Here is a 55,242-nt window from a genome sequence, read left to right as displayed (position 1 = left end):
AGGCTGGCATAGCCGATGGTTTCACGGGCGACGCCAGCCTCGCGCAGCCAGACCGAGAGCGTCGAAAACACCAACATGTAAGGCAGACCGGCAGCGAAACCGAGCAGCAGCAACACTAATGTCGAGGGGCTGGCATAGGCAGCAAGCGCGGCGCGCCAGGTTTTACGGGGCATGGGCTGGAATCTGCCTCAGGGTTGACGGAAACAAAGCGCGCACTCTAACCGCTGTGCTCTATCGGGCGCCAGCCATGGCGCTTGATATCGACACGATTGTTCAGGACGCTGACACCTTCGGTGCGCAGCCTGGCGCGTTGCTCGTCGCCGGACGGGCTGCCGGCCGGGAGGCTGATCCGACCGCCGGCACCCAGGACCCGGTGCCAGGGCAGCCGGGTATCGGCCGGTAGCTGGCTGAGGGTACGCCCGACCCAGCGTGCGGCGCGGCCGAGCCCGGCCAGTTCGGCGAGTTGGCCGTAGGTGACCACCTTGCCGGCTGGTACCTGGTCCAGCGTCAGGTAGAGGGCGGTACGGCGCATTTGTGCGGGGCTGTCGCCGTCGGCTTCTTCGCTCACGTTCATTCCTGTAGTAATTCTTGCCTTTCTATGTAGGTATTTTCTGAATTATTGAGAGTGATTATTGAACTCGCCAGTTGCCGGCCGGTCAGTCCTTGTTCAGGCGGCATCTCCCGCGATAATGCCGGTTTTTTCTTGCAAACCCGAGTCCTGTGTTGCCCATGTTGTCCAGAACCCTGCTCTGCCTCGCTGTTTTCAGCGCTTCCACGCCCTTGCTGGCCGACACCATCTGGTTGAAGAACGGTGATCGCCTGAGTGGCAAGATCCGCCTGTTCGATGGCGGCAAGCTGGTGGTGCAGACCACCTACGCCGGCAACGTCTCGCTGGACTGGTCCCAGGTCAAGACCCTGGAAAGCGACCAGGAACTGCTGGTCAAGCAGGACGCCTATTCCGGCGAGAAAGCCAAGTCGCTGCGCGCCGCCGAGGCCGGCAAGGTGATCCTGGCCAACGGCGAGGCGCCGAAAACCGTCGAGCTGGCGAGCATCCAGCAGATCGTCAAGCCCAAGCCGTTGATCGAGGACATGGTCTGGAAGGGCAATGTCGACGTGGCCATGGACTACAAGCGTGCGGAAAAGGACACCGACGACTACGACATCGACTTCAAGACCACCGCGCGGCATGGCGCCTGGCGCCATCATGCCGAGGGCGAATACAACCGCGAGTTCCAGGATCGGGTGGTGACGACCGACAACTGGGGTGTCGAGTACGCCCTCGACCGCTTCCTGACCGAAAAATGGTTCTGGCAGGGCCGGCTGACCTACAAGCGCGACCGGGTCGAGGACCTGTCGCGCCAGCGCACCCTCGGTACCGGTCCCGGCTACCAGTTCTGGGATGACGAGCTGGGCGCCTTTTCCCTCGGCTCGCTGCTCAACAACACCAGCTATGAATACTCCGATGGCGAGAAGAAGAACTTCTACTCGCTGGGGATGAAGTGGGACTACAACCGCTATCTGGTCGGCAAGACCATCGAGCTGTTCACCAATGGCGAGCTCGGCCGGCCGCTGAGCGGCCCGTCGAAGTATTCCCTCGATGCCCAGCTCGGCCTGCGCTACAAGGTCACCGAGTGGGCCTCCCTGAATCTCAAGGCCGAACGCGACATTATTAATGGCGACGATGAGACCAGTCTGAACAAGACCCGCTACACCGTCGGTTTCGGCGTGGCCTGGTAGGTTATCGTCTCCTGCGCCCGGTCAGTCGGCTGCCTCTGGCAACCGCCGCGGATAATGATTACCTTGTCATTGAGTTGCATTCGCATACCAGGTCAACACGTGCGTGGCGTTTGCCGTTCGTCAGTCAGCCAGAGCCGGCCACGGGTGAATCGACCCCGGGGCGCTCGTCCGTCAGTGACGGATTTCGTAGGGGGAGTCATAAGGTGAGCGTTGAAGTAGCCAAGCATGCGCGCGAATTGTTGCTCAAGGAGTACCGGGGCGTGTTGTCGACGCATTCGAAGGCCATGCCCGGTTTTCCGTTCGGCTCCGTGGTGCCGTATTGCCTGGACGACCAAGGCCGTCCGCTGATCCTGATCAGCCGTATCGCCCAGCACACGCACAACCTGCAGAAGGATCCGAAGTGCTCGTTGCTGGTGGGTGAGCGCGAGGCCGAGGACGTCCAGGCGGTCGGTCGCCTGACCTACCTGGCCGAGGCCGAAAAGCTCGCCGAGGCAGAAGCCATCGAGGCCGCAGCCGAGCGTTACTATCGCTACTTCCCCGATTCACGGAACTATCACAAGGCCCACGATTTCGACTTCTGGGTGCTCAAGCCGGTACGTCACCGCTATATCGGCGGTTTTGGCGCGATCCACTGGCTCGACCAGGTGACCCTGGCCAACCCGTTCGCCGGTAAGGCCGAAGTGAGCATGGTCGAGCACATGAACAGTGATCATGCCAAGGCCATTGCCCACTACGTTGAATTGACCGGGTTGCCCAACCGTGAACCGGCGCAGCTGGCGGGCATAGACACCGAAGGCATGCACCTGCGCATTGGCCAGGGGGTGTACTGGCTGGGTTTTGAAACACCTTGCAACACGCCCGTGGAGGTCCGCGAAGCCCTGGTTTCCCTGGCTTGCGCCGGGCAATGGCCGAAAAAGCAGGCCGTCCAGGGTTGAATTCACGGGATATCGACGTCATCTAGGACTGACTGGAAGGACTTCTTCCGAAGAGGACTTATTCGATGCGCGCTTTTCTCCTGCTCTTTCTCCTGTTTCCGGTGTTGGAGCTGTACGTGTTTTTCCAGGTCAGCACGGCAATCGGGTTCTTCCCGGCACTGGCGCTGATCATTCTCGGCTCGGCAATCGGTGTGCTGGTGTTGCGCGTGGCCGGCCTGGCCACCGCCCTGCGGGCTCGTGAAAGCCTCAATCGTGGCGAGTTGCCGGCACAGACCATGCTCGAGGGACTGATGCTGGCCCTGGGGGGTGGCCTGTTGCTGCTGCCTGGTTTCATCAGTGATGTATTGGGCCTGTTGTTGCTGCTGCCGATGACCCGTCGCCTGGCGGCCGACCGCATGCGCCGGCGTGCCGAGGAACAATCCGTGCGCCAACGTGCTTTCGCCGATGACCTGTATGCCCGTGGACAGCCTGGCGCGGCACCAGCCAACGGCCGCCAGCCACAGGTGATCGAGGGTGAGTTCGAGCACCGTGACTCCTGAGTGGCCGGCTGGACCTGCACACGGCACCTTCGGGTGCCGTGTGCATTTTGGCCGTTTGCCAGTGCTGCAAAAAAAAACGTCAGTCGCCCTTGTAATCGCTTTTGGTGCCCCTATGTAACGGTCACCGCAAGGTTTTGGCGCAAATCGCCAGACAGTCTTCCGCGGTTCGCTCGTCGAGCCGTAACCGGCAACGCCGGATTTGTTAACCGGCCGGTCCAGAACTGGTCGCTGAAAATCATAATTAGGAGAGATCGACAATGAAGCTTCGTCCTCTGCATGACCGCGTCGTCATTCGTCGCAGCGAAGAAGAAAAGAAATCCGCCGGCGGCATCGTTCTGGCAGCCACTGCTGTCGAGAAAGCCAACCACGGTGAAGTTCTCGCTGTAGGTGCTGGCCGTGTGCTGGACAACGGTGAAGTACGTGCGCTGTCTGTGAAGGTGGGTGACAAGGTCGTATTCGGCCCGTACTCCGGCAGCAACACTGTGAAAGTAGACGGCGAAGACCTGCTGGTAATGAGCGAGAACGAAATTCTCGCCGTTATCGAAGGCTGATTCCCCGCTCATTCTTCCCGTTACTACAAAGTATTTAAGGAATAACGATCATGGCTGCTAAAGAAGTTAAATTCGGCGACTCCGCCCGCAAGAAAATGCTGACCGGCGTTAACGTCCTGGCTGACGCGGTAAAGGCGACCCTGGGCCCGAAAGGCCGTAACGTGATCATCGAGAAGAGCTTCGGCGCTCCGACCATCACCAAGGACGGCGTTTCCGTTGCCAAGGAAATCGAGCTGGAAGACCGTTTCGAGAACATGGGCGCGCAACTGGTCAAGGACGTTGCCTCCCGTGCCAACGATGACGCTGGCGACGGTACCACCACCGCTACCGTTCTGGCTCAGTCGATCGTCAACGAAGGCCTGAAGGCCGTTGCCGCCGGCATGAACCCGATGGACCTCAAGCGCGGTATCGACAAGGCCACCATCGCCATCGTCAAGGAACTGAAGGCGATGTCCAAGCCATGTGCCGACACCAAGGCGATCGCCCAGGTGGGTACCATCTCCGCCAACTCCGACAGCTCCATCGGTGACATCATCGCCGAAGCCATGGAAAAAGTCGGTAAAGAAGGCGTGATCACCGTCGAAGAAGGTTCGGGCCTGGAAAACGAACTGTCGGTCGTGGAAGGCATGCAGTTCGACCGCGGCTACCTGTCCCCTTACTTCGTCAACAAGCCGGACACCATGACCGCCGAACTGGACGGTCCGCTGATCCTGCTGGTCGACAAGAAGATCTCCAACATCCGCGAAATGCTGCCCGTGCTGGAAGCTGTTGCCAAGGCCGGCCGCCCACTGCTGATCGTGGCTGAAGACGTCGAGGGCGAAGCCCTGGCGACCCTGGTTGTGAACAACATGCGTGGCATCGTCAAGGTTGCTGCCGTCAAGGCACCAGGCTTCGGCGACCGTCGCAAGGCCATGCTGCAGGACATCGCCGTCCTGACCGGTGGTACCGTCATTTCCGAAGAGATCGGCCTGACCCTGGAAAGCACCACCCTGGAGCACCTGGGTAGCGCCAAGCGCGTAACCCTGTCCAAGGAAAACACCATCATCGTCGACGGTTCCGGCGTACAGGGCGATATCGAAGCGCGCATCGCCCAGATCCGTGCCCAGGTCGCCGAGACTTCCTCCGACTACGACCGTGAAAAACTGCAAGAGCGCCTGGCCAAGCTGTCCGGCGGCGTTGCGGTGATCAAGGTTGGCGCCGGCTCCGAAGTCGAAATGAAAGAGAAGAAGGCCCGCGTTGAAGACGCCCTGCACGCTACCCGCGCAGCCGTCGAGGAAGGCGTGGTTCCTGGCGGTGGCGTGGCCCTGATCCGTGCCCTGCAAGCCATCAGCGAACTGAAGGGCGACAACGCCGACCAGAACGTTGGTATCTCCGTGCTGCGTCGTGCCGTTGAAGCACCGCTGCGCCAGATCTCCGCCAACAGCGGTGACGAGCCAAGCGTCGTGGTCAACGAAGTCAAGAACGGCAAGGGTAACTTCGGTTACAACGCTGCCAGCGGCGAATACGGCGACATGATCGAAATGGGTATCCTGGACCCAACCAAGGTCACCCGTTCGGCCCTGCAGGCTGCTTCGTCCATCGGCGGTCTGATCCTGACCACTGAAGCGGCGATCGCTGATGCTCCGAAGAAAGATGCTCCAGCTGGCGGCGGCATGCCAGACATGGGCGGCATGGGCGGTATGGGCGGCATGATGTAAGCCACCCGGCTCCCGTATGAAAAAGCCCCGCCTTGTGCGGGGCTTTTTCATGGGCGCGATTTTTCCGGCCATGGCCTGGGCGCGTCGATTCTGGCGGCCCGGCCGTGCCCAGGTCGTGAACCCCGGGTGAAAAAACCATTAAATCTTCCCGCCCTAGCCCTGAGCCGAACTTCACCTTAAGCTGCCCGGCAAAGAGGGGCGTTACCGCGTACGGAGGAGAGTACCCATGCGAATTCTACTGGTTGAAGACAACCGCGATATCCTCGCCAACCTGGCTGACTACCTGGGGCTTAAAGGCTATACCGTCGATTGCGCGCAAGATGGCCTTTCCGGGCTGCACCTGGCCGCCACCGAGCACTATGACCTGATCGTGCTCGACATCATGTTGCCCGGGATCGACGGCTACACCCTCTGCAAGCGGCTGCGCGAGGATGCCCGGCGCGATACGCCGGTGATCATGCTGACCGCCCGCGACCAGCTCGACGACCGTCTGCAGGGCTTCAAGTCCGGTGCCGACGACTACCTGCTCAAGCCGTTCGCGTTGTCCGAGCTGGCCGCGCGGATCGAGGCGGTCCTGCGGCGTGCCCAGGGCGGCGGTCGCCGGGCCCTGCAGGTCAGCGACCTGAGCTACGACCTCGATACCCTCGAAGTGACCCGTCAGGGCCGTCTGCTCAAGCTCAACCCGGTAGGGCTGAAACTGCTGGCGGTACTGATGCAGAAGAGCCCGCATGTCTTGCGCCGCGAAGTGCTGGAAGAGGCGCTGTGGGGGGATGACTGCCCGGACAGCGACAGCCTGCGCAGCCATGTGCACCAGTTGCGCCAGGTGATCGACAAGCCGTTCGACAAGCCGTTGCTGCACACCGTGCACGGTGTCGGCTACCGCCTGGCCGAGGGTCGTGATGGAGTTTAAGCAGAGTCTGGCCCAGCGCATCATCATTGCCTTTGCCTTGATGAGTGCGTTGGTGGCGGGCACCTTCGCCATGGGGATCGTGGCCACGGTCCATCTGGTCGAGGAAAAACTGATTTCCGCAGGCTTGGGTGGCGATCTGCAGCGCCTGCTGTTGATGGACAGCGTGAGCGACTGGAGTCATCGGCCCGAACCCGACCAGTTGTTCTACTACAGTGGCGGCAAGGGCGACTTCGAGCTGCCGAAGGACCTGCGTCATCTCGATCCGGGTTTCCACGAGGTGTTCCGCGAACAGTTGTCTTATCACGCGATGGTCGAAGTGGTCGACGGCCGGCGCTACGTCCTCCTGCAGGACCAGAGTGACTTCGAGGAGCGCGAGCGGGTGCTGTTCGCCGTGGTGCTGGTGGGCTTCGTCCTGGCCCTGGTGCTGGCGGTGTTCCTCGGTTGGGTCCTGGCGCGGCGGGTGATGGCTCCGGTGGTGCGGTTGGCCCGCCAGGTGCGCCACCGCGACCAGCTGCTTGGTTTCGCGCCATTGCTGGCGCCTGACTATGCGGCTGACGAGGTGGGTGAGTTGGCGGTGGCCTTCGACGCGACCCTGGGACGCCTGCGTGATGCGCTGACGCGCGAGCGCCTGTTCACCAGTGACGTCAGTCATGAGTTGCGTACGCCGCTGATGGTGCTGGCCACTTCCTGCGAGCTGTTGCTGGAGAACCCGGCGCTGGATCCGCGTGGACGCAACCAGGTCGAGCGGATCGCCCGCGCCAGCGAGGAAATGCGCGAGCTCGTGCAGACCTTCCTGATGCTCGCACGCGCGCAGCGCGAAGATGCCAGCATGTCGCCGCAGGTTTCGCTGAGTGTGGTGGCCGAAGACCTGATTGGCCTCTGGCGTACTCCGATCGAGGAAAAGGGGCTGACGTTGATCTTCGAGCCGGGCTGTCCGCTGAATACGCGCTATAACGCCACCTTCCTGCACGCGGTGATGGGCAACCTGTTGCGCAATGCCTTGCACTATACGGAGCAGGGGTTCATCCGCTTGACGCTGGAGCCGGAGGGCTTCGTGGTCGAGGACAGTGGTGTGGGGATTCCCGAAGAGAAACGCGAGGCGATGTTCCAGCCGTTCGTGCGCGGTGACGAGAAACGTGGCGAGGGCCTGGGGTTGGGGCTTTCGCTGGTACAGCGGATCTGCGAGAACCAGGGCTGGCACGTCAGTCTCACGACCATGGAGCCCAATGGGTGCCGCTTCCAGGTGGACCTGGCCCATTCCAGAACCTGACCTTCCGTGCCCTGTCTCATCGGGGCACAACGTTCCACGGGGTTTACGCTTGTGGCCCCTTGCTATTACTGTTGGCTTGTAAAAGATTGTAATGGTTTGTGCTGGACGGTACGAATTTTTCACGAGGGAACGACCTGTAGCTGACGTGTGCCTACATAACCTGTGGCCGTCAGCTACAGGAGACGGTTATGAGTTCCCCGGTAAAACTTGAGTTTTCCGACAAGTACGATGAGCAGCATGCTCAGGAATATCTGCGCAAGCACCGGAACGGGATGGCGCGGCGATTGTCCCACCTGCGTGACGAGCAACTGGCGCGTTCCGCCCTGGCCCTGGCGGGTGAGCCGGGGCTGGTGCTCGATCTGCCTTGCGGTGCGGGGCGTTTCTGGCCATTGTTGGCGGAGAAGCCCAACCGGGTGATCATCGGTGCGGACAATTCCGCGGCGATGCTGGAAATCGCACTCAGGGCGCAGCCTGCCGGCGTAGTGAGCCGGGTACGGCCGCTGCAGACGTCGGCATTTGACATCGACTTGCCGGAAAGCTCGGTCGACAGCATCTTCTGCATGCGTCTGCTACACCATATCGGTGAGTCGGCACATCGTCTGGCACTACTGAAACAGTTTCACCGGGTCACCCGTGATAGCGTGATCGTTTCGTTGTGGGTCGACGGCAACTTCAAAGCCTGGCGCCGCAAGCGCCTGGAGCGCAAGCGCAAGGCCATGGCGGAGCCGGACAGTTATCAGAACCGTTTTGTCTTACCGGCCGCCCAGGTCGAAGAGGAATTCAGGCAAGTAGGTTTTCGCGTTCAGCAACATCTGGACTTCTTTCCTCTCTACGCCATGTGGCGGGTCTATATCTTACGCAAGAGGTAGCAGAATGACCGTTGAGTACGCTTCGTATACCGCAGGAACCGCCACGGATCGTTTCGAGCATTTCTGGACGCGCAAGGGTGAGTGGGTCGAAGAGCCCAACCAGCGTCGCGGTGGTGAGAGTGGTGTACAGCGTGTCACGGGCAGCAGTGGTCGGTTGCTCTACGTGAAGCGCCAGGTGGGCCACACCTATCGCAGCCTGCTGCATCCGTTCGGTCGTCCGACCGTCCTGCGTGAGCAGGATGCGCTGAAGAACCTGCGCCTGCTCGATGTCGGTGTCCCTGAACTGGTGTTCTGCGGTGCTCGCCGCGAAACCAGCGGGCAGTGGCAGGCGCTGCTGGTGACCGCCGCCCTGGACGGATTCATCGAGATCGAGCAATGGTATGCCGAGGGCGGGCGTGAACGGCATGGCGAGGCCTTGCATGATCGCCTGCTCAATGAATTGGCCACGACCCTGGCGCGCATGCACCGGGGTCGCTGGCAGCATGGCTGCCTGTATATCAAGCATGTCTTCGTTCGGGTGGTGGGCGAGGGCGAGTCGGCCAGTGTCGAAGTGGCCCTGCTGGACTTCGAGAAGGCCCGCCGGCGTCTGACCCGCCAGCGGGCGGCGCAGCACGACATGAAGCAGCTGCGGCGCCATTCGTCGTGGAACGAAGCGGACTGGGGCAGGCTGAGCTACTTTTACAGTATGGCGTTCGGCAGCACCATCAAAGGCTTACGGTGATGAAGTTAGAATTAGCTAGAGGTTTGTTTCTGGTCGGTGCATTGGCTATAGCGTCCCTGGCCCTGGTGGTCTGGGAACAGCCGCGGCCGCAGGTGCTCAGCATGGCCCAGGGCGGCGAGCGTTGTCCTCTGCCGCGCGTGGCCAAGGTGGGCGTCACTGCCAAGCCCGATCACGACCTGCTGCTGTTCATGTTCGGTCTGTCCCAGGGCTTGAAACCGCAAAGTTGAGATCCCGTCCTCCCCCGAAAGCCTCGTGAATCACGAGGCTTTTTCTTGTGACCGCCTATCGGCTGGTCATTCGGCGTTGCACAGTGCCAGGCAGTTATCCAGCATGCGGTTGGAGAACCCCCACTCGTTGTCGTACCAGGCCAGGACCTTGAGCAGCTTGCCGCTGGCCTTGGTGTGGTTGGCGTCGAAGATCGACGACAGCGGGTTGTGGTTGAAGTCGCTCGACACCAGTGGCAGGGCGTTGTAGCCGAGAATTTTCGAGTGCTGGCTGGCCTCCCTGAACAGGGCGTTGATCTCGTCGGCGCTGGCTTCGCGCTTGAGCTGTACGGTCAGGTCGACCAGGGACACGTTGATCACCGGCACCCGTACGGCCATGCCGGTCAGCTTGCCGGCCAGCGTCGGCAGCACCAGGCCCACGGCTTCGGCTGCACCGGTCTTGCTCGGGATCATGTTCTGGGTGGCCGAGCGGGCCCGGTAGGGGTCGGTGTGGTAGACGTCGGTCAGGTTCTGGTCGTTGGTGTAGGCGTGGATGGTGGTCATCAGGCCGCTTTCGATGCCCAGTTCGCGGTGCAGCACCTGGGCCACCGGGGCCAGGCAGTTGGTGGTGCACGATGCGTTGGAGATGATTTCGTGCGACTGGCGCAGGATGTCGTGGTTGACCCCGTACACCACGGTAGCATCGGCGCCCTTGGCCGGTGCCGAGATGATCACCTTGCGGGCGCCGGCACTGATGTGTGCGGCCGCCTTGGCGCGGTCGGTGAACAGACCGGTGCATTCGAACACCACGTCGATCTTCTCGGCGGCCCAGGGCAGTTCGGCCGGGTTGCGGATCGCGCTGACGGCGATGCGGTCGCCATTGACGGTCAGGCTTTCGTGATCATGTTCTACGCTGGCATCGAAGGTGCCATGCACGGTGTCGTACTTGAGCAGGTGGGCGTTGATCGCGCTGTCGCCCAGATCGTTGATGGCGACGACCTGCAAGTCCTGGCGGTAACCTTGGGTATAGAGTGCGCGCAGGACGTTGCGGCCGATACGGCCAAATCCGTTGATTGCGATTCTTAGCGTCATGGGGAAAGCGCCTGTCGTAATTTTGTTGTTGGAATTACAAGATTATTCGCATAGAAATAGAAAACAAGCCTTTTTAGTGGCAATATTTTGTTTTATCTACAACGAGTGACCTGAATCAACGGGTCCGGATGAACGAAAAGCCCCGCCAGCCGAGGCCTTCGCTCACCTCAGGACAAACAGGTCGCCATTTCCGTTAGCCTGGAGTTCTACACATGCATCCCCGCGTTCTTGAGGTCACCGAACGGCTTATCGCCCGCAGCCGCGCCACCCGCGAGGCGTACCTGGCACTGATTCGTGGTGCCGCCAGCGACGGTCCCGTGCGCGGCAAGCTGCAGTGCGCGAACTTTGCCCATGGCGTGGCCGGTTGCGGCAGCCAGGACAAGGAAACGTTGCGGATGATGAATGCCGCCAACGTGGCGATCGTTTCGTCCTATAACGACATGCTCTCTGCCCACCAGCCCTACGAAACCTATCCGGAGCAGATCAAGCAGGCCCTGCGCGAGATCGGCTCGGTCGGCCAGTTCGCTGGCGGTGTGCCGGCCATGTGCGATGGGGTGACCCAGGGCGAGCCGGGCATGGAACTGGGGATCGCCAGTCGCGAGGTGATCGCGATGTCGACCGCGGTGGCACTGTCGCACAACATGTTCGATGCGGCGCTGATGCTCGGTATCTGTGACAAGATCGTACCGGGCCTGATGATGGGGTCGCTGCGCTTCGGCCATCTGCCGACCATCTTCGTGCCGGGCGGGCCTATGGTCTCGGGCATTTCCAACAAGCAGAAGGCCGATGTCCGCCAGCGCTACGCCGAAGGCAAGGCCAGCCGCGAGGAGTTGCTGGAGTCGGAGATGAAGTCCTACCACAGCCCGGGTACCTGCACTTTCTACGGCACCGCCAACACCAACCAGTTGCTGATGGAAGTGATGGGCCTGCACCTGCCGGGCGCGTCCTTCGTCAACCCGAACACCCCGCTGCGTGATGCGCTGACCCGCGAGGCGGCATTCCAGGTCACGCGCATGACCAAGCAGAGCGGCAACTTCATGCCGATCGGCGAAATCGTCGACGAGCGCGCACTGGTCAACTCCATCGTTGCCCTGCACGCCACCGGCGGCTCGACCAACCATACCCTGCACATGCCGGCCATTGCCCGTGCGGCGGGCATTCACCTGACCTGGCAGGACATGGCCGACCTTTCCGAGGTGGTACCGACCCTGTCGCATGTTTACCCGAACGGCAAGGCCGACATCAACCACTTCCAGGCCGCGGGTGGCATGTCGTTCCTGATCCGCGAGCTGCTTGAGGCCGGTCTGCTGCACGAAGACGTCAACACCGTGGCCGGGCATGGCCTGAGCCGCTACACCCGCGAGCCGTTCCTGCAGGATGGTGAGCTGGTCTGGCGTGAAGGCCCGACCGAGAGCCTCGATGAAAACATCCTGCGTCCGGTCGCCCGGGCGTTCTCGCCGGAGGGTGGCCTGCGGGTCATGGAAGGCAACCTCGGTCGTGGCGTGATGAAAGTGTCCGCCGTTGCCCCGGAGCACCAGGTGGTCGAAGCCCCGGCGCTGGTGTTCCAGGACCAGCAGGACCTGGCCGATGCCTTCAAGGCGGGCCTGCTGGAGAAGGACTTCGTGGCGGTCATGCGCTTCCAGGGGCCGCGCTCGAACGGCATGCCGGAACTGCACAAGATGACCCCGTTCCTCGGTGTGCTGCAGGACCGTGGCTTCAAGGTCGCATTGGTGACCGACGGCCGTATGTCCGGCGCCTCGGGCAAGATTCCGGCGGCGATCCATGTTTGCCCCGAAGCTCATGTCGGCGGTGCGCTGGCGCGGGTTCGCGACGGTGACGTGATCCGTGTCGACGGCGTGCAGGGCACGCTGAAGGTGTTGGTGGATGAGGCAGAATTCGCTGCGCGCGAGCCGGCAGTCGGCTTGCTGGGTAATAATGTCGGCTGTGGCCGCGAACTGTTCGGCTTCATGCGCGTGGCCTTCAGCTCGGCGGAGCAGGGGGCCAGCGCCTTCACTTCGGCCCTGGAGACCCTTGAATGAAATTGGCCCTGGTTGGCGATATCGGTGGCACCAATGCCCGCTTCGCCCTGTGGAAAGATAACGGCCTGGACTCGGTCAGGGTGCTGGCGACCGCCGACCACGCCTGTCCGGAAGACGCCATCAAGGTCTACCTGAGTGACCTGGGCCTGCAGCCTGGCGCGATTGGCGCGGTGTGCCTGTCGGTGGCCGGGCCGGTGGGCGGCGATGAGTTCCGTTTCACCAACAATCACTGGCGCCTGAGCCGCAAGACGTTCTGCGCGACGCTGCTGGTCGACGAGTTGTTGCTGGTCAATGATTTCTCGGCCATGGCCCTGGGCATGACCCGTCTCGAACCAGGCGATTTCCGCGTGGTCTGCGAAGGGACCCCGGAGCCGCGGCGGCCGGCGGTCGTGATCGGTCCGGGCACCGGCCTGGGCGTTGGCACCCTGCTGGATCTCGGCAATGGTGCTTTCATGGCCTTGCCGGGCGAGGGAGGGCATGTCGACCTGCCCTTGAGCAGCCCACGGGAAACCCAGCTGTGGCGGCACATCCACGACGAAATCGGTCATGTCAGCGCCGAGACCGCCCTCAGTGGCGGTGGCCTGCCGCGTGTCTACCGGGCGATCTGCGCGGTGGATGGGCACGAGCCGGTGTTGGAGACGCCGGAGGCGATCACCGCCGCCGGCCTGGCCGGTGATCCGGTCGCCCAGGAAGTGCTGGAGCAGTTCAGCTGCTGGCTGGGGCGGGTGGCGGGCAACAACGTGCTCACCACCGGCGGGCGCGGTGGGGTCTATATCGTCGGTGGGGTGATTCCGCGTTTCGCCGATTTCTTCATCCGGAGCGGCTTTGCCAGGAGCTTTGCCGACAAGGGCTGCATGAGCGACTACTTCAAGGGCATCCCGGTGTGGCTGGTGACGGCGCCGTACTCCGGGCTGATCGGCGCGGGGGTCGCCTTGCAGCAGGCGTTCGCCGGCTGATTCGGTGCAGGCCTTTTCGCGGGCAAGCCCGGCTCCTACAGGGCTGCGGTGGATTTCAAATCACCATCGTACCTGTAGGAGCCGGGCTTGCCCGCGAATGGCTTCGTATCGGCAACACCGCTTCACGGCTCAATCGATTGAGGCATAATTCGCGTTTCGGTCCTAACCACAACAACAGGGACATCCACCGTGAGCGCAGTCAGTAAGTCCATTCTCCTGGTCGACGATGACCAGGAAATCCGTGAACTGCTGGACACCTACCTCAGTCGTGCCGGCTTCCAGGTGCGCACGGTCGGTGAGGGCGCCGGTTTTCGCCAAGCGCTCAACGACGCTCCGAGCGACCTGGTCATCCTCGATGTGATGTTGCCCGACGAAGACGGCTTCAGTCTCTGTCGCTGGGTTCGCCAGCACCCACGCCAGGCCCACGTGCCGATCATCATGCTCACCGCCAGTTCCGACGAAGCCGACCGGGTGATCGGCCTGGAGCTGGGGGCCGACGATTACCTGGGCAAACCCTTCAGTCCCCGCGAGTTGCTGGCCCGGATCAAGGCCCTGCTGCGCCGTGCCCAGTTCGGCCAGGAGCGCTCCGGCAGCGAGGTGCTGGCCTTCGACGAGTGGCGCCTGGACACGGTCAGCCACCGGCTGTTTCACATCGATGGCGAGGAGGTGATTCTCTCCGGCGCCGACTTCGCGTTGCTCAAGCTGTTTCTCGACCATCCCCAGGAAATTCTCGATCGCGACACCATTGGCAACGCCACCCGTGGGCGCGACCTGATGCCCCTGGACCGGATCGTCGACATGGCTGTCAGCCGACTGCGCCAGCGCTTGCGTGATACCGGGAAACCGCCACGGCTGATCCGGACCGTGCGTGGCAGCGGTTACCAGTTGGCTGCCCACGTCACGGCCGCCAATGCTCTCTGAACTGCGCCAGCGCCTGCCGGTGCCGCGCTCGCTGCTCGGCAGGATGCTGCTGCTGACGCTGTTCGCGGTACTGCTGGCCCAGGCGCTGTCCAGCGTCATCTGGCTGTCGCAACTGCGGGCCACCCAGCTCGAGGGGCTGGTGACCAGTGCCCGCAGCCTCGCCCACTCGATGACTGCCAGCGTCAGCTACCTGCGTTCATTGCCCCTGGCCTATCGCCCACTGGTGCTCGACCAGTTGCGCAGTATGGGCGGGACGCGGTTCGTCGTGACCCTCAACGACAAGCCGCTGGACATGCAACTGCTCGGTCCGACGCCGCGCAAGACCGCCGTGCTCGAAGCGGTCCATGAGGTGTTGCGCCAGTCCCTGGGCAACGACGTGGACATATCGGTGAACTTCGTCAGCCCGGACAATCTGCGGATCTTCAACGGTGGCCTGAAGCTCGATGAGCTGCCGCGCTCCTGGGCCCACTATGCGCTGACCCTGGAACCGGTGAACCCGCCGGTACTGGTGACGCAGATCCAGATGTCGCCCGGCGAATGGCTGTACATCGCTTCGCTGTTGCCCGAACCCTACACCAGCCTGGAGGAGGAGGGGCTGCCGGCCCAGCAGGTCTGGTTCATCCTGCTCACCAGCGGTTTCCTGCTGCTGTTCATCGGCTTGCTGGTGCATTGGCAGAGCCGGCCGCTCAAGCGTCTGGCGCGCGCGGCCCGGGACATGTCGCTGGGGGCCGAAGAGGTACGGCCGGTGCTCGAGGGGGGTGGCAGCGAAGTGATGGAGGTCGGCCGGGCGCTCAACACCATGCGTGAGCGCATCAGTCGCTACCTGACCGAGCGCAGCCAGTTGTTCAGTGCGATCTCCCACGACCTGCGGACGCCCATTACCCGCCTGCGCCTGCGGGTCGAGCTGCTCGAGGATGAGCAGATGCAGTTGAAGTTCGGGCGCGATCTCGACGAACTGGAGATGCTGGTCAAGGGCGCGCTGCAATGCGTGAAGGACACCGACATCCACGAGAACATCGAGCCGGTGGACCTCAACCAGGCCCTCGATACCCTGGTCGAATGCTACCTGTCGCCCGACGGTAACGGCCTGGTCAGCCTCGATGGCCGGGCGCTGGCTACCTATCCCGGCAAGCCGCTGGCCCTGCGCCGCTGCATGGGCAACCTGATCGACAATGCCCTCAAGTACGGCGAGCGCGCTCACCTGCACATCGAGGACGACGACAGCGCGTTCATCCTGCATGTCGACGACGAAGGCCCCGGGGTACCCGAGCAGCGTCTGGAGCAGGTGTTCGAGCCGCATTTCCGGTTGTCCGGGCAGCAGCAGGGTTATGGCCTGGGCCTGGGGATCGCACGCAACATCGCCCACAGCCATGGCGGCGAAGTGAGCCTGCAGAACCTGCGCGAAGGCGGATTGCGGGTTACCTTGTTCTTGCCGCGAAATGCCGACTGATCGACAGCGAGGCCTGCTCCGGGCTGATGCTCAGTTGCGCTTCCCGTTCGTTCCTACCCGGGTTGTCGGCTGAGTCGCGACGTCCCCGCGCCTGGCCGATGGCCGCCTGGATACGGCGCTCGCGCACGCGAACGTTGGTCTGGCTGAAATGCTGCTGCAGGATCTTCATGGCCTCTTCGTAGGGCTCCTCACACAGCGCCAGTTGCCGCTGGCGTTCGTTGAGTGCCAGGCGCTTGGCCTGTTCCTCGCCATGGCGTTCGACACTGAAGCTGCGGCTCAGGTTGTAACCATGGATTCGCGTACTGGCGCGCCAATAGCCGATGTTGTGGGTCTCGATCCTGATGACGCCCGGATGACCGCTGGTGTTGTGCGGCAGCAGGCGCTGGCGGCTGGCATAGGTCTGCGGCGCCGGCATTTTCAGCACCAGGGCGTTGCGGTACGACTCGGCAGCCAGTCGCGCGGGCTGCTCGCCGCCGTGTTCCTCGAAGGTGAACGTCCGGACCAGCAGCTTGGCGCCCCGGCGCACCTCCACTTTCCAGGCGTACAGCCGGTCGTCCTGATGCAAGGGGTAGATGCAGCACGGGTGGGCCGGATACGGATTGTCGTTGACCATGGGGCATGCCTCCTTAGCGGGCGCCGGCTGTTCATGGGGCAGGTCATGAATGACGCTTGCCGAGATTCGCCCAGGCAAAGTCGAGCTTCAATGTGGGAAAGCGCTTTAGGGATAGCTCCTACAACGGAAAGGGAAGCGACCTAATCGGCAATTTTCCTACTTTGCGTCATGAAAGATCCTGACGAGAGAGCGGCGCTTCAAGGCTCCTGGATTGTCACCGGCTGGTGACATTTTCCTCGGCCTTCGTTACCTGCCGTCCTCGGGGCGCTGGTTAGAATCCGTTGCACCACGGGCGTGCGACCTGCCGCCTCGATAACAAGAAAGGTGAAGTGCATGACTGGCGATAGCCTTGAATTTTCGTTCGGCAGCTGGCTGAACGCTCCTGCCCACCATGCCTGGTTGATGGACGAAGGGCGCCGCCTGCTGGCGTTCGCCAGGGCCGCCAGGCTCGACGAGGGGTTCGGCAATCTCGACGCCCAGGGGTACCTGCCGCCCCAGGCCACGGCCGAGACCATGAACACCGCGCGCATGACCCACTGTTTTGCCATGGCCCATGTCCAGGGTATTCCTGGCTGCCTGCCGCTGGTCGAGCATGGCGTCGCCGCACTCTGGGGGCCGCTGCGCGACGCGACCTTCGGCGGCTGGTACGCCACGGCGCAACAGCGTGACGGCAACAGCGGCAAGGCCGCCTACCTGCATGCCTTCGTCGCGCTTGCCGCCAGCTCGGCGGTAGTCGCCGGCAGCCAGGATGCGCCGGGCCTGCTGGCCGAGGCGATCCGGGTAATCGACACGCATTTCTGGAGCGAGGAGGAGGGCGCCTTGCGCGAGTCCTTCGCTCGCGACTGGAGCAACGAGGAGGCCTATCGCGGCGCCAACAGCAACATGCACGGCACCGAGGCCTTTCTTGCGCTGGCCGACGTCACGGGCGACAGCCGGTGGCTGGAGCGCGCGCTGCGGATCGTCGAGCGGCTGATTCACCAGCAGGCGGCGGGCAACGGCTTTGCGGTCATCGAGCATTTTGACCGCCAATGGCAGCCCCGGCGTGACTACAACGAGGACAATCCTGCCGACGGTTTCCGTCCCTATGGCACGACGCCGGGGCATGCCTTCGAATGGTCCCGGCTGCTGCTGCACCTCGAGGCGGCCCGCCGTGCGGCCGGGCTGCAGACTCCAGAATGGTTGTTGGAGGATGCCCGCGAGCTGTTTGCCGGCGCCTGTCGCCATGCCTGGGCGGCGGACGGCCGACCAGGCGTGGTCTACACCCTGGACTGGGAAAATCGCCCGGTGGTCAGCGAGCGCCTGCACTGGGTCCACTGCGAGGCCAGCGCGACGGCGGCGGCGCTGTTGCGACGCACGGGAGAGCCGCAATACGAGACCTGGTACCGGCGCTTCTGGGACTTCAACGAGCTGTATTTCATCGACCGGCTACAGGGCAGTTGGCATCACGAACTGGACGCACACAACCGGCCCAGCGCGCGAATCTGGGGTGGCAAGCCCGACCTCTATCACGCCTACCAGGCAGTCCTGTTACCCTGCCTGCCGCTGGCGCCGAGCCTGGCGAGCGCTCTGGCTCGGCACTTTGCGCCCAAAACCGCGGTCTGATTCATGTAACCATGCGGTGACATTTGCGCGTCCCTTCGTTACCTGCGAGGGCACGCGCCTTTACTAGAATCCGTTGCAGCGCAAGCACCAGACTTGCATGCATAACAACAAGAAAGGTACTTCAGATGAATTCGATTTCTCGCCTCGCCGCAGTGATTTCCCTCGCCTCGTTGTTCCCCCTCAGCGCACTGGCTGCCGACTCCAAAGGGAGTGTGGAAGTGGTTCACTGGTGGACGTCCGGTGGTGAAAAAGCGGCTGTCGACGTACTCAAGGCCCAGGTCGAAAAAGACGGCTTCACCTGGAAGGACGGCGCTGTCGCCGGCGGTGGCGGTGCCACGGCCATGACCGTGCTGAAAAGCCGTGCCGTTGCCGGCAACCCGCCGGGCGTCGCCCAGATCAAGGGGCCCGACATCCAGGAATGGGCTTCCACCGGCCTGCTCGACACCGACGTCCTGAAGGACGTTGCCAAGGAAGAGAAGTGGGACAGCCTGCTCGACAAGAAAGTCTCCGACACCGTGAAGTACGACGGTGACTACGTCGCCGTACCGGTCAACATCCACCGCGTCAACTGGCTGTGGATCAACCCCGAAGTGTTCAAGAAGGCCGGCATCGACAAGGCGCCGACCACCCTCCAGGAATTCTACGCTGCCGGCGACAAGCTCAAGGCCGCCGGCTTCATTCCGCTCGCCCATGGTGGCCAGCCTTGGCAGGACAGCACCGTATTCGAAGCGGTGGTGCTCTCGGTGATGGGGGTTGATGGCTACAAGAAAGCCCTGGTCGACCTGGACAACGCCGCCCTGACCGGTCCTGAAATGGTCAAGGCCCTGACCGAGCTGAAGAAGGTCGCGACCTACATGGACGTCGACGGCAAGGGCCAGGACTGGAACCTGGAAGCGGCCAAGGTCATCAATGGCAAGGCCGGCATGCAGATCATGGGTGACTGGGCCAAGAGCGAGTGGACCGCGGCCAAGAAAGTCGCCGGCAAGGACTACCAGTGCGTAGCCTTCCCGGGTACCGACAAGGCCTTCACCTACAACATCGACTCCCTGGCGGTGTTCAAGCAGAAGGACAAGGGCACGGCGGCGGGCCAGCAGGATATCGCCAAGGTGGTGCTGGGCGAGAACTTCCAGAAGGTCTTCAGCATCAACAAGGGCTCGATCCCGGTGCGCAACGACATGCTGGCCGACATGGCCAAGTATGGCTTCGACTCCTGCGCGCAGACCGCTGCCAAGGACTTCCTGGCCGATGCCAAGACGGGTGGCCTGCAGCCAAGCATGGCGCACAACATGGCGACCACACTGGCCGTTCAGGGCGCGTTCTTTGACGTCGTGACCAACTACATCAACGACCCGAAAGCCGACCCGGCCGATGCGGCGAAGAAACTTGGCGCGGCGGTCAAGTCCGCCAAGTAAACGCCCCCTCCCTGTAGGAGCAGGGGTTGCCCGCGAAAGCGCTACATCAGCCGACGCATTCGTTGACTGACACACCGTGTTCGCGGGCAAGCCCGGCTCCTACCGAGGGCGCTGAAGCAGTTCCTTTTCCCTGTACTGGATTTTCCCATGAGCTCTGTTGCTGTGTTCAGCAAGGCCTCGCCGTTCGATTTCCTGCAGCGCTGGCTACCCAAGCTGGTGCTGGCACCGAGCATGTTCATCGTGCTGGTGGGCTTCTACGGCTACATCCTGTGGACGTTCGTCCTGTCGTTCACCAACTCGACGTTCCTGCCGACCTACAAGTGGGTTGGCCTGGCGCAATACGCGCGGTTGTTCGACAACGACCGCTGGTGGGTGGCGAGCAAGAACCTGGCGCTGTTCGGCGGCCTGTTCATCGCCATCACCCTGGCGATCGGTGTGATGCTGGCGGTGTTTCTCGACCAGCGCATCCGTCGCGAAGGGTTCATCCGCACCATCTACCTGTACCCCATGGCACTGTCGATGATCGTCACCGGCACCGCCTGGAAGTGGCTGCTCAACCCGGGCATGGGCCTGGACAAGCTGCTGCGTGACTGGGGCTGGGAAGGCTTCCGCCTGGACTGGCTGATCGACCCCGATCGCGTGGTCTACTGCCTGGTCATCGCTGCGGTCTGGCAGGCTTCGGGCTTCATCATGGCGATGTTCCTCGCCGGCCTGCGCGGGGTCGACCAGTCGATCATCCGTGCCGCCCAGATCGACGGCGCGAGCATGCCGAAGATCTACTGGAAAGTGGTGCTGCCCAGCCTGCGCCCGGTGTTCTTCAGTGCAGTGATGATCCTGGCGCACATCGCGATCAAGAGCTTCGACCTGGTGGCGGCAATGACCGCGGGCGGTCCTGGCTATTCGTCCGACCTGCCGGCGATGTTCATGTATTCCTTCACCTTCAGTCGCGGCCAGATGGGCATGGGCTCGGCCAGTGCGATCCTGATGCTCGGTGCGATTCTCGCGATCATCGTGCCTTACCTGTACTCCGAGCTGAGGACCAAGCGTCATGACTAGTCTCACCGACAAACCCTCCCTCAGCCTGAGTCGCATCGCCATCCACGCGGTACTGCTGGTCGCCGTGCTGCTGTACCTGGTGCCGCTGGTGGTGATGCTGCTGACCAGCTTCAAGTCGCCGGATGACATCAGCACCGGCAACCTGCTGAGCTGGCCGACGGTGTTCACCGACATCGGCTGGATCAAGGCCTGGGCCACGGTCAACGGCTACTTCTGGAACTCGATCAAGATCACCGTTCCGGCGGTGCTGATCTCCACCGCCATCGGTGCGTTGAACGGCTACGTGCTGTCGATGTGGCGCTTTCGCGGCTCGCAACTGTTCTTCGGCCTGCTGCTGTTCGGCTGCTTCCTGCCGTTCCAGACCGTGCTGCTGCCGGCTTCGTTCACCCTCGGCAAGATGGGCCTGGCCAGTACCACCACCGGCCTGGTGTTCGTCCACGTGGTCTACGGCCTGGCCTTCACCACGCTGTTCTTCCGCAACTACTACGTGAGCATCCCCGATGCGCTGGTCAAGGCGGCACGCCTGGATGGCGCGGGGTTCTTCACCATCTTCCGGCGGATCATCCTGCCGATGTCGACCCCGATCATCATGGTCTGCCTGATCTGGCAGTTCACCCAGATCTGGAACGACTTCCTGTTCGGCGTGGTGTTCTCCAGCGGTGATTCGCAACCGATCACCGTGGCGCTGAACAACCTGGTCAACACCAGCACCGGGGTCAAGGAATACAACGTGGACATGGCGGCGGCGATGATCGCCGGGCTGCCGACGCTGCTGGTCTATGTGGTCGCAGGCAAGTATTTCGTGCGCGGGCTGACGGCCGGCGCAGTCAAGGGGTAATCATGGCAACGCTCGAACTTCGCAACGTAAACAAGACCTATGGCGCCGGCCTGCCGGACACCCTGAAGAACATCGAACTGTCGATCAAGGACGGTGAGTTCCTGATCCTCGTCGGCCCCTCGGGCTGCGGCAAGTCGACCCTGATGAACTGCATCGCGGGCCTGGAGAGCATCACCGGTGGCGCGATCATGATCGGCGACCAGGATGTCAGCGGCATGAGCCCCAAGGATCGCGACATCGCCATGGTGTTCCAGTCCTATGCGCTGTACCCGACCATGAGCGTGCGCGAGAACATCGAATTCGGCCTCAAGATCCGCAAGATGAACCAGTCGGCCATCGACGAGGAAGTCGCCCGGGTCGCCAAGCTGTTGCAGATCGAACACCTGCTCAACCGCAAGCCGGGCCAGCTCTCCGGTGGCCAGCAGCAGCGCGTGGCGATGGGCCGGGCGCTGGCACGGCGGCCGAAGATCTACCTGTTCGACGAGCCGCTGTCGAACCTCGATGCCAAGCTGCGGGTCGAGATGCGTACCGAAATGAAGCTGATGCACCAGCGCCTGAAGACCACCACGGTCTACGTCACCCACGACCAGATCGAGGCGATGACCCTCGGTGACAAGGTGGCGGTGATGAAGGACGGCATCATCCAGCAGTTCGGTACCCCGAAAGAGATCTACAACGACCCGGCCAACCAGTTCGTCGCCAGCTTCATCGGTTCGCCGCCGATGAATTTCATTCCGCTGCGCCTGCAGCGCAAGGACGGCCGCCTGGTGGCGCTGCTCGACAGCGGCCAGGCGCGCTGCGAACTGCCGCTGAACACCAGTGAGGCGGGGCTGGAAGATCGCGAAGTGGTGCTGGGCCTGCGTCCCGAGCAGATCCTGCTGGCTTCCGGGGATACCGGCTTGCCGAGCATTCGCGCCGAGGTGCAGGTCACCGAGCCGACCGGTCCGGACACCCTGGTATTCGTCACCCTCAACGACAGCAAGGTCTGCTGCCGCCTGGCGCCGGACGTGGCGCCACAGGTGGGCGAGACCCTGACCCTGCAATTCGATCCGGCCAAGGTGTTGCTGTTCGATGCCGCGACCGGCGAGCGCCTGGGTCAGGTGATGCAGTCCCGGCCCCAGTCGAGCGGCGACAACGTCGCGCAGTTCAAGGGCCGCTGAACTCAGGACGGGCGGCTCGCCGCCCGTCGCAATCGATGTAAACCACGTTCAATAAAAACTGTTAATAAAAATAAAGACGAGGATGTAGGGATGAAAAAGAGGAACACCAACAGCCGACTGATCTGCCAACTGTCAGCGGCAGCAGCCCTGGTCATGGCCGGCCATGCCGTGGCGGACGACGCGTTCAGCGCCGACTCCAAATGGATGACCGGCGACTGGGGTGGCGAACGGACCCGCCTGATCGAGCAGGGTATCGACATCAAGATGGACTACGTCGGTGAGGTCGGTGGCAACCTGCACGGCGGCTACAACGACGACAAGACGGCGCGCTACAGCGACCAGTTCGGCCTTGGCGCCGCGCTTGACTTGCAGAAGCTGCTGGGCTGGGACAACACCCAGGCGAAGATCCAGCTGACCAACCGTAACGGCCAGAACATCTCCAACGATCGTATCGGCGATCCGCGTGCTGGCACCCTGAGCTCTTCCCAGGAAGTCTACGGCCGTGGCCACATGGTCCGCCTGACCCAACTGTGGATCCAGCACCAGTTCTTCGACGGCAAGCTCGACGTCAAGGCCGGTTACTTCGGCGAAGGCGAAGACTTCAACACCTTCCCATGCGAATTCCAGAACCTGGCATTCTGCGGCTCCCAGGTGGGCAACTGGGCGACCGGCATCTGGTACAACTGGCCGGTCAGCCAGGCGGCACTGCGCGTGAAGTACAACATCACGCCTGAGCTGTATGCACAGATCGGCGCGTACAACCAGAACCCCTCGCAGCTGGAACACGGCAACGGCTTCAAGCTCAGCGGCAGTGGCACCAAGGGTACCGTGCTGCCGGTCGAGCTGGTCTGGTCGCCGAAGCTCAACAGCCTGCCGGGCGAATACCGGGTTGGCTACTACAAGAGCACGGCACCGGCCAACGACGTACGTGAGGACGTCAATGGTGCTGATGCCGCGACCACCGGCAACGCCTATCGCATCCATGACAGCAAGCACGGCTACTGGTTCGTCGCGCAGCAGCAGCTGACCACCCATAACGGTGACGCTTCCCGCGGCCTGAACATCGCCGCCAACGCGACCTTCCACGACAAGGACACCAACGTCGTCGACAACTACCAGTCGCTGATGCTGGTGTACAAGGGGCCGTTCGATGCGCGTCCCAAGGATGACATCGGCTTCGGCGTCGCCCGTATCCATGTCAACGACGACGTGAAGAAGAACGCCGAGCTGGCCAACGCCGCCATTGGTGTCAGCGACTATGACAACCCGCTGTACTCGCCACTGCGCGACACCGAGTACAACTACGAGCTCAACTACGGTATCCACGTCACCAACTGGCTGACCGTGCGTCCGAACCTGCAGTACATCACTCATCCGGGTGGTGTGGATCAAGTCGATAACGCCCTGGTGGCCGGTCTGAAAATTCAGTCGGTGTTCTGAGGCGTCGGCTGATAAGCTCTCTCTCTATGTGCGCATCTTGCGGATGGTCACCCGACCGTCCGCTTTTTTTTGCGCAGCAGGACGCGTTGGCTTCACGACGATAGAGATTCCAGGATTCGCGGCACATGCACGAGCAACCGCTACAACGTTTCTTCAAGTCCCGGCGCGAGCAGCCGGTGTTCCAGTGGGAGCGCTTTCAACAGCGTGAAGTGCTGGTGATCGATCATCCGCTGTGCCAGGCGGTGTTCAGTCGCCAGGGCGCGCAGTTGCTGCACTTCCAGCCGCGCGGGCAGAAGCCCTGGTTGTGGTGCGCGGCGAAATGGCCGCAGGTCGGTGCGATTCGTGGTGGGGTGCCGGTATGCTGGCCGTGGTATGGCCGCCATCCGAGCGAAAATGCCTGGCCTTCCCATGGCTGGGCGCGCCTGATCGACTGGAAGTTGCTGGAGAGCCGTTCCGATGAACAGGGCGTCAGCCTGCACTGGCGATTGCAGCTGTGCGATTGGCAGGTGGACCTGCATGCGCACCTCGGTGACAGCATGGATCTGCGCCTGAGCACCGAGCACCAGGACAGTGAGCCTTGCCAGTTGAGCCATGCTCTGCACGCCTACTGGCGTATCGGCGACGTCGGCGAGGTAGCGCTGTCTGGACTCGATGGAGTGCAGGGATATGACCACTTGAGCCGCCAGGTTTGCCAGCAGCAGGGCGAATTGCGGGTCGATGGCGGCTGCCAGCGGGTGTTCCAGCACGAGGGCGAACTGCAGCTCAAGGATCGTGCCTGGCAGCGTGAGTTATGTATCGATACCGGCGACAGTGCCGACACCGTGGTCTGGCATCCGGGGCCGCGGCCGTTGCTCGGCGTGAGCTGGAGCGAGGTGATGGGGTTCGTCTGTGTCGAGGCGGCCAGCGGTGGCACCGATAGCCTCTGTTTGGCACCGGGAGAGCGGGCGCACCTGAGCTTGCAGGCGCGCGCGCAGGTCTGATGAGATCTATTTGTGGCTTGTGGCTTGTGGCTTGTGGCTTGTGGCTTGTGGCTTGCTACTTGAGGACTTGAGGACTTGAGGACTTGAGGACTTGAGGACTTGAGGACTTGAGGACTTGAGGACTTGAGGACTTGAGGACTTGAGGAATTGTGGAATTGTGGAATTGTGGCGAGCGGGCTTGCCCGCGCTCGACTGCAAAGCAGTCGCAAGAGCAGGCAGACCGTTTTATCTGGTAGAGCACGTCGACTGACCTCAGGGCTGCCTTGCAGCCCAGCGCGGGCAAGCCCGCTCGCCACAAAGGCTGCTCACGGCAACCCTGCGGCAACCGGTCCCGCAGTGCTCAGTCGTACTCGTCGCCGACCGGATAACGGCTGGCGTTGAGGCTTTCCTTGATCTTGCGCAGGTGCGGCTGGAAGTCCACGCCGCGACGCAGGGTCATGCCGGTGGCCAGCACGTCGAGCACGGTCAGTTGCACGATCCGCGAGGTCATCGGCATGTAGATGTCGGTGTCCTCCGGCAACGGGATGTTCAGGCTCAGGGTACTGGCGCGGGCCAGCGGCGAGCCGGCGGCGGTCAGTCCGAGCACGGAAGCGCCGTTGGCCCGGGCGATGCGTGCCACTTCCACCAGTTCCCGCGTACGGCCGGTGTAGGAGATGATCACGAACAGCTCGCCGGTATGGGCGACCGAGGCGATCATGCGCTGCATCAGGACGTCGGCATGGGCCGTGACCGAGATGTTGAAGCGGAAGAACTTGTGCAGGGCATCCATGGCCACCGGCGCGGATGCCCCGAGACCGAAGAAGTGGATCTGCCGGGCCTGGGTCAGCAGATCGACGGCACGGTTGACCAGATCCGGATCCAGCACCTTGCACACGCTGTCCAGGGAAGCGATGGCACTGGCGAAGATTTTTTGCGTGTAGGCCTCGGAATCGTCATCGGCTTCTACCGCGCGGCTGACGTAGGCCGCCCCGCTGGCCAGGCTCTGCGCCAGTTGCAGCTTGAGTTCGGGGTAGCCGCTGACGTCGAACGAACGGCAGAAGCGGTTCACCGTCGGTTCGCTGACCGAGGCCGCCTGGGCGAGGGCGGCGATGCTGTAGCGGGTCGCCTGCTGCGGGTTGAGCAGGATGACTTCGGCGACTTTGCGCTCGGCCTTGTTCAGGTCTTCGAGGCGATTCTGGATCTGTTCCAGCAGATTTCGCACGCGGTCCATGTTGGTGTTCCTTGGTTCTGCAATGCATGGGAGAGCGTGCCTTGGCAGCTCTCGGCGGTGGCCTATCCTACTGATGGTGCCTGTGGACCACCACTCGCAATCGTGATTTTGAAGAAATGTTGTGGTTATTACTACATTTTTTCCTTGAGTGATGCCTCGAAAAAAGGTATTTATCGTTTAACTTGATAAAAGAACAAACATCATGCCCTCGATAACGGTTGAACCGTGCACCTTTGCCTTGTTCGGCGCCCTCGGCGACCTCGCGCTGCGCAAGCTGTTTCCTGCCTTGTATCACCTGGATGGCGCCGGCCTGCTGCACGAGGACACGCGCATTCTCGCCCTGGCCCGCGAGCCGGGCAGTGTCGACGAGCACCTGGCGACCATCGCCAGCGAGCTGCGCGAATTCGTCGAGGCGAAGGAAATCGACGAAGCGGTTGTCGAGCGTTTCCTCGGCCGCCTGAGCTACCTGCATGTGGACTTCCTCAAGGCCGATGACTACGTGGCCCTGGCCGAAACCGTCGGTCCCGGCGAACAGCTGATCGCCTATTTCGCCACGCCCGCCGCGGTGTACGGTGGGATCTGCGAGAACCTGGCCAAGGTCGGCCTGGCTGAAAATACCCGGGTGGTGCTGGAGAAACCGATCGGTTCGGACCTGGAGTCGTCGCGCAAGGTCAACGACGCGGTGGCGCAGTTCTTCCCGGAGAACCGCACCTATCGCATCGACCACTACCTGGGCAAGGAGACGGTGCAGAACCTGATCGCCCTGCGCTTCGCCAATAGCCTGTTCGAGACCCAGTGGAACCAGCACTACATTTCCCACGTGGAAATCACCGTCGCCGAGAAAGTCGGCATCGAAGGCCGTTGGGGCTACTTCGACAAGGCCGGCCAGCTGCGCGACATGATCCAGAACCACCTGCTGCAGCTGCTGTGCCTGATCGCCATGGACCCGCCGGCCGACCTCTCCGCCGACAGCATCCGCGACGAGAAGGTCAAGGTGCTCAAGGCCCTGGCGCCGATCAGCCCGGAAGGCCTGACCACCCAGGTGGTACGCGGCCAGTACATCGCTGGCCACAGCGATGGCCGCTCCGTGCCGGGCTACCTGGAAGAAGAGAATTCCAACACCCAGAGCGACACCGAGACCTTCGTCGCCCTGCGTGCCGACATCCGCAACTGGCGCTGGGCCGGCGTGCCGTTCTACCTGCGGACCGGCAAGCGCATGGCGCAGAAGCTGTCGCAGATCGTCATCCACTTCAAGGAACCGTCGCACTACATCTTCGCCCCCGAGCAGCGCCTGCAGATCAGCAACAAGCTGATCATCCGCCTGCAACCGGACGAAGGCATTTCCCTGCGGGTGATGACCAAGGACCAGGGCCTGGACAAGGGCATGCAACTGCGCAGCGGGCCGCTGCAGTTGAACTTCTCCGACACCTACCACAGTGCGCGGATTCCGGATGCCTACGAGCGTCTGCTGCTGGAAGTGATGCACGGCAACCAGAACCTGTTTGTCCGCAAAGATGAAATCGAAGCCGCGTGGAGGTGGTGCGACCAGCTGATCGCCGGCTGGAAAAAGTCCGGCGATGCGCCCAAGCCGTATGCCGCCGGATCCTGGGGGCCGATGAGCTCCATCGCACTGATTACGCGGGATGGGAGGTCGTGGTATGGCGATATCTGAGTTGAAGTTGCCCGATGGCGTGACCGGGCGTGAGTTCCGCACGCCGGCGCTGTTGGCCGAAGGCCAGGCCCTGGCGGTGGCACAACAGCTGCGCACGGCGATTGCCGCGCGTGGCGTGGCAACCCTGGTGGTCTCTGGCGGGCGCAGCCCGGTGGCGTTCTTCCAGCACCTGGCCAGGCAGGAGCTGGAATGGAGCAAGGTGGTGATCAGCCTGGCCGACGAGCGCTGGGTACCGGTCGAGCATGCCGACAGCAATGCCGGGTTGCTCAAGCGCTACCTGCTGCAGGGTGCGGCGGCCAAGGCGCGCTTCATCGGCCTGTACAACGCCGCCGCCAACCTGGAAGAGGCGGCGCTGCAGGCCGACCAGTTCCTCGCCGAACTGCCGGACATCGACGTGCTGGTGCTGGGCATGGGCGATGACGGGCATACCGCTTCGCTGTTCCCGGACAGCCCGAACCTGCAGGCCGCCCTGCAGGTCGACGGCAGCCGGCGTGTCTGGCCGATGCTGGCTCCGACCGTGCCGCACCAGCGGCTGACCATGAGCCGGGCCTTGCTGGCTTCGGCGACCTTTACCGTGTTGGCGATTTCCGGTCAGTCGAAACTGACCACCCTGAATGCCGCGCTGGCCGGCGATGACCTCGCTGCCATGCCGGTTCGTGCGTTTCTGCAACCCCCCCTAGAGATTTACTGGTGCCCATGAGCCAAGGATCAGCCGCTATGACAAAAAATGCCCCGACCGTCTCCATGGCAGACAAGGTCGCCCTGATCGATGAGCTGTGCACCCGCGCGCGGATCCTGCCAGTCATCACCATTGCCCGCGAGCAGGATGTGCTGCCGCTGGCCGACGCCCTGGCCGCTGGCGGCCTGACCGCGCTGGAAGTGACCCTGCGCTCGCAATTCGGGCTCAAGGCCATCGAGATCTTGCGTGAGCAGCGCCCGGAGCTGGTGACCGGCGCCGGTACCGTGCTCGATCGCCAGATGCTGGCGGCAGCCGAGGCGGCAGGTTCGCAGTTCATCGTCACCCCGGGCATCACCCGTGACCTGCTGGAAGCGAGCGTCGACAGCCCGATTCCGCTGTTGCCGGGGATCAGCAGCGCCTCGGGGATCATGGAGGGCTATGCCCTGGGCTATCGCCGCTTCAAGCTGTTCCCGGCGGAAGTCAGCGGCGGCGTGGCGGCGATCAAGGCCCTGGGCGGCCCGTTCGGCGAAGTGAAATTCTGCCCGACCGGGGGTGTCGGCCCGGCCAACATCAAGAGCTACATGGCGCTGAAAAACGTCATGTGCGTCGGCGGCAGCTGGATGCTCGATCCGGAGTGGATCAAGAACGGCGACTGGGGCCGTATCCAGGAGTGCACGGCCGAGGCCCTGGCCCTGCTGGACTGATCCCTCCCTACCGAATTCGTTGTGTGTTCTACGGCTTTACGGTGCGCTTGGTCGGCGCACCGTTTTTTTTTGCCCGAAGAAAAGGCGCTTACAGGCTGATGTCCCGTGGTGTCTGGAGGGACGCTATCGCCAGCAAGCCGGTTCCCACAAGGGGCCATCTTGCGTCCGGTACCGGCCCTGCAGGAGCCGGTTTGCTGGCGATAGCAATGGATCAGGCAACCCGCAGCGTCCAGCTCAGCCACCCAGCTCGGCGAGTGCCTTGATCAACTGGTCAATGTCTTGTGCCGAGGTGGTGAGCCCGGGGGTCACCCGAATGCAGGGCCCACAAGCCGACCCACTGCGCGCCACGGTGAACAGGTTGTACTCGTTGAGCAAGCGCTCGGCCATCCGTTGCTGGTCCGCCTGGCGGGTAAAGCGTAGCGAGGTGATCGCGCCATACAGGCGCGGATCGTCCGGGGTCAGCACCTCGATACCGGGCATCGCGCGTGCTTCGCTCACCCACAGGTTGCGCAGGTAGGCCAGGCGTGCGCCCTTGCCTGCGGCACCACCGAGTTCGCGGTGTTCGGCAAACACCGTCGGCAAGGTCATCAGCGCTGGAATGTTCGGCGTGCTGTGGGGCGTGCGCGAGCGTATGTCGGTGAGCGGAAAATGCGTCTCGCCCATGTCCGGATCGATATCGGCCAGGCGCTCGGGGGCGATGTAGGTTACCCCCAGGCTCAGCGGCGAGCCGATCCATTTCTGCAGGTTGAAACCGGCAAACGCCACGCCCAGCGTCGGCAGGTCGAATTCGAGCTGTCCGAGGGCATGGGCGCCGTCGAGAATCACATCGACCCCGTGTTCCGTGGCCATCTCGACGATGGCCTGCACCGGCATCACCAACCCGGTGCGATGGGTGACGTGGGTCAGCGCCATCAGTTTCAGTCGTGGGTAGCGCACGAAGGCTTCTTGGTAGCTCGCCAGCAGGGTTTCGTAGCTGGCCGGGTGCGCGTGCTCGATACGGATCACCTGGACGCCGCGATAGCGTTCCAGCCAGTTCAGGGCGCTCTTCACCGTTTCGTATTCCAGGTCGCTGTACAGCACCTGGTCGCCCGGTTGCAGTCGGTTGTAGTTGCGGATCAATGCCTGCAGGGAGGCGGTGGCGTTCTGGCTGAAGGTGATGGCCTGGTCGCTGACCCCCATGAGTTCGGCCAGGTCGGCGCGAATGTCGGCGATTCCGATCTGGTCGAAATGTTGGCGCACATGCACCGAGTTGCTGCGGTTGATGAAGTCGATATTGCGTTGATAGGCCTCCATCACCCGATGGGTCATGCGGCCGAAGTAGCCGTTCTCCAGGTTGATCGGACCCGGCTCGACGTCGTAGCGTCGGGCCACGGTTTGCCAGAAGTGTTCGTCGCGGGCGTTGTCTTCATTCCTTGGCATAGGGGCCTGTCCTTCGATGGTGGGGCTTCAGTGGCGGGGTTTGGGTTTGCCGTGTTTGACGCGCAACGGGTCGAGCAGGTCGCCGAGACCGTTGTGGTCGATCTCCTGCATCAGCGCCAGCAGGCCGCCGAGCTCACCCTGAGGGAAGCCTTCGCGGGCGAACCAGTTCAGGTATGGGCCGGGCAGGTCGGCGAGAATCCGCCCCTTGTACTTGCCGAAGGGCATTTCGCGGGTGACCAGCAGTTCGAGTTTCTCAGGGTTCATGCAGGGCTTGCCTCAGGTGTCCACGCAACAGGAAACATACCGGCATTCTGCATGCAGGCCAATTGACAGATCATGCAAATAACATTGATACAGATTTTTTGAATTTTATTAACTTATTGAAAAATAAGATAAAAAATAAAACAAGAGAGCTGGCATGGCGGCTGCAACGTACTACTCAACTTCCACCACCAGAAGGAATTGAGTCATGACCGACGTTAATAAAGAAGCCATTTCGATCCTCAACCACCTGATCGAGGTCAGCAAGGATGGCCAGGAAGGCTTCAAGACCTGTGCCGAGGATATCAAGCACCCCGAACTCAAGGCGCTGTTCGCCAAGCGCTCCAGCGAGTGCGCGGCCGCCGCAGTAGAGCTGCAGGCTGAAGTACGCCGTCTGGGTGGCGATCCGGAAACCTCCACCAGTGTTGCCGGCGACCTGCATCGGCGCTGGGTCGACGTGAAGGCCCTGTTCACCGGCAAGGGTGAAGAAGCGGTGCTCAACGAGGCGGAGCGGGGTGAGGACCATGCCAAGAAGGCTTATCGCGAAGCCCTGGAAAAACTGGCCAAGCACAACATGATGGGGCTGCGCGATCTGGTCGATCGCCAGTACCAGGGTGTGCTGCGCAACCATGACCAGGTCAAGGCGCTGCGTAATATCGCTCGTGCCAGCTGAGTGGCTGGTTGAATAAAAAAACGCCGGTCGATCCGGCGTTTTTTCATGCAGTGCCCACTCGCCTCGTGCTGTTCAGACGCCGCCGATGGTGATGGGTGGCGGGCTGGTCAGGGTCACGGTCTGCTGTTTGCGTGGCGCGAGGATTTCCGCTTCGCCGTCCACCACCAGCTCATCACGCTGGTTGAACACGCGGGTAGCGATGCGCACGCGGAACTTCGGCAGCTTTTCGAGGATTTCCAGACGCACGGTCAGGGTGTCGCCGATCTTCACCGGCTTCTGGAAGCTCATCTGCTGGCCCAGGTAGATGGTACCCGGCCCAGGCAGCTCGCAGGCCACCGCGGCGCTGATCAGCGCGCCGCTGAACATGCCGTGGGCAATCCGCTCCTTGAACATGCTCGCGGCGGCGAACTCGGCGTCCAGGTGCACCGGGTTGTGGTCACCGGACATCGCGGCGAACAGCTGGATGTCGCGCTCTTCCACGGTCTTGCTGTAGCTGGCGGTCTGGCCGACTTCGAGGGCTTCGTACGGCGTGTTGGTCACCTGGGTCATCTGATACCTGTCCTGTGAAGAGATGTTCAAAATCAAACCATTGATTTTAAACGATAGAAATTATTCGGCATGCACCGGCCGACGATGTGCCAGGGTCTGTTCCAGCCATTGCAGCACGTCGGTGGTCACTTCATCGCGGTTGGTTTCATTGAAGAGTTCATGCCGCGCCTGAGGGTAGACGCTCAATTTCAGGTTCTGGCTACCTGCCTGGCGCAATGCGTCGGCAAGATCCTTCAGGCGCTTGCCCTCGCTGACCGGATCCCGCTCGCCGCCCATCACCAGCAACGGCAACCCGGGGTCGATCTGCGCCAGGTTGGCGGCCTTGCTGATCTGCTGCAGGCCGCCGAGCATGTCGATCCACATCTGGTTGGTGCAGCGAAAGCCGCAGAGCGGGTCGGCGACGTACTTGTCGACTTCCTGCGGGTCGCGGCTGAGCCAGTCGAAGGCCGTGCGGTTGGGCTTGAAGGCCTTGTTGAAGGAGCCGAACGACAGCCAGTCGATCAGCGCGCTGCGGCCGGTCGGGCCCTGGCGCCAGCGCTCGAAGCGGGCAATGGCACGGGCGGCGCGGTAGAGGGCCACGGGCTGGAAGTTCGAACCGCTGAGAATCGCGCCCTGCAGGCTGGCGCTGTGGTGCAGCAGGTAGGCCTGGGCGATGTAGCTGCCCATGCTGTGCCCGAGCAGGATGATCGGCTTGCCCGGATGTTCTTCGCCGATGCGCTGGTTGAGCGCGGCCAGGTCGCTGACCACGCTGCTCCAGCCGTCATGGTCGGCATAGTGCCCGAGCACGCCGTGCTCGGCGGTCTTGCCGTGCCCGCGCTGGTCGGGGGCATACAGGCCATAGCCGGCCTCGCACAACGCCGCGGCCAGGCGGGCATAACGCCCACTGTGCTCGGCCATGCCATGGGAGAGCATCACCAGCCCCACGGGCTCGCCCTGAGGCAGCCAACGGTTGACGTAGAGGCGGCTGTGGTCACTCGTGGTCAGCCAGAAAGTGTCGTGGATCATGGCGGTTCCTTTGCACGGGACGAGACGGGGCAGGGGGTGGAGTAGGCAGTCGCCCCATTGTATAGCGCATACTCGATCAGGAAGCAGGCCAAGCTGCACATTGGCAGCAAGATTCATGATGTTAATGAGTGTGTCCGGCATATTTGCCTGATTCCCCATTGCTGCTACCGTCCGCCAATGAACGCTTTCGCTTCGGCGAAGCGGCTCCGGATAGGCTCAGGCAAGAGGACAACAACAATGCAACCTGATTTCTGGAATGACAAACGCCCGGCCGGCGTCCCCCTGGCTATCGAAGCGGGGGCCTACAAGTCGGTGATCGAGGTGTTCGAGCGGTCCTGCAAGAAGTTCGCGGATCGTCCGGCCTTCAGCAGCATGGGCGTGACTCTGACCTACGCCGAACTGGAGCGCTACAGCGCGGCCTTCGCCGGCTACCTGCAAAACCACACCGACCTGCGCCCGGGTGATCGCATTGCGGTGCAATTGCCCAACGTCCTGCACTATCCGATCGCCGTGTTCGGCGCCATGCGCGCCGGCCTGGTGGTGGTCAACACCAACCCGCTGTACACCGTGCGCGAGATGCGCCACCAGTTCAAGGACTCCGGTGCCCGTGCGCTGGTGTACCTGAACCTGTTCGGTTCGAAGGTCCAGGAAGTGCTGCCCGATACCGGCATCGAGTTCCTGATCGAGGCGAAGATGGGCGACCTGATGTCGCCGGCCAAGGGCTGGCTGACCAACCTGGTGGTCGACAAGGTCAAGAAACTGGTGCCGCCCTACCAGTTGCCCCAGGCCATTTCGTTCAAGAGTGCCCTGCACAGGGGCCGTGGCCAGGGCATCCAGCCATCGACGGCCGGCCTCGACGATATTGCGGTGCTGCAGTACACCGGCGGCACCACGGGGCTGGCCAAGGGCGCGATGCTCACCCACGGCAACCTGGTGGCGAACATGCAGCAGGCGCGCGCGTGCATGTCCCAGACGGGCACCGACGGTCACCCGCTGCTCAAGGAAGGCCAGGAGGTGGTGATTGCACCGCTGCCGCTGTACCACATCTATGCATTCACCGCGAATTGCATGTGCATGATGGTCACCGGCAACCATAACGTGCTGATCGGTAACCCACGGGACATCGGTGGCTTCGTCAAGGAATTGAAGAAGTGGCGGTTTTCCGCTCTGTTGGGACTCAACACGCTGTTCGTCGCGCTGATGGAGCATCCGGAGTTCAAGAACCTGGATTTCTCCGCGCTCAAGCTCACCAACTCCGGCGGTACCGCGCTGGTCAAGGCCACGGCCGAGCGTTGGCAGAAAGCCACGGGCTGCCGCATCACCGAAGGCTACGGCCTGACCGAGACCTCGCCGGTCGCCTGCACCAACCCCTACGGCGAACTCGGCCGCCTGGGTACGGTCGGCCTGCCACTGCCGGGCACGGCCTTGAAGGTCACCGATGACAATGGCGTCGAGCAACCGCTGGGGCAGCCAGGCGAGCTGTGCATCAAGGGCCCGCAGGTGATGAAGGGCTACTGGCAGCAGCCGCAGGCGACGGCCGAGGTGCTCGATGACGAGGGCTGGTTCAAGACCGGGGATATCGCGGTGATCGACCCGGACGGGTTTGTCCGCATCGTCGACCGCAAGAAGGACATGATCATCGTCTCCGGTTTCAACGTGTACCCCAACGAAATCGAAGACGTGGTGATGGCCCATCCGAAAGTCGCCAACTGCGCGGTGATCGGCGTACCGGACGAACGTTCCGGCGAGGCGGTGAAGCTGTTCGTGGTAGCGCGGGAGGCGGGGGTCAGCGTCGAGGAACTCAAGGCCTACTGCAAGGAAAACTTCACCGCCTACAAGGTGCCCAAGCACATCGTGCTGCGTGATTCGCTGCCGATGACGCCGGTAGGCAAGATCCTGCGGCGCGAGTTGCGCGACATCGCCTAGCGGGTAGACATCGGCGACCTTGCGGATCTCTTCGCGGGCAAGCCACGCTCCTACAGTTCATTGCCGTGCGTTCTGTTGATGGACGACGCTGAACTGTAGGAGCGCGGCTTGCCCGCGAAGCTTTTTGCTTCTGAAAACACCGCCCTAGAGCGGAAAATCAGAAGAATAGAATTTTTACTCTAAAATGACCGATTGCTGTTCTTGAGTCATGTTTATGACTGTAGGGGCCGTGTTTGGCTCTAGTCGACCCTCGGCAAAGCTGCTACTCTCGGCGCGCTTTGTGACTTCTCGGCGTAGGTTAAAGCCAGATCACCCAATAACAAACACAGACAAATAATAATCGCATCAAATGCGGTGCTGAATTCGCGTTGCTGAGGAGTGGGCTTCCATGATCGAAGACTTTTGGAAGGATAAGTACCCGGCTGGGATTGCTGCCGAAATCAATCCCGATGAGTACCCGAATGTTCAGACGGTATTGAAACAGTCTTGCCAACGATTCGCCAACAAGCCGGCCTTTAGCAACCTCGGCAAGACGCTCACCTATGGTGAGTTGTATGAGTTGTCCGGGGCCTTCGCTGCCTACCTGCAACAGCATACGGACCTGCAGCCGGGCGACCGCATCGCCCTGCAGTTGCCGAACCTGCTGCAATATCCGATCGCCGTGTTCGGTGCCATTCGCGCCGGCCTGATCGTGGTCAACACCAACCCGCTGTACACCGCGCGGGAAATGGAACACCAGTTCAACGACTCCGGTGCCAAGGCGCTGGTGTGCCTGGCGAACATGGCGCATCTGGCCGAGACGGTCGTACCCAAGACCGGAGTGCGCCATGTCATCGTCACCGAAGTGGCCGACATGCTGCCACCGCTCAAGCGCCTGCTGGTCAACAGCGTCGTCAAGTATGTGAAGAAGATGGTGCCGGCCTACCACCTGCCCAAGGCCGTCAAATTCAATGACGTGCTGAGCAAGGGCCTGGGCCAGCCGGTCAAGGAAGCCAACCCGGCCAGCAGTGACGTGGCCGTGTTGCAGTACACCGGTGGTACCACCGGCGTGGCCAAGGGCGCGATGTTGACCCACCGCAACCTGGTGTCGAACATGCTGCAGTGCAAGGCGCTGATGGGGTCGGAACTGCGGGAAGGCTGCGAGATCGTCATCACGCCGCTGCCGCTGTACCACATCTATGCCTTCACCTTCCATTGCATGGCGGTGATGCTGCTGGGCAACCACAACATTCTGATCAGCAACCCGCGCGACCTGCCGGCGATGGTCAAGGAACTGTCGAAGTGGAAGTTCAGCGCCTTCGTCGGCCTGAACACCCTGTTCGTCTCGCTGTGCAACAACGAGGCGTTCCGCAAGCTGGACTTCTCTGCCCTCAAGGTCACCCTGTCGGGCGGCATGGCTCTGCAACTGGCGGCGTCCGAGCGTTGGAAGGCCGTGACCGGCTGTGCCATCTGTGAAGGCTATGGCATGACCGAGACCAGCCCGGTGGCTTCGGTGAACCCCAGCCAGAAGATCCAGCAGGGCACCATCGGCATCCCGATGCCGTCGACCCTGTGCAAGGTGATCGACGACGCTGGCGTCGAGCTGCCGCTGGGTGAAGTCGGCGAGCTGTGCATCAAGGGCCCCCAGGTCATGAAGGGCTACTGGCAGCGCCAGGATGCCACCGACGAGATCCTCGACAGCGAAGGCTGGTTGAAGACCGGCGATATCGCGATCATCCAGCCTGATGGCTACATGCGGATCGTCGACCGCAAGAAGGACATGATCCTGGTGTCGGGCTTCAACGTCTATCCGAACGAACTGGAAGACGTGCTCGCGACCCTGCCGGGCGTGCTGCAATGTGCCGCCATCGGCGTGCCGGACGAGAAGTCGGGCGAGGTGATCAAGATCTTCATCGTCGCCAAGCCGGGCGTGACCCTGACCAAGGACCAGGTGATGGAGCACATGCGCGCCAACGTCACCGGCTACAAGGTGCCCAGGTTCGTCGAGTTCCGCGATGCCCTGCCGACCACCAACGTCGGCAAGATCCTGCGTCGCGAACTGCGTGACGAAGAGCTGAAGAAGCTGGGCCTGAAGAAGACCGCCTGACGCTTGTGCCGAAAAAGACAAAGCCCCGCATTGCGGGGCTTTTTCGTTCAGGGGCGCTCTGCAGGCGGGTTTTGCTGTTGTGGTGAGCGGGCTTGCCCGCGCTCGGCTGCGGGGCAGCCGCAAAGCAGGCACCGCGATTGACCCTGGCTGAATGGGGGGCGGTTTCAGGGCCGCTTCGCGCCCCAGCGCGGGCAAGCCCGCTCGCCACACCGCCCGCTCGCCAGACGAGTCCGTCAGCCATGCGTTTGGACTACTGCTGGAACTGTGCGAAGTTCACGCCGGTACCGTTGGGCCGTACATCCTGGAGAAACGCGTCTTTGTCCGCGCTCAGTTCCAGGCTCACGGTCGGTTTGCGCTTGCCGGCGTTACGCACCACCAGGCCCTCGAGTTTCTCGCGCAGGAACACCGTCGGCACCTTCAGGTGCAGCAACTGGTCGGTGCTCGGTGTGTGCAGCAGCAGATGCACCCATTCGTACTGGCCGATCGCCAGGCGTCCCAGCGGGATGTCGAACCACCAGATGTTCCGGTTGCGACTCAGCTCGGTGAAGTGGCAGTTGTTCGTGCCCAACACCGCACCACCCAGTTCCTGGTTCCTGCGGGCAATCGCCTGCTTTTTATCGAGTTTCATCACTTTCCTACCGTTATCGATCTTCAGCGCCGTAGCCTGAATCTGCCGCCTATTCTCGGGGGTTGGCCGGCAAACATAAAGGTAAACCTGCCTATCGCGATGAAAGAACCGACGAAAAAAAATGAAACTCTCGGCAAAACCCTCGGGTCAACGTTATGTAGCGACACTGATACCCCGCATTTTCCCAACGGAGAAATATCATGAGCAGCACTGGCGATAAGATCAAAGGCACGGCGAACGAAGCGGTTGGTAACATCAAGCAGGGCATTGGCAAGGCTACCGACAATGATCGCCTGCGTGCCGAAGGCAAGGCCCAGGAATTGAAAGGCGAAGCCCAGAAGGCCAAGGGCAACGTCAAGGAGACGATCAAGAAAGGTATCGACCGGGCCTGAGTGCCTGATTGATGAGTGACCGAGCGGCCATCCAAGGATGGCCGTTCTGCTGTTGCGGCAGGTCGGTGTCAAACCCGGAAATTGTTTACCCCTTGCCAACTGCGCTACCGTGAGTAGAAAACCACCCTTGAGTCGCCCTGACTGACTCCATGATTGCGGCGAAAGGAGACGCTATGATTTTTCCGGACTTGCGCGGCCTGCCCCTGCACCGCGTGCTGATACGTACGGTCCAGGAATTCGTCGCCGACGAGATGCCGACCTATGCTTCGGCCCTGGCCTACCAGATGCTGTTTTCGCTGTTCCCCTTCCTGTTGTTCCTGATTGCCCTGATCGGTTTCCTGCACCTGCCGGACTTCTTCAGCTGGTTGCGCATGCAGTCGGAACTGGTACTGCCGCCCCAGGCGCTGGACCAGGTCAACCCGGTGATCGACCAGTTGCAGCAGTCCAAGGGGGGGCTGTTGTCGGTGGGTATCGTGATTGCCCTGTGGACCGCCTCGGCGGGCGTGCGGCTGATGATGAGCGCCATGAACGCCGCCTACGACGTGCAGGAAGGCCGACCGATCTGGAAGCGCCTGCCATTGTCGATTTTCTACACCGTGGGTATCGCCGGCATGTTGCTGGCGGCCGCCGCGCTGATGGTCCTCGGGCCACAGGTGATGAGCTGGCTGGCGGGGCAGATCGGCATGGAAGAGTTCGTGGTGACGCTCTGGACCGTCCTGCGCTGGCCGGTGATCGTGATACTGCTGATGTTTTCCGTGGCGCTGATGTACTACGTGATGCCGGACGTGAAGCAGAAGTTCGTGTTCATCACCCCGGGTTCGGTACTCGCGGTGGTGGTGTGGATCGTCGCTTCGCTGGGTTTTGGCTACTACGTGAAAACCTTTGCCGACTACAACGCGATGTATGGCAGTATCGGGGCGATCATCGTGCTGTTGCTGTATTTCTACATTTCGGCCGCGGTACTGCTGCTGGGGGCGGAGATGAACGCGGTGATCGAACACATGTCGTCCGAAGGCAAGGATCCTGGCGAGAAGGATTTTCCTGAACAGGGCGACCGGGCGCCTGTCCGCGTACTGGGGCACGAGCACTCCTTCAAACCGACCACTGACGAAACCTGATCATGATCCGTGAAATCCTGAAGATGGGTGATCCTCGCCTGCTGCGCGTAGCGCCGCCGGTCCCTCCGGAGATGTTCGACAGCGCCGAACTCTGGCAACTGATCGACGATATGTTCGAAACCATGCAGCACGTCGGTGGAGTCGGCCTGGCCGCACCGCAGATCGGTGTGGATCTGCAGCTGGTGATCTTCGGCTTCGAACGCAGCGAGCGTTACCCGGATGCCGAGGCGGTGCCGCAGACGATCCTGATCAACCCGCTGATCACGCCGCTGGGACCGGAGCTGGAGGAGGGCTGGGAAGGCTGCCTGTCGGTGCCGGGGCTGCGCGGGGCGGTGGACCGCTACCGGCGTATCCGCTACGAAGGCTTCACCCCCAAGGGCGAGCCGCTTGAGCGGGTCGCCGAAGGGTTTCATGCGCGGGTGGTGCAGCATGAATGCGATCACCTGATCGGACGGCTGTATCCTTCGCGGATCAGCGACTTCAGCAAGTTCGGTTTCACCCAGGTGCTGTTCCCCGATCTGGACCCGGCCGCCGACGACTGAGGCGCCAGGTCAGCGGGCCGCCACCTTGCTTGGCTTGACGAAGCGCAGGGTCAGGCGGTCCGATTCGCCGATGGCCTGGTACCTGGCCTTGTCCCGTTCACCCAGGCGCAGCGTGGGGGGCAGGGTCCAGACGCCGTCCGGATAGTCCTTGGTATCCTTCGGGTTGGCGTTGACCTCGCTCTGCGCTTCCAGGACGAAGCCGGCATCGGTGGCCAGTTTCACCACGTAGGCGGTGGGCAGGTAGCCGCTGCGCTTGATGCTTTCCAGGTCCGTACCTTCCTTCGCGCGATGATCCACCACGCCCAGCACGCCGCCCGGCTTGAGCACCTTGAAGAAGGCGGAGAACATCGCCGGCGCGTCATCGGCCAGGACCCAGTTGTGCACGTTGCGGAAAGTCAGCACCCGGTCGGCCGAATCCGGCTTGCCCAGCACCGGGGCCTGGGGATCGAACTCGACGATGCGCGCCCGCACGTACTGGCTCGGGTCCCGGGTGAACTTCTGTTGCAGGCTTTCGGCCGAGCGCCTGGCGTAATCGCTGCTCGAGGGGGCCTGCACGGCCGCGATGTACTGGCCCTGGTTCCTCAGCAGCGGTGCGAGGACTTCGCTGTACCAGCCACCACCCGGGGTGATTTCGATTACCGTCTGGTTGGCCTGCAGGCCAAAGAACTGCAAGGTCTGCCGAGGGTGGCGATAGACGTCGCGCACGCTGTTCTCCGGGGTACGCCAACTGCCGGCCAGGACCTTGGCATATTGGGCATCGGTGATGGTCGTGTCGCTGGCTGCCGCCTGGGCGAGGACGGGAGTGAGCAGGGCGGTGAGGGATAAAGCCACGAGCGTACGGTTCATGATCATCCTGTCAGGAACGGGTGGATTCCCGAGGCTACCACGCAGCCAACGGTGGCTGATCACACATTTTCCGCAGTCGAGCTAACCAATGGTTCTATGCCCAGGGCGATCAGCGGCTTGCTGCGCGAGTAGCGGGCCAGTCGGTCGGCCAGGGCCTGGGGCAGTTGGCCGGCGGGCTTGAATCCGAGTTTTGCGTAGAAGTCGCGCAGGTCCGGATGGCAGAACAGCCAGGTGGGGCCGGCGAGCGTCGCCAGTGCCCTGGCGACCAGATGTCCGGCTACGCCCTGGCCGCGCCGCTGCGGGTCGACGAACAGGCCGGTCAGCCAGAAGCCGTCGGCGACGGCGGTCAGTGACAGGCCGGCAACGATCCCGCCGTCGCGGGCGACCCACAATTGCCCTTCGCCGCTGGCGCGCATGGCGCAACCATGGGCCCGATAGAACTTGTCGAGCAGGGGGCGCAGTGGCGGAGGGAGAGGGCTGTAGTCGAGAGCAGGCATGGGTTTGGTGGCGGAGTTGGGGGAGTGATTATAAAAGGTCTTCGGTGCAGGTGGTTGATGCGGTCTTTGGTTATATAAAAATACTCTTTGATTATTATTAATGAATAAATCGGGTTGGTAGCATCCCGCCACCGGACTACCGGACATCCCGTACCACTCTTTTTCAAGGAGCCACCATGTCCGGTGCCGCAACATCCTGCAGCCGTTTCGCCCAAAGGCTTGTATGCCAGCTGAAGCAGGCCAGTCCCTTCAAGACCCTGTTCGGCACCTCGCTGCTGGCCCTCCTCCTGCTGAGCCATGTGGCCCAGGCCGCCGAGCCTGCGGTCCTGCGGGTCGGTTACCAGAAAAGCTCGGTGAGCATGGTCCTGGCCCGTGAGCACAAGCTGCTGGAGAAAGCCCTGCCAGGCACCCAGGTGCAATGGATCGAGTTTCCCGGCGGGCCGCAACTGATCGAGGCACTCAACGGTGGTAGCCTGGATGTGGGCAACATCGGCGATATTCCACCGATCTTTGCCCAGGTCGCCGGCATCGACTTTGTTTATATCGGCATCGAACCGACCGATGGCCAGACCGAGGGCATCGTCGTTCCCAAGGACAGCGGCGTGCAAGGCGTGGCGGGCCTCAAGGGCAAGCGCGTGGCCCTGCTGAAGGGCTCCAGCTCGCACAATCTGTTTCTCAAGAGCCTGGCTCGGGCGGGTCTCAAGCTCAGTGATGTGAACCTGGTCTACCTGTCGCCGGCCGATGCACGGGCGGCCTTCGAACAGGGCAAGCTGGATGCCTGGGTGATCTGGGACCCTTACTATTCCGCAGCCCTGCTCGGTGGCCGTGCACGGCTGCTCAGCGATGGCCAGGGACTCAACTCCGGTGGTTCACTGTATATCGCCAGTGGCCCGTTCGCTCGCCAGTACCCACGGAGCATCGCGCCCATCCTCAAGGCCATTGGCCGGGGCCAGCAGGAATCCTTCGACCAGGCCGATGCAAGTATCGATCTGATGACCCAGGCCCTTGGTCTGGACCGGGCGGTGGTCCAGCGCTATTTCGAGCATCGCTCGCGGGTACCGCTGCAGGCCATCGACCAGGCGACCATTGATAACCAGCAGCGTACCGCCGACCTGTTCTTCGCCAATCACCTGGTGCCCAGGGCGATCGAGGTGCAGCAGAACGTGTTCAAGGCTGAGTGAGCCCTGCCGACTCGATCTCCAGTGCTGCCTTCACGCTCGGCCGCTCGCCGACTCGTTCCATGAATCTTGCCAGCGCCGGCCAGGGCGCGAGATCGATGGCGAAGAAGCGGTTCCAGCGCATCACCGTGAACAGATACGCATCCGCCACGCTGAAGCCGCTTTCGAGTAGATGGTCCTGCCGCGCCAGGGTGTTCTCCAGCAGCGCGAAGCGCTGGAACAGCCGGGCACGGAAAATGGCCTTGACGTCCTCGGCAATGGCGGCGTTGAACAGCGGCCCCATGGTGCCGTGGATTTCGCTGCCCAGGAAGTTCAGCCATTCCTGCAGGCGTACCCGTTGCCAGCTGCCATTGGCCGGTGCGAGCCCGGCCGTGGGCTTGAGGTCGGCGAGGAACTGCAGGATGACCGCGCCTTCGGTCAGTACCTCGCCATTGTCCAGTTGCAGAGCCGCGACATAACCCTTGGGGTTGATGTGCAGGAAGTCTTCGCCGTGCTCGGTGAGCTTGCTGCGGTTGTCGACCCGCACCCGCTCGAACGGCAAGTCGAGTTCCAGGAGCACGATATGCGGGGCCAGGGAGCAGGTTTCAGGGGCGTAGTACAACTTCATCGACAGTGGACTCCAAGGGAAAAAACACACGGTCGGCAGTCTCGTCTTCGTCTCCCATCCCGGTAAAATTAATCCTTCAGAAAGGATCCATAAGGACAGCGACTGGCATGATGAACCTGATGCATTGGCGCCTGCTGGTGGCGGTACTCGATAGCGGCACGATCAGTCGCGGTGCCGAACAGGTCGGCATGACCCAGTCGGCCGCGAGCCAGGCCCTGGCCGCGATGGAGCAGACCCTCGGCGTGCAGTTGTTCGTCCGCGAAGCGCGCCAGGCGGTGCCGACGGCGGTCGGCTTGCAGGTGCTGGAACAGGCGCGGCTGATGCTCGGCGCGCTGCAGAACATTCGCCAGCGAGCCGACAGCGCCAAGGGCCTGGCCAGGGGCACGATCCGCCTGGCGAGTTTCCCGATGGTCCTGGGCACCTTGTTGCCACCGTTGTTGCAGCGGTTCCGCCAGCGTCATCCGGGGATCGAAGTGGTTGCGCTGGAGGTCAGCGACCATGAGGTCGAGGCGATGCTGGCCGATAATCTGGTGGATGTCGGGGTGGTGCTCAACCCGGCACCGGAGCGCGAGGCCCATGAGTTGGGCCGTGATCGCTGGGTGGCTGTGCTGCCCATGGGGCACCGGCTGGCGGCACGGGGGGCCGAGGGGCGGGTGGCACTGGCCGAACTGGTCGTCGAACCCTTCGTGCTGGCGACTGGCGGTTGCACGGTGAACGCGCGCAGCCTTGCCGCCGATGCCGGGTTGCAACTGGCGAATGTACGGGTGGAAGTACGCGAATGGAGCAGCGCCTTTGCATTGGTGCGCGAAGGGCTGGGTGTGAGCCTGGTGCCGGAGCTGACCTTGCCGAAGGAGCGCAAGGGCTTGCGTATCCTGTCACTGGAGGTGCCGGTCGAGCGCCGCTTTGCCCTGGTCTGCAGTGCAACCGCCAGCCGGAGTGCGGCAGTGGCGGCGCTTTTCGAAATGCTGGATTGATCCGGCGCGGGCTGGTCCGCGACGCTTCTTGCGGCCTCGGGGACCGGCTCGCGGACAAGCCTGCTGGTCGCGCCCGATCAGGTGTTGCTGGTGAGGAAGGCGCTGGCGGTCTGCTTGTCGACCGGGTTCGGACTGTTTTTCTCGGTCTGGGCGTTGAACTGCTCCTTGATGCGTTCGGCGATCTTGTTGTTGATCGCCTGCTGCTGTTCAGGCGGCAGTTGCTTGAAGCTTTCCTCGGTCAGCCCCTGGTCCTTGAGCAACTGCTCGCGCAGGCGTTCGGCCGGCGACTTGCTCATGTAATCCTTGAATTCCTTCATCGCGTCGCTGTCGGTACTGGTGGCGGACGGCGCGGTGCGGGTGGTCGGCGGCGTGGCGGTGAGGGTCGCGGCGGCGGCCACGTCCGGAACCTTGGCCTGCAGGTGCACGCGGGTCTTGGCGAACGCGGCATTGACGTTGTCGGCGACCTTGTCCGCGGCGGTCTGGGTGGCCGCGTTCGAGCTGACGCCGGCGGCCGCCTGGGCGGTTTGTACGTAGCCGCTGGAGAGCATGTTGTTGGCGGCGGTGGTGGGATCCAGGTCCGAGCGGTTGGTAGGCTGGATCGCCGGATTGTTACGGGCATTGACCAACATGGGATAAATACCTGAGTGTTAGAAAGACTCAAGGCTCAGAGCAATTTGTATGCCGGCTGGTACAAAGCCCGATTTTCTGCGCCCCGGGTGATACATGCCTGCAGCCCCTGGCCGGAAAGCGGACAACTCTTGCCGCCGGGCTTGCCGCTGTGGCCTGTTGAGAAATCACTTGCAGTGCTGGGCAATAGCGCGTTCAGTAGCCTGCATCCGAACGCCTGAACGATTATTTGGGAGAGTACCGATGACCGATGCGAACTATGTCAATACACAGCTGCTGATCGACGGCGTGTGGTGCGACGCGCAGAGCGGCAAGACCCTCGACGTGCTGAACCCGGCCACCGGCCTGGTGATCGGGCAGGTCGCTCATGCCGACATCGCCGACCTGGATCGTGCCCTGGCGGCCGCTCAACGCGGTTTCGACACGTGGCGCTGGGTGCCGGCCAACGAACGGGCGCAGCTCATGCGCAAGGCGGCGCAACTGCTGCGCGAACGGGCCGAAGGCATCGCGCAACTGTTGACCCAGGAGCAGGGCAAGCCGCTCTCAGAGTCGCGTGTCGAGGTCAATTCCGCCGCCGACATCATCGAATGGTTCGCCGATGAAGGCCGGCGTGTCTACGGTCGGGTCGTACCGTCGCGCAACGTCGCGGTGCAGCAGACGGTGGTGCGCGAGCCGGTCGGGCCGGTGGCCGCCTTCACGCCATGGAACTTCCCGGTCAACCAGGTGGTGCGCAAGCTGTGTGCCGCGCTGGCGACCGGCTGTTCCTTCCTGGTCAAGGCTCCCGAGGAAACCCCGGCGTCACCGGCAGCACTGCTGCGGGCGTTCGTCGATGCCGGCGTGCCGCCAGGCGTCGTCGGGCTGGTGTTCGGCGACCCGGCGCAGATTTCCTCCTACCTGATCGCTCACCCGGTGGTGCGCAAGGTCACCTTCACCGGTTCGACGCCGGTGGGCAAGCACCTGGCGGCCCTTGCCGGCCAGCATATGAAACGGGCGACGATGGAACTGGGCGGGCATGCACCGGTGATCATCGCCGAGGACGCCGACGTGGAAGCGGCGGTCAAGGCCATGGCCGGCGCCAAGTTCCGCAACGCCGGGCAGGTGTGCATTTCGCCGACGCGGTTCCTGGTTCATAACAGCATCCGCGAGGAGTTCACCCGCGAGATGGTTCGTTATGCCCAGTCGCTCAAGGTCGGCAACGGCCTCGAAGCCGACACTACCCTCGGTGCGCTGGCCAACGGGCGTCGCCTGAGTGCGATGAGCCAGGTGGTCGAGAGTGCGTTGGCCAGTGGCGCGCGCCTGGAGACGGGGGGCGAGCGGATCGGCAACGCCGGCAACTTCTTCGCGCCGACTATCCTTTCCGGGGTGCCGCTGGATGCGGACGTGTTCAACAACGAACCGTTCGGCCCGGTGGCCGCGGTGCGTGGATTCGACTCGCTTGACGAGGCGATCACCGAAGCGAACCGGCTGCCCTATGGCCTGGCTGCCTACGCCTTCACCCGTTCGTTCGCCAACGTGCATCGTCTGACCCAACGGGTCGAGGCCGGCATGTTGTGGATCAACCAGGCGATGACTCCCTGGGCGGAGATGCCGTTCGGTGGGGTGAAGGACTCGGGCTACGGCTCCGAAGGTGGACCAGAGGCGCTGGAACCGTATCTGGTCGCGAAGTCGGTCTACGTGAACTCGCTATGAAGGGGGGGCCATCCAGCTGGGTGGCCGCACTCCATCTGCCTTCCCGGGAGTTGTCATCCAGCGGTTGGTAGCCCAGCACACGCCTGGTTTCCTCCAGATCCAGGCGTTTGCCGCCGTTATCGGATATGCCGTGGGCGACCACATGCCGTACCCCTTTCACCTCGATGGCTCGTTGCAACAATTGCACGGCGTCGCGCGGGCTGAGCCAGCTATCCAGCTCGCGGGTTCGCTGCCAGTCAGGGTCGTCTGGCAGTCCGAAGGCGCCCAGGCGCAGGACGATGGTCGACAGGCCATGCTGGCCGGCATACAACGCGCACAGCGCCTCCCCATAGCATTTACTGGCACCGTACAGGTTGGCCGGCATCACCGACGTGTTCGGCGTGAGCCGTCGATCCGGTGCATGGCCCTCGACCGCCTGGGTGCTGCTGGCAAATACCATTCGCGGGCAGCCGGCCTTGGCCGTGGCTTCCAGCAGGTAGGTGGTGGCAAGGATATTGTTGGGCAGCAACTCCTCGAAGGAGGCATCCAGGTGCGGGGTGCTCGCCAGGTGCACCACCACGTCGATACCTTCGAGCAGCGCAGGCAGGCCGTCCCTTTCGTCCAGGTCCAGCCGCACGAAACGGTGTCCGCCAATGGGGAAGTCCGGGAGGTGGCGGTCGACGAGCACGAACTCGTAGCGTTCCCGGCTGGCGAGGAAAAACGTCTTGCCAATACGACCGCAGGCACCGGTGAGCAGGACTTTGGGCAGGTTCATGCCGGCTTCCTTGTAGGTGTTCCGAACGGAATGTGACCAATTGATGAACACTCACGTTAGCCTATCGCTCGCGCCCTGCATGCCGCTCATCGGCTTTGTGCGAGATTCTCCGGCAACGCCGACAGCGGCAGGCCGAATACCCGGTCGAACGCCCAGTTGAAGGCGAAGGTGTAGAACGGGATCAGGATGATCAGCACCACATCCAGCAGGAATGCCTGCAGCAGGCTGATGGTCATCCACCAGGCGATCAGCGGGATCAGGAAGACAATCAGCGTCAGTTGGAAGCCCACGGCATGGGCGATCCGTCGCTTGACCGTGCGGGTGCGCGAGCGCTGACGGCTTTCCCAGCGCTCGAACAGGCTGGTGAAGATGAAGTTCCAGGTCACGGCAATGCTGGTGATGATCACCGCCAACGGGCCGGTGCTGCTTGGCGCAGTGCCAGACAGCGCCGCCAGGGTGAGGGCGGAAAGGGTCATGCCGATCACTTCGTAGAGCGCGACAAAGATCAGTTTGCGTTTCAGGCCTTGCATGTCTTCTCCTCGTTGAGGGCCAGGATTGTCTGCGTTTGTGGTTGCGCGGACTGGCAGGGGGAGCGACGATAGCTTCACTTTGAGTGATAGAAAAAGTCAGAAGCTTTCAAGAAAATTGACAGATTGGGCGTATGAATTTTTCCAGCGACAGTATCGAGCTGTTCCTCGCGGTGATCGAGCGGGGTTCCTTCTCGGCAGCTGCGCGGGCCTTGGGCAAGGTCCCGTCGGCGGTCAGCATGGGGATCGCCAACCTGGAGGCCGAGCTGGGTTATCCATTGTTCGATCGCAGCCATCGCGAGCCGTTGCCGACCGCCCAGGCGGCTGCACTGGTACCTCATGCGCGGCTGATCGCCGGGCAGCTCAGGCAATTGCAGGCTCATGCGGTGCAGCTGTCGCTGGGGCTGGAAAGCAAGCTGGCGATCGGGGTGGTCGAGGACCTCGATCGCAGCCGGTTGGTGGCCGCGATCGCTGCTGTCAGCCAGACGTATCCGCTGCTGGACGTCGAGGTGTTGAGTGCGCCGCAGGACGACATCCTGCACCTGTTGCACAGCGGCCGGGTCAACCTGTGCGTGGCGTTTGCCGGGTTGAGCCTGGACATGCAGGAGCGCTTCCAGTTCGTCGGGGTCGAGCGGCTGGTCGCCACCTTGGCCGCCGATCATCCGGCATTACAGCAGTTGGGACCCAATCCACGCCTGGAGGACCTGGTCAATGTCCGGCAGATCGTCGTGGCGGCGCCGGATCTGCCGATGTCCGAGCCACGCCCCTTGCTCGGTGCTTCCCATTGGCGGACCAACAGCCTGTCCGTGGCGTTGGAGATGGTCGAGAGCGGCCTGGGCTGGGGCAACTTCCCGCTGGCGGTGGTGGCGCCGCTGCTGGAGCTGGGACGCCTCAAGCGCCTGGATTTCCGGAATGTCGAGAATGGCCTGCTGTTGCCGGTGCATGCGGTTTGGCTCAAGCACCAGCCGTTGGGCAAGGGTGCGGCAGCGTTGGTGCAGTGCCTGGCTGAGACCTAGTGGCCTGTGTGGCTAATGCGCATACTCAACCGTACAGGCCACTAGCTACTCTCGCGGACCATCAGTTCGAAGCCCATGTCCACCACCGGCTGGGACACCGCGTTGCCCGCCAGCAGATTCAGCAACTGTTCCGCCGCCCGTTGGCCGATGGCTTCGCGCGGGGTGCGGATGCTGCTCAGGCGCGGGACCATGAAGGCCGACACGGGCAAGTCGTTGAAGCCCAGGACCGCGACCTGTTCCGGTACCTTGATGCCGCAGCGCATGGCTTCGAGCAGGGCACCCTGGGCCAGGTCGTCGTTGCCGAAGAAGATCGCATCGACCTGGGGGTGGCTGTTCATCATCTGCAGGAACAGTTCGCCGCCCAGGCCCACCGATGATGGGCGCGGGGTCAGCAGCTCCAGGTCCGGGTCGTAGAGCCCGGCCTCTTGCAGGGCCTGGCGGAAACCTTCGCCGCGCAGCAGCGTGCGTTGGTCCAGTTGCGCCCCGATGTAGGCCAGGTGGCGCCGGCCACGGGCGATCAGGTGCTCGGCGGCGGTGGCGCCGGCACTCTGCTGCGAGAAACCGACACAATGCACTCCGGCGCCGGGGTCGAGGTCCATCATGTAGACGCACGGCACGTTGCTTGCCTCGATCAGCCGCCGGGCGCTTTCCGATCGGTCGAAACCGATCAGCAGCAGCCCGCTTGGCTGATAGGCCAGGTAGTTGCGCAGCAGGTTCTCTTCTTCGTCGCGGGAATAGTGGTAATTACCGATCAGCACTTCGAAGCCGCGCGGGCGCAGCACCTTGTGAATGGCTTCGAGGGTATCGATGAACAGCAGGTTGGACAGCGACGGCACCAGCACCACCACCGAATGGCTCTGGGCCGAGGCCAGGGCGCGGGCTGCGGGGTTGACCACGTAGTTCAGTTCGTCTGCCGCTCGTCGGACCTTTTCCACCAGTTCCGTGGCCACCGTGCTGATGCCACGCAGCGCGCGGGACGCGGTGATCGGGCTGACGCCAGCCAGGCGTGCGACTTCGTTGAGGGTGGGGCGGCCGGTGGTGCGGGCGTTCTTGTCGTTCTTGGTGGAGGTCATCGGGCAGCTTGCCAAACAAAATTCGAGGCACTAAGGTAGCGCTGTCTCGATGGGCCTGCAATTGCCTGGGTATGGTTTGCCTGAACCTGCCCGGTAAACACCTGCAAGCTGTAGCGCGGCAATCGATAAAAACGACAAGAAGGCGTCGGCAACGAGTGTTTTGTGCTTTGCTTTTGCAGTATCAAGAGCTCTGGCAAAGACAGCGCTGTCTTCGTGCTGAGGTGTTACATGAGTCAACCCATCACTGCCCTGGTTATCATGGGTGTTTCCGGTTGCGGCAAGTCCAGTGTGGGTGAGGCTATCTGCCTGCTCGGCGCTGCAACCCTGATCGAAGGCGACAGCTTTCACCCGGCGGCGAACATCGCCAAGATGAGCGCCGGTATTCCCCTTACCGATGAAGACCGTGCCGGTTGGCTCGATACGCTGTGCGACGAGCTGCGCCGGGCCGTGGCCGCTGGCGAGCATCCGGTGCTGACCTGTTCGGCGCTGAAGCTGCGCTACCGCGAACGCCTGCGCGGCGCCGTGCCGGGCCTGGGCTTCGTCTTTCTCGAACTGACGCCGACGGTCGCGGCCGAACGGGTCAACCACCGCCCCGGCCATTTCATGCCCGGTACCCTGATCGACAGCCAGTTCGCCGCGCTTGAATCGCCGGTGGGCGAGCCGCTGACCCTGGCGCTCGATGCGACCCGGGACGTCGAGCAATTGGCGCAATCGGCCAATCGTTGGTGGCGAGCCCACGGGCTGGAGCGAATCGCCTGATGACGGGTCGTAAAGGAATGGCTGCAAAAGATAGCGCTGTCCCCGGCGCTGTCGATCACTCACGAACACCATAAGAACAACAACCAGGAGACACCTCATGTTTGGACTGTCCCACGAGACCTACCTGCTGCTGGATGCGGTGGTCACGATTATCGGACTGATCGTCCTGATCACCCGTTTCAAGATTCATCCCTTCATCGCGCTGATCATTGCATCGGCCTTCCTCGGCCTGACCTCGGGCATGCCGGTGGACAAGATCATCAAGGCGTTCCAGGATGGTTTTGGCGGGGTATTGGGATTCGTCGGCATCATCCTCGCGCTGGGCACCATGCTCGGCAAGATGATGTCGGATTCCGGTGGCGCCGATCAGATCGCCCAGACCCTGATCCGTGCCTTTGGCAAGGAGCGAGTGCAGTGGGCGATGATGTTCGCGGCGTTCCTGGTGGGGATTCCGCTGTTCTTCGAAATCGGCTTCGTGCTGCTGATTCCGCTGGTATTCATCGTCGCCCGACGCACCGGTGTGTCGCTGATCAAGATCGGTATCCCGTTGCTGGCCGGTCTTTCCGCGGTGCATGGCCTGGTGCCGCCGCATCCGGGGCCGCTGCTGGCGATCGGGGTGTTCAATGCCGACATCGGCAAGACCATCCTCTACGGGCTGATCGTCGCCTTGCCGACCGCGATCGTCGCCGGTCCGATTTTCGGTACCTTCATTGCCCGGCACATTCCCGGCAATCCGTCACAGGAACTGGTGGATCAACTGGCCCGCGAGCCTGAGTCGAGTACCTTGCCCAGCTTCAGCGTGACACTGATCACCGTGCTGTTGCCGGTGTTCCTGATGCTGCTCAAGACCTTCGCCGACATTGCCCTGCCGGACGGCCATTTCTTCCGCCTGTGGATGGACATGATCGGTCACCCGATCAGCGCCTTGCTGCTGGCGCTGCTATTGGCGCTGTACACCTTCGGCAAGCGCCAGGGCATGGATTCCAAGCGGATCCTCAAGCTGCTGGATGCGAGCCTGGCGCCGACTGCGGCGATCATCCTGATCATCGGTGCCGGTGGCGGCTTCAAGCAGATGCTGGTGACCAGTGGCGTGGGCGACGTGATCGGCCATATCGCGGTGAACGCGCAGATCTCGCCAATCCTGCTGGCCTGGCTGGTGGCGGCGGTGATTCGCGTGGCGACGGGATCGGCGACGGTGGCGACCATTACCGGTGCCGGGATCGTGATGCCGGTGGTGGACCTGATTCCCGGGGTGAACCGTGAATTGCTGGTGCTGGCGACGGGGGCGGGCTCGTTGATCCTGTCTCACGTCAACGATGCAGGGTTCTGGCTGGTCAAGCAGTACTTCAACATGACCGTGACCGAAACCTTCAAGACCTGGACCGCGATGGAAACCATCCTGTCGGTGGTAGGGCTGATCTTCATCTTGCTGCTGTCGCTGGTGGTCTGATCATCTGAGCAGATGGTTCCCACGCGGAGCGTGGGAACCATCTCTACAGGTGCGGGTGGCGGATCAGCCTTCGGCTTTCTTCACCAGGCCGTCGGCACGGAACATCGTGCGAATCCCACGCACGGCCTGGCGGATACGGTCCTGGTTCTCGATCAGGGCGAACCGCACATGGTCGTCACCGTACTCACCGAAACCCACGCCCGGCGAGACACAGACCTTGGCCTCGGCCAGCAGCTTCTTGGCGAACTCCAGCGAGCCCAGGTGCGCGTAGGCCTCGGGAATCTTCGCCCAGACATACATCGAGGCCTTGGGGTTCTCGACCATCCAGCCCAGCTCATGCAGGCCCTTGACCAGCACGTTGCGGCGCTGCCGGTACTGCTCGGCGATATCCCGCACACACTGTTGGTCGCCTTCCAGCGCGGCAATGGCCGCCACTTGCAGCGGGGTGAAGGTGCCGTAGTCGTGGTAGCTCTTGATCCGCGCCAGGGCACTGACCAGTTCGGGGTTGCCGACCATGAAGCCGATACGCCAGCCGGCCATGTTGTAGCTCTTGGACAGGGTGAAGAACTCCACCGCGATGTCCTTGGCGCCCGGCACCTGCATGATCGACGGGGCTTTCCAGCCGTCGTAGACGATGTCGGCGTAGGCCAGGTCGTGGATCACCAGCACGTCGTACTGCTTGGCCAGGGCGATGACCCGCTCGAAGAAGTCCAGTTCGACGCATTGGGCGGTCGGGTTCGAGGGGAAACCGAGGATCATCATCTTCGGCTTGGGAATCGAGCCGCGAATGGCCTGTTCCAGTTCGGCGAAGAAGTCGACACCCGGCACCAGGGGCACCGAACGTACCTGGGCGCCGGCAATCACGGCACCGTAGATGTGGATCGGATAGCTGGGGTTGGGCACCAGTACCGTGTCGCCATGGTCGAGGGTGGCAAGCATCAGGTGTGCCAGGCCTTCCTTGGAACCGATGGTGACGATGGCTTCGCTTTCCGGGTCGATCTCGACGTCGTAGCGATCCTTGTACCAGTGGGAAATCGCCCGGCGCAGCCGTGGGATACCCTTGGAGGTGGAGTAGCCATGGGTGTCTTCGCGCTGGGCGACGGTGACCAGTTTCTCGACGATATGCGGCGGAGTCGCGCCGTCGGGGTTACCCATGCTGAGGTCGATGATGTCCTCGCCACGGCGGCGGGCAGCCATCTTCAGCTCGGCAGTGATATTGAAAACGTACGGGGGGAGTCGATCGATGCGCGCAAAGCGGCGCGGCGAACCTTGGTCTGCCATGTTGGCCTCTGATGACGTAAGCGCCCGGAACCGTCCGAGCGACGTTGGCCACTGCGGTGGCCTGCGCCGCAGAAGATAATGGCGCGGGTGGCGCGCTGTCCAGAATCTTTTTTACTTCTATACTGCGACGCGGATTCTTTTCTCTGACGGAGATCCGTTCCCATGGATGACACATCGCGCCATGTATTGGCACCCCCGCGCTTCCAGCACGGCCACTTCCAATTGATCGCCGGGTTGGGCGGTCGCTTTACTGCCGAGACCTCGGCGGCCATCCCGGACCTGTGGAATGCCTTCGTACCGCACATCGGAAATGTACCGAGCCAGCTCGGTGAGGAGACGTACGGTATCTGCTGTAATCCCGATGGCCAGGGCGGCTTCGAATACATCGCCGGCGTCGCGATCAGCAAGCTCGACGACCTGCCCGAGCTGTATCGCTGGATCGAGGTCCAGCCCCAGTACTACGCGGTGTTCGAGCACCATGGACCGCTCTGTACCCTGAAACGGACGTTCGAGGCGATCTGGCAGCAGTGGTTGCCCAGTTCCGGGCATACCGCAGCCGATGCGCCGGAGTTCGAGCGCTACAGCGCCGACTTCGATCCGCAGGCCGGTACTGGCAAGGTCGAGATCTGGCTGCCGATTCACCACTGATCGGCGATTGGCAGGTGTTCGGGAGGGTTACTCCTGCCCCTTGCGTGTCTTGGTTTCGCGCCAGAAGTCGAGGTAGAAGGTGACGACACCAAAGATGCTGATACCGATCAGTACCATCAGGCCGATCTGGAAATTGCTCATGGCAGTACTCCGTAAAACACCGCATCAGGCGGCGACCTGCAGAGAAATAGTGGAAAAGTGGCGCGAATGATATCGACTATATGGAAGCTTTACGGGGGCTGCGCTCAATAATACTCAGTGCATATGAAGCCGTTTCCGCGAGGGGAACGATGGAGGCGGCTGCCTCAACCGCCCGGAAGAGGCTTCGGCTCAGCGCCCGTGGCAGCGGATGACCGCCGAATGGGTCGCGTAGCGCCCGGAGATCAGGATCTTGCCGTCAGGCTGCAATTGCAGCTGGGAAAAGTAGCTGGTATCGCCCGGAATCCGGTTGATATGGCTGATGCCGCCGTCGCCAAAGCCGCAGTCCACCTCGCCATTTCCCTGATGGCGCATCAGCCAGGTCTGGCTGCCGTTGTCGACATGACCCACGCTGACGATGCTGCCATCGTCCTGGATGAGGGTTGCCAGGCACAGGCCGATGCCGGGGAACGCCAGCGGGCTGCCGGCGTTGAAGCCGGGATCGAGGGTCCCCTCGGTGGTGCTGCGCACCAGTAGGGCGACATCGTTCGAGAGGTTCGCCGAGCCCGCGGCGACGATGTGCTGGTCCTGCTGCACGGCAACGGCGAAGAAGGTCGCGTTGCCTTCGGTGATCGATTCGAATTCCAGGTAGCCGGCGGTGCCGAAGGCCGTGTCTGGCAGCCCGTTGCCGCGGTAGCGCATCAGTACGGCGCGGCGGCCGCGTCGGCCGGCGATCACCAGCTTGCCGTCCGCCTGCAGTGCTATCGCCTCGAAGGCGATGTCCGGTTCCCGCGCGACCACCACGCCGCAGGTGCCGAAGCCGGGGTCGTAGTTGCCGTCGCGATCCAGGCGCACGATGACGTCCCGGGCAGCTTCGCCCGGCGTCGGGCTCTTGAGCAGCATGAGCATATGGCCGTCCGGTTGCAGGATGAGCCGATGCCCGCGCCCGGTCCACGGTACCCGGTAGGGCAACCTGACCTCGCCGTTGTCACCAAAGGCCAGGTCCCGTTCGCCAGTGGGAGCAAGGCGGGTGCAGAAGGCCTGTTCTCCATTGCGGAAGTTGCCGAGAATCACGAAATTGTTTTGCTGATCCTGAACGACACTGATCAGGGCACGAGCCGATCCCGGAAAAGCGCAAGTGAAATGACGATAATAAAAGCCTTCGGGTTCGAAGTCGGCCAGCATGATATCGCTGGGTTCTTCGTCATGAACGCCGATGAACAGGTGTCGACCATCACCTTGTAACAGTGAGGTGCCGACAAAACCTGGCCCGGCTTCCGAGAAAATCACGATGCCATCGCGGTGTTCGCTGAACTCCAGGTC

The 55,242-nt window shown here is 62.7% G+C and carries 55 protein-coding genes and 1 pseudogene (2 of these 56 running past the window's edge); 37 read left to right on the top strand and 19 right to left on the bottom strand.

Annotated elements, in window-relative coordinates; all coding sequences use genetic code 11:
- Together HU752_RS26530 and HU752_RS26525 are read right to left on the bottom strand one after the other, a co-directional pair.
- On the bottom strand, positions 1-173 hold the start of the coding sequence (locus HU752_RS26530) for an AmpG family muropeptide MFS transporter (RefSeq protein WP_186687012.1). 1,378 nt of this gene lie to the left of the window's left edge; the window shows 173 of its 1,551 coding nt (coding positions 1-173); its start codon is at positions 171-173; its stop codon lies beyond the left edge, outside the window.
- Between the two features lie 44 nt (positions 174-217).
- The gene (locus HU752_RS26525; protein ID WP_186687015.1) at positions 218-574 is read right to left on the bottom strand and encodes an MGMT family protein; all 357 of its coding nucleotides are present in this window, start codon (positions 572-574) and stop codon (positions 218-220) included.
- A gap of 155 nt (positions 575-729) precedes the next feature.
- Here HU752_RS26525 and HU752_RS26520 point away from each other — a divergent pair, with 155 nt between their 5' ends.
- The 10 genes from HU752_RS26520 (at position 730) to HU752_RS26475 (ending at position 9,456) form a co-directional block, all read left to right on the top strand.
- Positions 730-1,737, top strand: coding sequence for a DUF481 domain-containing protein (locus HU752_RS26520; protein WP_186687018.1), 1,008 nt, complete (start codon positions 730-732; stop codon positions 1,735-1,737).
- Between the two features lie 203 nt (positions 1,738-1,940).
- The gene (locus HU752_RS26515; protein WP_186687021.1) at positions 1,941-2,672 is read left to right on the top strand and encodes a HugZ family pyridoxamine 5'-phosphate oxidase; all 732 of its coding nucleotides are present in this window, start codon (positions 1,941-1,943) and stop codon (positions 2,670-2,672) included.
- 65 nt (positions 2,673-2,737) lie between these two features.
- Positions 2,738-3,211 carry an FxsA family protein gene (locus HU752_RS26510; protein ID WP_186687023.1) on the top strand — a complete coding sequence of 158 codons (474 nt, stop codon included), beginning with the start codon at positions 2,738-2,740 and terminating at the stop codon, positions 3,209-3,211.
- 257 nt (positions 3,212-3,468) lie between these two features.
- Positions 3,469-3,762: a co-chaperone GroES gene (locus tag HU752_RS26505; RefSeq protein ID WP_186687026.1), complete on the top strand. Its 294-nt coding sequence runs from the start codon at positions 3,469-3,471 to the stop codon at positions 3,760-3,762.
- A gap of 50 nt (positions 3,763-3,812) precedes the next feature.
- A complete protein-coding gene (gene groL / locus HU752_RS26500) occupies positions 3,813-5,459 on the top strand; it encodes a chaperonin GroEL (protein ID WP_186687029.1) in 1,647 nt (548 codons plus the stop codon).
- A 226-nt stretch (positions 5,460-5,685) separates the two neighbouring features.
- Positions 5,686-6,369, top strand: coding sequence for a two-component system response regulator ColR (gene colR / locus HU752_RS26495; protein WP_010448646.1), 684 nt, complete (start codon positions 5,686-5,688; stop codon positions 6,367-6,369).
- Positions 6,359-7,639: a sensor histidine kinase gene (locus tag HU752_RS26490; RefSeq protein WP_186687032.1), complete on the top strand. Its 1,281-nt coding sequence runs from the start codon at positions 6,359-6,361 to the stop codon at positions 7,637-7,639. Before colR ends, HU752_RS26490 begins: the two co-directional genes overlap by 11 nt.
- Before the next feature lie 188 nt (positions 7,640-7,827).
- Positions 7,828-8,508: a class I SAM-dependent methyltransferase gene (locus HU752_RS26485; protein ID WP_186687035.1), complete on the top strand. Its 681-nt coding sequence runs from the start codon at positions 7,828-7,830 to the stop codon at positions 8,506-8,508.
- A gap of 4 nt (positions 8,509-8,512) precedes the next feature.
- Complete coding sequence (locus tag HU752_RS26480; RefSeq protein WP_186687038.1) at positions 8,513-9,229, top strand: lipopolysaccharide kinase InaA family protein; 717 nt, start codon at positions 8,513-8,515, stop codon at positions 9,227-9,229.
- On the top strand, positions 9,229-9,456 hold the full coding sequence (locus HU752_RS26475; RefSeq protein WP_186687042.1) for a hypothetical protein: 228 nt from the start codon (positions 9,229-9,231) through the stop codon (positions 9,454-9,456). The genes HU752_RS26480 and HU752_RS26475 overlap by 1 nt, the downstream gene beginning before the upstream one ends.
- Positions 9,457-9,522: 66 nt before the next feature.
- Here HU752_RS26475 and gap read toward each other — a convergent pair whose 3' ends face one another.
- On the bottom strand, positions 9,523-10,524 hold the full coding sequence (gap, locus tag HU752_RS26470; RefSeq protein WP_186687059.1) for a type I glyceraldehyde-3-phosphate dehydrogenase: 1,002 nt from the start codon (positions 10,522-10,524) through the stop codon (positions 9,523-9,525).
- A 212-nt stretch (positions 10,525-10,736) separates the two neighbouring features.
- Between gap and edd the strand changes: the two genes are divergently transcribed.
- The 4 genes from edd to HU752_RS26450 all read left to right on the top strand — a co-directional run bounded on the left by edd (position 10,737) and on the right by HU752_RS26450 (position 15,890).
- Positions 10,737-12,563: a phosphogluconate dehydratase gene (gene edd / locus HU752_RS26465; RefSeq protein WP_186687062.1), complete on the top strand. Its 1,827-nt coding sequence runs from the start codon at positions 10,737-10,739 to the stop codon at positions 12,561-12,563.
- Positions 12,560-13,519, top strand: coding sequence for a glucokinase (locus tag HU752_RS26460; RefSeq protein ID WP_186687065.1), 960 nt, complete (start codon positions 12,560-12,562; stop codon positions 13,517-13,519). The genes edd and HU752_RS26460 overlap by 4 nt, the downstream gene beginning before the upstream one ends.
- Positions 13,520-13,708: 189 nt before the next feature.
- Complete coding sequence (locus tag HU752_RS26455) at positions 13,709-14,440, top strand: response regulator (RefSeq protein WP_186687068.1); 732 nt, start codon at positions 13,709-13,711, stop codon at positions 14,438-14,440.
- The gene (locus HU752_RS26450) at positions 14,430-15,890 is read left to right on the top strand and encodes a sensor histidine kinase (protein ID WP_186687071.1); all 1,461 of its coding nucleotides are present in this window, start codon (positions 14,430-14,432) and stop codon (positions 15,888-15,890) included. Before HU752_RS26455 ends, HU752_RS26450 begins: the two co-directional genes overlap by 11 nt.
- Here HU752_RS26450 and HU752_RS26445 read toward each other — a convergent pair.
- A complete protein-coding gene (locus HU752_RS26445; protein WP_186687074.1) occupies positions 15,859-16,503 on the bottom strand; it encodes an AP2 domain-containing protein in 645 nt (214 codons plus the stop codon). The genes HU752_RS26450 and HU752_RS26445 overlap by 32 nt on opposite strands.
- Before the next feature lie 333 nt (positions 16,504-16,836).
- Here HU752_RS26445 and HU752_RS26440 point away from each other — a divergent pair, with 333 nt between their 5' ends.
- The 7 genes from HU752_RS26440 (at position 16,837) to HU752_RS26410 (ending at position 24,991) form a co-directional block, all read left to right on the top strand.
- A complete protein-coding gene (locus HU752_RS26440; protein ID WP_186687077.1) occupies positions 16,837-18,105 on the top strand; it encodes a D-mannose isomerase in 1,269 nt (422 codons plus the stop codon).
- A 125-nt stretch (positions 18,106-18,230) separates the two neighbouring features.
- Positions 18,231-19,517, top strand: a complete 1,287-nt coding sequence (locus tag HU752_RS26435) for an ABC transporter substrate-binding protein (protein WP_186687079.1) — start codon at positions 18,231-18,233, stop codon at positions 19,515-19,517.
- Positions 19,518-19,664: 147 nt separating this feature from the next.
- Positions 19,665-20,573, top strand: coding sequence for a carbohydrate ABC transporter permease (locus HU752_RS26430; protein WP_026145004.1), 909 nt, complete (start codon positions 19,665-19,667; stop codon positions 20,571-20,573).
- Entirely contained in the window at positions 20,566-21,411 is an 846-nt protein-coding gene (locus tag HU752_RS26425) for a carbohydrate ABC transporter permease (RefSeq protein ID WP_186687081.1), read from the top strand. Before HU752_RS26430 ends, HU752_RS26425 begins: the two co-directional genes overlap by 8 nt.
- 2 nt (positions 21,412-21,413) lie before the next feature.
- Positions 21,414-22,571, top strand: a complete 1,158-nt coding sequence (locus tag HU752_RS26420) for an ABC transporter ATP-binding protein (protein ID WP_186687083.1) — start codon at positions 21,414-21,416, stop codon at positions 22,569-22,571.
- 90 nt (positions 22,572-22,661) lie between these two features.
- The gene (locus tag HU752_RS26415) at positions 22,662-24,011 is read left to right on the top strand and encodes a carbohydrate porin (protein ID WP_186687086.1); all 1,350 of its coding nucleotides are present in this window, start codon (positions 22,662-22,664) and stop codon (positions 24,009-24,011) included.
- A gap of 125 nt (positions 24,012-24,136) precedes the next feature.
- Complete coding sequence (locus HU752_RS26410) at positions 24,137-24,991, top strand: D-hexose-6-phosphate mutarotase (protein WP_186687089.1); 855 nt, start codon at positions 24,137-24,139, stop codon at positions 24,989-24,991.
- 340 nt (positions 24,992-25,331) lie between these two features.
- On the opposite strand, the gene HU752_RS26405 is transcribed toward HU752_RS26410, so the two are convergent.
- Entirely contained in the window at positions 25,332-26,192 is an 861-nt protein-coding gene (locus tag HU752_RS26405) for a MurR/RpiR family transcriptional regulator (RefSeq protein ID WP_186687217.1), read from the bottom strand.
- Positions 26,193-26,403: 211 nt separating this feature from the next.
- Between HU752_RS26405 and zwf the strand changes: the two genes are divergently transcribed.
- Genes zwf through HU752_RS26390 form a run of 3 tightly spaced genes read left to right on the top strand, consistent with a single transcriptional unit; the run spans position 26,404 to position 29,256 of the window.
- Entirely contained in the window at positions 26,404-27,873 is a 1,470-nt protein-coding gene (zwf, locus tag HU752_RS26400; protein ID WP_186687093.1) for a glucose-6-phosphate dehydrogenase, read from the top strand.
- Positions 27,860-28,573, top strand: coding sequence for a 6-phosphogluconolactonase (gene pgl / locus HU752_RS26395; RefSeq protein ID WP_186687096.1), 714 nt, complete (start codon positions 27,860-27,862; stop codon positions 28,571-28,573). The genes zwf and pgl overlap by 14 nt, the downstream gene beginning before the upstream one ends.
- A gap of 17 nt (positions 28,574-28,590) precedes the next feature.
- Positions 28,591-29,256 carry a bifunctional 4-hydroxy-2-oxoglutarate aldolase/2-dehydro-3-deoxy-phosphogluconate aldolase gene (locus HU752_RS26390; RefSeq protein ID WP_186687099.1) on the top strand — a complete coding sequence of 222 codons (666 nt, stop codon included), beginning with the start codon at positions 28,591-28,593 and terminating at the stop codon, positions 29,254-29,256.
- Positions 29,257-29,490: 234 nt separating this feature from the next.
- On the opposite strand, the gene HU752_RS26385 is transcribed toward HU752_RS26390, so the two are convergent.
- Both HU752_RS26385 and HU752_RS26380 read right to left on the bottom strand, forming a co-directional pair.
- The gene (locus HU752_RS26385) at positions 29,491-30,675 is read right to left on the bottom strand and encodes an aminotransferase class V-fold PLP-dependent enzyme (protein ID WP_186687102.1); all 1,185 of its coding nucleotides are present in this window, start codon (positions 30,673-30,675) and stop codon (positions 29,491-29,493) included.
- Positions 30,676-30,702: 27 nt separating this feature from the next.
- The gene (locus tag HU752_RS26380) at positions 30,703-30,939 is read right to left on the bottom strand and encodes a DUF3820 family protein (RefSeq protein WP_186687107.1); all 237 of its coding nucleotides are present in this window, start codon (positions 30,937-30,939) and stop codon (positions 30,703-30,705) included.
- 205 nt (positions 30,940-31,144) lie between these two features.
- Here HU752_RS26380 and HU752_RS26375 point away from each other — a divergent pair, with 205 nt between their 5' ends.
- Positions 31,145-31,609 (top strand): PA2169 family four-helix-bundle protein, encoded by a 465-nt coding sequence (locus tag HU752_RS26375; protein ID WP_186687110.1) that lies wholly within the window; start codon positions 31,145-31,147, stop codon positions 31,607-31,609.
- A gap of 72 nt (positions 31,610-31,681) precedes the next feature.
- Here the strand turns inward: HU752_RS26375 and HU752_RS26370 are convergent, their stop codons facing one another.
- Both HU752_RS26370 and HU752_RS26365 read right to left on the bottom strand, forming a co-directional pair.
- On the bottom strand, positions 31,682-32,158 hold the full coding sequence (locus HU752_RS26370; protein ID WP_017905299.1) for a MaoC family dehydratase: 477 nt from the start codon (positions 32,156-32,158) through the stop codon (positions 31,682-31,684).
- A 60-nt stretch (positions 32,159-32,218) separates the two neighbouring features.
- On the bottom strand, positions 32,219-33,163 hold the full coding sequence (locus HU752_RS26365; RefSeq protein ID WP_186687113.1) for an alpha/beta hydrolase: 945 nt from the start codon (positions 33,161-33,163) through the stop codon (positions 32,219-32,221).
- A 237-nt stretch (positions 33,164-33,400) separates the two neighbouring features.
- Between HU752_RS26365 and fadD2 the strand changes: the two genes are divergently transcribed.
- A complete protein-coding gene (gene fadD2 / locus HU752_RS26360; RefSeq protein ID WP_186687116.1) occupies positions 33,401-35,089 on the top strand; it encodes a long-chain-fatty-acid--CoA ligase FadD2 in 1,689 nt (562 codons plus the stop codon).
- 388 nt (positions 35,090-35,477) lie between these two features.
- The gene (gene fadD1, locus HU752_RS26355; RefSeq protein ID WP_186687119.1) at positions 35,478-37,175 is read left to right on the top strand and encodes a long-chain-fatty-acid--CoA ligase FadD1; all 1,698 of its coding nucleotides are present in this window, start codon (positions 35,478-35,480) and stop codon (positions 37,173-37,175) included.
- 250 nt (positions 37,176-37,425) lie between these two features.
- Here the strand turns inward: fadD1 and HU752_RS26350 are convergent, their stop codons facing one another.
- Positions 37,426-37,803 carry a hypothetical protein gene (locus tag HU752_RS26350; protein ID WP_186687123.1) on the bottom strand — a complete coding sequence of 126 codons (378 nt, stop codon included), beginning with the start codon at positions 37,801-37,803 and terminating at the stop codon, positions 37,426-37,428.
- Positions 37,804-38,003: 200 nt separating this feature from the next.
- Here HU752_RS26350 and HU752_RS26345 point away from each other — a divergent pair, with 200 nt between their 5' ends.
- The 3 genes from HU752_RS26345 to def all read left to right on the top strand — a co-directional run bounded on the left by HU752_RS26345 (position 38,004) and on the right by def (position 39,855).
- Positions 38,004-38,195, top strand: a complete 192-nt coding sequence (locus HU752_RS26345; protein ID WP_186687126.1) for a CsbD family protein — start codon at positions 38,004-38,006, stop codon at positions 38,193-38,195.
- 173 nt (positions 38,196-38,368) lie between these two features.
- Entirely contained in the window at positions 38,369-39,313 is a 945-nt protein-coding gene (locus HU752_RS26340; protein ID WP_186687129.1) for a YihY/virulence factor BrkB family protein, read from the top strand.
- A gap of 2 nt (positions 39,314-39,315) precedes the next feature.
- Positions 39,316-39,855: a peptide deformylase gene (def, locus tag HU752_RS26335; protein WP_186687132.1), complete on the top strand. Its 540-nt coding sequence runs from the start codon at positions 39,316-39,318 to the stop codon at positions 39,853-39,855.
- Between the two features lie 9 nt (positions 39,856-39,864).
- Here def and HU752_RS26330 read toward each other — a convergent pair whose 3' ends face one another.
- Entirely contained in the window at positions 39,865-40,701 is an 837-nt protein-coding gene (locus tag HU752_RS26330) for a class I SAM-dependent methyltransferase (RefSeq protein ID WP_186687135.1), read from the bottom strand.
- 59 nt (positions 40,702-40,760) lie between these two features.
- Positions 40,761-41,198 carry a GNAT family N-acetyltransferase gene (locus HU752_RS26325; RefSeq protein WP_437182292.1) on the bottom strand — a complete coding sequence of 146 codons (438 nt, stop codon included), beginning with the start codon at positions 41,196-41,198 and terminating at the stop codon, positions 40,761-40,763.
- 176 nt (positions 41,199-41,374) lie between these two features.
- Here HU752_RS26325 and HU752_RS26320 point away from each other — a divergent pair, with 176 nt between their 5' ends.
- Positions 41,375-42,379 carry an aliphatic sulfonate ABC transporter substrate-binding protein gene (locus HU752_RS26320; RefSeq protein WP_186687138.1) on the top strand — a complete coding sequence of 335 codons (1,005 nt, stop codon included), beginning with the start codon at positions 41,375-41,377 and terminating at the stop codon, positions 42,377-42,379.
- Here HU752_RS26320 and gstA read toward each other — a convergent pair.
- Positions 42,366-42,983 carry a glutathione transferase GstA gene (gstA, locus tag HU752_RS26315; RefSeq protein WP_186687140.1) on the bottom strand — a complete coding sequence of 206 codons (618 nt, stop codon included), beginning with the start codon at positions 42,981-42,983 and terminating at the stop codon, positions 42,366-42,368. The two genes, HU752_RS26320 and gstA, sit on opposite strands and share 14 nt — an antisense overlap.
- Positions 42,984-43,090: 107 nt before the next feature.
- Between gstA and HU752_RS26310 the strand changes: the two genes are divergently transcribed.
- Positions 43,091-43,957 (top strand): LysR family transcriptional regulator, encoded by an 867-nt coding sequence (locus tag HU752_RS26310; protein ID WP_186687142.1) that lies wholly within the window; start codon positions 43,091-43,093, stop codon positions 43,955-43,957.
- Positions 43,958-44,034: 77 nt separating this feature from the next.
- Here the strand turns inward: HU752_RS26310 and HU752_RS26305 are convergent, their stop codons facing one another.
- Positions 44,035-44,586, bottom strand: a complete 552-nt coding sequence (locus tag HU752_RS26305) for a hypothetical protein (RefSeq protein ID WP_186687144.1) — start codon at positions 44,584-44,586, stop codon at positions 44,035-44,037.
- Between the two features lie 241 nt (positions 44,587-44,827).
- Between HU752_RS26305 and HU752_RS26300 the strand changes: the two genes are divergently transcribed.
- On the top strand, positions 44,828-46,273 hold the full coding sequence (locus tag HU752_RS26300; protein WP_186687146.1) for an NAD-dependent succinate-semialdehyde dehydrogenase: 1,446 nt from the start codon (positions 44,828-44,830) through the stop codon (positions 46,271-46,273).
- Positions 46,274-46,313: 40 nt separating this feature from the next.
- Here HU752_RS26300 and HU752_RS26295 read toward each other — a convergent pair.
- Both HU752_RS26295 and HU752_RS26290 read right to left on the bottom strand, forming a co-directional pair.
- Positions 46,314-47,027, bottom strand: a pseudogene (locus HU752_RS26295) (NAD-dependent epimerase/dehydratase family protein); the annotation flags it as partial.
- A gap of 86 nt (positions 47,028-47,113) precedes the next feature.
- Positions 47,114-47,557, bottom strand: a complete 444-nt coding sequence (locus tag HU752_RS26290) for a PACE efflux transporter (protein ID WP_186687159.1) — start codon at positions 47,555-47,557, stop codon at positions 47,114-47,116.
- 131 nt (positions 47,558-47,688) lie between these two features.
- Here HU752_RS26290 and HU752_RS26285 point away from each other — a divergent pair, with 131 nt between their 5' ends.
- The gene (locus HU752_RS26285; protein ID WP_186687161.1) at positions 47,689-48,570 is read left to right on the top strand and encodes a LysR family transcriptional regulator; all 882 of its coding nucleotides are present in this window, start codon (positions 47,689-47,691) and stop codon (positions 48,568-48,570) included.
- A 41-nt stretch (positions 48,571-48,611) separates the two neighbouring features.
- Here HU752_RS26285 and gntR read toward each other — a convergent pair whose 3' ends face one another.
- Positions 48,612-49,643 carry an HTH-type transcriptional regulator GntR gene (gntR, locus tag HU752_RS26280; protein ID WP_186687163.1) on the bottom strand — a complete coding sequence of 344 codons (1,032 nt, stop codon included), beginning with the start codon at positions 49,641-49,643 and terminating at the stop codon, positions 48,612-48,614.
- A 228-nt stretch (positions 49,644-49,871) separates the two neighbouring features.
- Between gntR and HU752_RS26275 the strand changes: the two genes are divergently transcribed.
- Together HU752_RS26275 and HU752_RS26270 are read left to right on the top strand one after the other, a co-directional pair.
- Positions 49,872-50,402 (top strand): gluconokinase, encoded by a 531-nt coding sequence (locus tag HU752_RS26275; protein WP_186687165.1) that lies wholly within the window; start codon positions 49,872-49,874, stop codon positions 50,400-50,402.
- A gap of 97 nt (positions 50,403-50,499) precedes the next feature.
- Positions 50,500-51,852, top strand: coding sequence for a GntP family permease (locus tag HU752_RS26270; protein WP_186687167.1), 1,353 nt, complete (start codon positions 50,500-50,502; stop codon positions 51,850-51,852).
- Between the two features lie 63 nt (positions 51,853-51,915).
- Here HU752_RS26270 and alaC read toward each other — a convergent pair whose 3' ends face one another.
- The gene (gene alaC, locus HU752_RS26265; protein ID WP_017905281.1) at positions 51,916-53,133 is read right to left on the bottom strand and encodes an alanine transaminase; all 1,218 of its coding nucleotides are present in this window, start codon (positions 53,131-53,133) and stop codon (positions 51,916-51,918) included.
- A 162-nt stretch (positions 53,134-53,295) separates the two neighbouring features.
- Between alaC and HU752_RS26260 the strand changes: the two genes are divergently transcribed.
- Positions 53,296-53,781, top strand: coding sequence for a GyrI-like domain-containing protein (locus HU752_RS26260; protein ID WP_186687168.1), 486 nt, complete (start codon positions 53,296-53,298; stop codon positions 53,779-53,781).
- A 330-nt stretch (positions 53,782-54,111) separates the two neighbouring features.
- On the opposite strand, the gene HU752_RS26255 is transcribed toward HU752_RS26260, so the two are convergent.
- Positions 54,112-55,242: the 3' portion of an NHL repeat-containing protein gene (locus HU752_RS26255; protein WP_186687170.1), read on the bottom strand. Its footprint extends 87 nt past the window's final position; 1,131 of the gene's 1,218 nt are visible here — the last part of the coding sequence; its start codon lies off the right edge, out of view; it ends in the stop codon at positions 54,112-54,114.

Origin of the sequence: Pseudomonas vanderleydeniana (assembly GCF_014268755.2) — a bacterium.
GTDB lineage: Bacteria > Pseudomonadota > Gammaproteobacteria > Pseudomonadales > Pseudomonadaceae > Aquipseudomonas > Aquipseudomonas vanderleydeniana.
The sequence above is the reverse complement of the archived record's forward strand: the minus strand, read 5'-3'. Positions and strand labels throughout refer to the sequence as shown.

Excerpts from the sequence above, each read along its gene's own strand:
- HU752_RS26525 (WP_186687015.1), bottom strand. The coding sequence starts at position 574 with ATGAACGTGAGCGAAGAAGCCGACGGCGACAGCCCCGCACAAATGCGC.
- HU752_RS26520 (WP_186687018.1), top strand. The coding sequence starts at position 730 with ATGTTGTCCAGAACCCTGCTCTGCCTCGCTGTTTTCAGCGCTTCCACG.
- HU752_RS26510 (WP_186687023.1), top strand. The coding sequence starts at position 2,738 with ATGCGCGCTTTTCTCCTGCTCTTTCTCCTGTTTCCGGTGTTGGAGCTG.
- HU752_RS26505 (WP_186687026.1), top strand. The coding sequence starts at position 3,469 with ATGAAGCTTCGTCCTCTGCATGACCGCGTCGTCATTCGTCGCAGCGAA.
- groL (WP_186687029.1), top strand. The coding sequence starts at position 3,813 with ATGGCTGCTAAAGAAGTTAAATTCGGCGACTCCGCCCGCAAGAAAATG.
- colR (WP_010448646.1), top strand. The coding sequence starts at position 5,686 with ATGCGAATTCTACTGGTTGAAGACAACCGCGATATCCTCGCCAACCTG.
- HU752_RS26490 (WP_186687032.1), top strand. The coding sequence starts at position 6,359 with ATGGAGTTTAAGCAGAGTCTGGCCCAGCGCATCATCATTGCCTTTGCC.
- HU752_RS26485 (WP_186687035.1), top strand. The coding sequence starts at position 7,828 with ATGAGTTCCCCGGTAAAACTTGAGTTTTCCGACAAGTACGATGAGCAG.
- HU752_RS26480 (WP_186687038.1), top strand. The coding sequence starts at position 8,513 with ATGACCGTTGAGTACGCTTCGTATACCGCAGGAACCGCCACGGATCGT.
- HU752_RS26475 (WP_186687042.1), top strand. The coding sequence starts at position 9,229 with ATGAAGTTAGAATTAGCTAGAGGTTTGTTTCTGGTCGGTGCATTGGCT.
- gap (WP_186687059.1), bottom strand. The coding sequence starts at position 10,524 with ATGACGCTAAGAATCGCAATCAACGGATTTGGCCGTATCGGCCGCAAC.
- edd (WP_186687062.1), top strand. The coding sequence starts at position 10,737 with ATGCATCCCCGCGTTCTTGAGGTCACCGAACGGCTTATCGCCCGCAGC.
- HU752_RS26460 (WP_186687065.1), top strand. The coding sequence starts at position 12,560 with ATGAAATTGGCCCTGGTTGGCGATATCGGTGGCACCAATGCCCGCTTC.
- HU752_RS26450 (WP_186687071.1), top strand. The coding sequence starts at position 14,430 with ATGCTCTCTGAACTGCGCCAGCGCCTGCCGGTGCCGCGCTCGCTGCTC.
- HU752_RS26445 (WP_186687074.1), bottom strand. The coding sequence starts at position 16,503 with ATGGTCAACGACAATCCGTATCCGGCCCACCCGTGCTGCATCTACCCC.
- HU752_RS26440 (WP_186687077.1), top strand. The coding sequence starts at position 16,837 with ATGACTGGCGATAGCCTTGAATTTTCGTTCGGCAGCTGGCTGAACGCT.
- HU752_RS26435 (WP_186687079.1), top strand. The coding sequence starts at position 18,231 with ATGAATTCGATTTCTCGCCTCGCCGCAGTGATTTCCCTCGCCTCGTTG.
- HU752_RS26430 (WP_026145004.1), top strand. The coding sequence starts at position 19,665 with ATGAGCTCTGTTGCTGTGTTCAGCAAGGCCTCGCCGTTCGATTTCCTG.
- HU752_RS26425 (WP_186687081.1), top strand. The coding sequence starts at position 20,566 with ATGACTAGTCTCACCGACAAACCCTCCCTCAGCCTGAGTCGCATCGCC.
- HU752_RS26420 (WP_186687083.1), top strand. The coding sequence starts at position 21,414 with ATGGCAACGCTCGAACTTCGCAACGTAAACAAGACCTATGGCGCCGGC.
- HU752_RS26415 (WP_186687086.1), top strand. The coding sequence starts at position 22,662 with ATGAAAAAGAGGAACACCAACAGCCGACTGATCTGCCAACTGTCAGCG.
- HU752_RS26410 (WP_186687089.1), top strand. The coding sequence starts at position 24,137 with ATGCACGAGCAACCGCTACAACGTTTCTTCAAGTCCCGGCGCGAGCAG.
- zwf (WP_186687093.1), top strand. The coding sequence starts at position 26,404 with ATGCCCTCGATAACGGTTGAACCGTGCACCTTTGCCTTGTTCGGCGCC.
- pgl (WP_186687096.1), top strand. The coding sequence starts at position 27,860 with ATGGCGATATCTGAGTTGAAGTTGCCCGATGGCGTGACCGGGCGTGAG.
- HU752_RS26390 (WP_186687099.1), top strand. The coding sequence starts at position 28,591 with ATGACAAAAAATGCCCCGACCGTCTCCATGGCAGACAAGGTCGCCCTG.
- HU752_RS26385 (WP_186687102.1), bottom strand. The coding sequence starts at position 30,675 with ATGCCAAGGAATGAAGACAACGCCCGCGACGAACACTTCTGGCAAACC.
- HU752_RS26380 (WP_186687107.1), bottom strand. The coding sequence starts at position 30,939 with ATGAACCCTGAGAAACTCGAACTGCTGGTCACCCGCGAAATGCCCTTC.
- HU752_RS26375 (WP_186687110.1), top strand. The coding sequence starts at position 31,145 with ATGACCGACGTTAATAAAGAAGCCATTTCGATCCTCAACCACCTGATC.
- HU752_RS26370 (WP_017905299.1), bottom strand. The coding sequence starts at position 32,158 with ATGACCCAGGTGACCAACACGCCGTACGAAGCCCTCGAAGTCGGCCAG.
- HU752_RS26365 (WP_186687113.1), bottom strand. The coding sequence starts at position 33,163 with ATGATCCACGACACTTTCTGGCTGACCACGAGTGACCACAGCCGCCTC.
- fadD2 (WP_186687116.1), top strand. The coding sequence starts at position 33,401 with ATGCAACCTGATTTCTGGAATGACAAACGCCCGGCCGGCGTCCCCCTG.
- fadD1 (WP_186687119.1), top strand. The coding sequence starts at position 35,478 with ATGATCGAAGACTTTTGGAAGGATAAGTACCCGGCTGGGATTGCTGCC.
- HU752_RS26350 (WP_186687123.1), bottom strand. The coding sequence starts at position 37,803 with ATGAAACTCGATAAAAAGCAGGCGATTGCCCGCAGGAACCAGGAACTG.
- HU752_RS26345 (WP_186687126.1), top strand. The coding sequence starts at position 38,004 with ATGAGCAGCACTGGCGATAAGATCAAAGGCACGGCGAACGAAGCGGTT.
- HU752_RS26340 (WP_186687129.1), top strand. The coding sequence starts at position 38,369 with ATGATTTTTCCGGACTTGCGCGGCCTGCCCCTGCACCGCGTGCTGATA.
- def (WP_186687132.1), top strand. The coding sequence starts at position 39,316 with ATGATCCGTGAAATCCTGAAGATGGGTGATCCTCGCCTGCTGCGCGTA.
- HU752_RS26330 (WP_186687135.1), bottom strand. The coding sequence starts at position 40,701 with ATGAACCGTACGCTCGTGGCTTTATCCCTCACCGCCCTGCTCACTCCC.
- HU752_RS26325 (WP_437182292.1), bottom strand. The coding sequence starts at position 41,198 with ATGCCTGCTCTCGACTACAGCCCTCTCCCTCCGCCACTGCGCCCCCTG.
- HU752_RS26320 (WP_186687138.1), top strand. The coding sequence starts at position 41,375 with ATGTCCGGTGCCGCAACATCCTGCAGCCGTTTCGCCCAAAGGCTTGTA.
- gstA (WP_186687140.1), bottom strand. The coding sequence starts at position 42,983 with ATGAAGTTGTACTACGCCCCTGAAACCTGCTCCCTGGCCCCGCATATC.
- HU752_RS26310 (WP_186687142.1), top strand. The coding sequence starts at position 43,091 with ATGATGAACCTGATGCATTGGCGCCTGCTGGTGGCGGTACTCGATAGC.
- HU752_RS26305 (WP_186687144.1), bottom strand. The coding sequence starts at position 44,586 with ATGTTGGTCAATGCCCGTAACAATCCGGCGATCCAGCCTACCAACCGC.
- HU752_RS26300 (WP_186687146.1), top strand. The coding sequence starts at position 44,828 with ATGACCGATGCGAACTATGTCAATACACAGCTGCTGATCGACGGCGTG.
- HU752_RS26290 (WP_186687159.1), bottom strand. The coding sequence starts at position 47,557 with ATGCAAGGCCTGAAACGCAAACTGATCTTTGTCGCGCTCTACGAAGTG.
- HU752_RS26285 (WP_186687161.1), top strand. The coding sequence starts at position 47,689 with ATGAATTTTTCCAGCGACAGTATCGAGCTGTTCCTCGCGGTGATCGAG.
- gntR (WP_186687163.1), bottom strand. The coding sequence starts at position 49,643 with ATGACCTCCACCAAGAACGACAAGAACGCCCGCACCACCGGCCGCCCC.
- HU752_RS26275 (WP_186687165.1), top strand. The coding sequence starts at position 49,872 with ATGAGTCAACCCATCACTGCCCTGGTTATCATGGGTGTTTCCGGTTGC.
- HU752_RS26270 (WP_186687167.1), top strand. The coding sequence starts at position 50,500 with ATGTTTGGACTGTCCCACGAGACCTACCTGCTGCTGGATGCGGTGGTC.
- alaC (WP_017905281.1), bottom strand. The coding sequence starts at position 53,133 with ATGGCAGACCAAGGTTCGCCGCGCCGCTTTGCGCGCATCGATCGACTC.
- HU752_RS26260 (WP_186687168.1), top strand. The coding sequence starts at position 53,296 with ATGGATGACACATCGCGCCATGTATTGGCACCCCCGCGCTTCCAGCAC.